The sequence below is a fragment of the Anaerobacillus sp. CMMVII genome (assembly GCF_025377685.1).
GTDB lineage: Bacteria > Bacillota > Bacilli > Bacillales > Anaerobacillaceae > Anaerobacillus.
Map to the genome: position 1 here is coordinate 631,875 of NZ_JACEHK010000001.1, position 57,671 is coordinate 689,545.

At 37.6% G+C, this 57,671-nt stretch carries 61 protein-coding genes and 3 pseudogenes (2 of these 64 cut by a window edge); 42 read left to right on the forward strand and 22 right to left on the reverse strand.

Annotation, left to right across the window (positions count from 1 at the left end; genetic code table 11):
- The 9 genes from H1D32_RS03440 to sdaAA form a co-directional block, all read left to right on the forward strand.
- Nucleotides 1-1,866: the 3' portion of a S8 family serine peptidase gene (locus H1D32_RS03440; RefSeq protein ID WP_261176754.1), read on the forward strand. The gene continues 561 nt to the left of window position 1, outside the view; 1,866 of the gene's 2,427 nt are visible here — the last part of the coding sequence; its start codon lies beyond the left edge, outside the window; the stop codon is at nt 1,864-1,866.
- 687 nt (nt 1,867-2,553) lie between these two features.
- Nucleotides 2,554-5,043, forward strand: coding sequence for a S8 family serine peptidase (locus H1D32_RS03445; protein ID WP_261176755.1), 2,490 nt, complete (start codon nt 2,554-2,556; stop codon nt 5,041-5,043).
- Nucleotides 5,044-5,136: 93 nt separating this feature from the next.
- Complete coding sequence (locus H1D32_RS03450; RefSeq protein WP_261176756.1) at nt 5,137-5,412, forward strand: DUF6407 family protein; 276 nt, start codon at nt 5,137-5,139, stop codon at nt 5,410-5,412.
- A gap of 26 nt (nt 5,413-5,438) precedes the next feature.
- A complete protein-coding gene (locus tag H1D32_RS03455) occupies nt 5,439-6,047 on the forward strand; it encodes an SAM-dependent methyltransferase (protein ID WP_261176757.1) in 609 nt (202 codons plus the stop codon).
- 587 nt (nt 6,048-6,634) lie between these two features.
- Nucleotides 6,635-7,144, forward strand: a complete 510-nt coding sequence (locus H1D32_RS03460; protein WP_261176758.1) for a helix-turn-helix transcriptional regulator — start codon at nt 6,635-6,637, stop codon at nt 7,142-7,144.
- An 11-nt stretch (nt 7,145-7,155) separates the two neighbouring features.
- Nucleotides 7,156-7,296, forward strand: a complete 141-nt coding sequence (locus H1D32_RS03465; RefSeq protein WP_261176759.1) for a helix-turn-helix domain-containing protein — start codon at nt 7,156-7,158, stop codon at nt 7,294-7,296.
- A gap of 47 nt (nt 7,297-7,343) precedes the next feature.
- A complete protein-coding gene (locus H1D32_RS03470; RefSeq protein ID WP_261176760.1) occupies nt 7,344-8,405 on the forward strand; it encodes a PTS sugar transporter subunit IIC in 1,062 nt (353 codons plus the stop codon).
- 39 nt (nt 8,406-8,444) lie between these two features.
- Nucleotides 8,445-9,107 carry an L-serine ammonia-lyase, iron-sulfur-dependent subunit beta gene (sdaAB, locus tag H1D32_RS03475; protein WP_261176761.1) on the forward strand — a complete coding sequence of 221 codons (663 nt, stop codon included), beginning with the start codon at nt 8,445-8,447 and terminating at the stop codon, nt 9,105-9,107.
- A 30-nt stretch (nt 9,108-9,137) separates the two neighbouring features.
- Nucleotides 9,138-10,040: an L-serine ammonia-lyase, iron-sulfur-dependent, subunit alpha gene (gene sdaAA / locus H1D32_RS03480; protein WP_261176762.1), complete on the forward strand. Its 903-nt coding sequence runs from the start codon at nt 9,138-9,140 to the stop codon at nt 10,038-10,040.
- 179 nt (nt 10,041-10,219) lie between these two features.
- Here the strand turns inward: sdaAA and H1D32_RS03485 are convergent, their stop codons facing one another.
- Both H1D32_RS03485 and H1D32_RS03490 read right to left on the reverse strand, forming a co-directional pair.
- Nucleotides 10,220-10,672 (reverse strand): GNAT family N-acetyltransferase, encoded by a 453-nt coding sequence (locus tag H1D32_RS03485; RefSeq protein WP_261176763.1) that lies wholly within the window; start codon nt 10,670-10,672, stop codon nt 10,220-10,222.
- A gap of 196 nt (nt 10,673-10,868) precedes the next feature.
- Complete coding sequence (locus H1D32_RS03490; protein ID WP_261176765.1) at nt 10,869-11,174, reverse strand: MGMT family protein; 306 nt, start codon at nt 11,172-11,174, stop codon at nt 10,869-10,871.
- A gap of 508 nt (nt 11,175-11,682) precedes the next feature.
- On the opposite strand from H1D32_RS03490, the gene desA reads away from it, so the two are divergent.
- Genes desA through H1D32_RS03505 form a run of 3 tightly spaced genes read left to right on the forward strand, consistent with a single transcriptional unit; the run spans nt 11,683 to nt 14,513 of the window.
- Nucleotides 11,683-12,726: a Delta(5) desaturase DesA gene (gene desA, locus H1D32_RS03495; RefSeq protein ID WP_261176766.1), complete on the forward strand. Its 1,044-nt coding sequence runs from the start codon at nt 11,683-11,685 to the stop codon at nt 12,724-12,726.
- Between the two features lie 51 nt (nt 12,727-12,777).
- Entirely contained in the window at nt 12,778-13,911 is a 1,134-nt protein-coding gene (locus H1D32_RS03500; protein WP_261176767.1) for a sensor histidine kinase, read from the forward strand.
- Nucleotides 13,912-13,913: 2 nt separating this feature from the next.
- Nucleotides 13,914-14,513: a response regulator transcription factor gene (locus tag H1D32_RS03505; RefSeq protein WP_261176768.1), complete on the forward strand. Its 600-nt coding sequence runs from the start codon at nt 13,914-13,916 to the stop codon at nt 14,511-14,513.
- 106 nt (nt 14,514-14,619) lie between these two features.
- On the opposite strand, the gene H1D32_RS03510 is transcribed toward H1D32_RS03505, so the two are convergent.
- Together H1D32_RS03510 and H1D32_RS03515 are read right to left on the reverse strand one after the other, a co-directional pair.
- Entirely contained in the window at nt 14,620-15,084 is a 465-nt protein-coding gene (locus tag H1D32_RS03510) for a DUF3052 domain-containing protein (RefSeq protein ID WP_261176769.1), read from the reverse strand.
- 246 nt (nt 15,085-15,330) lie between these two features.
- A complete protein-coding gene (locus H1D32_RS03515) occupies nt 15,331-15,756 on the reverse strand; it encodes a pyridoxamine 5'-phosphate oxidase family protein (protein ID WP_261176770.1) in 426 nt (141 codons plus the stop codon).
- Nucleotides 15,757-16,016: 260 nt separating this feature from the next.
- On the opposite strand from H1D32_RS03515, the gene H1D32_RS03520 reads away from it, so the two are divergent.
- The 15 genes from H1D32_RS03520 to H1D32_RS03590 all read left to right on the forward strand — a co-directional run bounded on the left by H1D32_RS03520 (nt 16,017) and on the right by H1D32_RS03590 (nt 30,615).
- Complete coding sequence (locus H1D32_RS03520; protein ID WP_261176771.1) at nt 16,017-16,976, forward strand: TAXI family TRAP transporter solute-binding subunit; 960 nt, start codon at nt 16,017-16,019, stop codon at nt 16,974-16,976.
- Nucleotides 16,977-17,010: 34 nt separating this feature from the next.
- The gene (locus tag H1D32_RS03525; protein WP_261176772.1) at nt 17,011-17,529 is read left to right on the forward strand and encodes a DUF1850 domain-containing protein; all 519 of its coding nucleotides are present in this window, start codon (nt 17,011-17,013) and stop codon (nt 17,527-17,529) included.
- Nucleotides 17,530-17,545: 16 nt separating this feature from the next.
- On the forward strand, nt 17,546-18,109 hold the full coding sequence (locus H1D32_RS03530; RefSeq protein ID WP_261176773.1) for a hypothetical protein: 564 nt from the start codon (nt 17,546-17,548) through the stop codon (nt 18,107-18,109).
- A 32-nt stretch (nt 18,110-18,141) separates the two neighbouring features.
- Entirely contained in the window at nt 18,142-19,752 is a 1,611-nt protein-coding gene (locus tag H1D32_RS03535) for a TRAP transporter permease (protein ID WP_261176774.1), read from the forward strand.
- A gap of 135 nt (nt 19,753-19,887) precedes the next feature.
- A complete protein-coding gene (locus tag H1D32_RS03540; protein ID WP_261176775.1) occupies nt 19,888-21,282 on the forward strand; it encodes a tryptophanase in 1,395 nt (464 codons plus the stop codon).
- A 644-nt stretch (nt 21,283-21,926) separates the two neighbouring features.
- The gene (locus H1D32_RS03545) at nt 21,927-23,198 is read left to right on the forward strand and encodes a cytochrome c3 family protein (protein WP_396126131.1); all 1,272 of its coding nucleotides are present in this window, start codon (nt 21,927-21,929) and stop codon (nt 23,196-23,198) included.
- A 397-nt stretch (nt 23,199-23,595) separates the two neighbouring features.
- Nucleotides 23,596-24,138 carry a GNAT family N-acetyltransferase gene (locus tag H1D32_RS03550; protein WP_261176776.1) on the forward strand — a complete coding sequence of 181 codons (543 nt, stop codon included), beginning with the start codon at nt 23,596-23,598 and terminating at the stop codon, nt 24,136-24,138.
- A 157-nt stretch (nt 24,139-24,295) separates the two neighbouring features.
- The gene (locus H1D32_RS03555) at nt 24,296-24,496 is read left to right on the forward strand and encodes a hypothetical protein (RefSeq protein ID WP_261176777.1); all 201 of its coding nucleotides are present in this window, start codon (nt 24,296-24,298) and stop codon (nt 24,494-24,496) included.
- Between the two features lie 242 nt (nt 24,497-24,738).
- Nucleotides 24,739-25,221, forward strand: a complete 483-nt coding sequence (locus H1D32_RS03560; RefSeq protein ID WP_261176778.1) for a GNAT family N-acetyltransferase — start codon at nt 24,739-24,741, stop codon at nt 25,219-25,221.
- Nucleotides 25,222-25,387: 166 nt separating this feature from the next.
- Nucleotides 25,388-26,839 carry an alanine/glycine:cation symporter family protein gene (locus tag H1D32_RS03565; protein WP_261176779.1) on the forward strand — a complete coding sequence of 484 codons (1,452 nt, stop codon included), beginning with the start codon at nt 25,388-25,390 and terminating at the stop codon, nt 26,837-26,839.
- Between the two features lie 219 nt (nt 26,840-27,058).
- Nucleotides 27,059-27,421 (forward strand): lmo0954 family membrane protein, encoded by a 363-nt coding sequence (locus tag H1D32_RS03570; protein WP_261176780.1) that lies wholly within the window; start codon nt 27,059-27,061, stop codon nt 27,419-27,421.
- A gap of 72 nt (nt 27,422-27,493) precedes the next feature.
- A complete protein-coding gene (locus H1D32_RS03575) occupies nt 27,494-28,141 on the forward strand; it encodes a PspA/IM30 family protein (RefSeq protein WP_261176781.1) in 648 nt (215 codons plus the stop codon).
- 81 nt (nt 28,142-28,222) lie between these two features.
- Nucleotides 28,223-28,951 carry a cell wall-active antibiotics response protein LiaF gene (gene liaF / locus H1D32_RS03580; protein WP_261176782.1) on the forward strand — a complete coding sequence of 243 codons (729 nt, stop codon included), beginning with the start codon at nt 28,223-28,225 and terminating at the stop codon, nt 28,949-28,951.
- Entirely contained in the window at nt 28,948-29,979 is a 1,032-nt protein-coding gene (locus H1D32_RS03585; protein WP_261176783.1) for a sensor histidine kinase, read from the forward strand. Before liaF ends, H1D32_RS03585 begins: the two co-directional genes overlap by 4 nt.
- A 3-nt stretch (nt 29,980-29,982) precedes the next feature.
- Nucleotides 29,983-30,615, forward strand: a complete 633-nt coding sequence (locus H1D32_RS03590; RefSeq protein ID WP_261176784.1) for a response regulator — start codon at nt 29,983-29,985, stop codon at nt 30,613-30,615.
- 136 nt (nt 30,616-30,751) lie between these two features.
- Here H1D32_RS03590 and H1D32_RS03595 read toward each other — a convergent pair whose 3' ends face one another.
- Both H1D32_RS03595 and H1D32_RS03600 read right to left on the reverse strand, forming a co-directional pair.
- Nucleotides 30,752-31,393 carry a hypothetical protein gene (locus H1D32_RS03595; RefSeq protein WP_261176785.1) on the reverse strand — a complete coding sequence of 214 codons (642 nt, stop codon included), beginning with the start codon at nt 31,391-31,393 and terminating at the stop codon, nt 30,752-30,754.
- Between the two features lie 1,553 nt (nt 31,394-32,946).
- Complete coding sequence (locus tag H1D32_RS03600; protein ID WP_261176786.1) at nt 32,947-33,723, reverse strand: DUF4397 domain-containing protein; 777 nt, start codon at nt 33,721-33,723, stop codon at nt 32,947-32,949.
- A 368-nt stretch (nt 33,724-34,091) separates the two neighbouring features.
- Between H1D32_RS03600 and H1D32_RS03605 the strand changes: the two genes are divergently transcribed.
- From H1D32_RS03605 to H1D32_RS03620, 5 genes and pseudogenes are all read left to right on the forward strand, one after another.
- A complete protein-coding gene (locus tag H1D32_RS03605) occupies nt 34,092-34,223 on the forward strand; it encodes a WG repeat-containing protein (protein ID WP_261176787.1) in 132 nt (43 codons plus the stop codon).
- Between the two features lie 32 nt (nt 34,224-34,255).
- Nucleotides 34,256-34,333: pseudogene (locus tag H1D32_RS25255) on the forward strand (WG repeat-containing protein); the annotation flags it as partial.
- Between the two features lie 42 nt (nt 34,334-34,375).
- A complete protein-coding gene (locus tag H1D32_RS03610) occupies nt 34,376-35,800 on the forward strand; it encodes a WG repeat-containing protein (RefSeq protein ID WP_261176788.1) in 1,425 nt (474 codons plus the stop codon).
- Between the two features lie 147 nt (nt 35,801-35,947).
- The gene (locus H1D32_RS03615; protein WP_261176789.1) at nt 35,948-36,484 is read left to right on the forward strand and encodes a dihydrofolate reductase family protein; all 537 of its coding nucleotides are present in this window, start codon (nt 35,948-35,950) and stop codon (nt 36,482-36,484) included.
- A 106-nt stretch (nt 36,485-36,590) separates the two neighbouring features.
- Nucleotides 36,591-37,112, forward strand: a complete 522-nt coding sequence (locus H1D32_RS03620; RefSeq protein ID WP_261176790.1) for an NADPH-dependent FMN reductase — start codon at nt 36,591-36,593, stop codon at nt 37,110-37,112.
- 38 nt (nt 37,113-37,150) lie between these two features.
- Here H1D32_RS03620 and H1D32_RS03625 read toward each other — a convergent pair whose 3' ends face one another.
- Together H1D32_RS03625 and H1D32_RS03630 are read right to left on the reverse strand one after the other, a co-directional pair.
- On the reverse strand, nt 37,151-37,300 hold the full coding sequence (locus tag H1D32_RS03625) for a hypothetical protein (protein ID WP_261176791.1): 150 nt from the start codon (nt 37,298-37,300) through the stop codon (nt 37,151-37,153).
- Nucleotides 37,301-37,374: 74 nt separating this feature from the next.
- The gene (locus H1D32_RS03630; protein WP_261176792.1) at nt 37,375-38,049 is read right to left on the reverse strand and encodes an endonuclease/exonuclease/phosphatase family protein; all 675 of its coding nucleotides are present in this window, start codon (nt 38,047-38,049) and stop codon (nt 37,375-37,377) included.
- Nucleotides 38,050-38,222: 173 nt separating this feature from the next.
- Between H1D32_RS03630 and H1D32_RS03635 the strand changes: the two genes are divergently transcribed.
- Entirely contained in the window at nt 38,223-38,534 is a 312-nt protein-coding gene (locus H1D32_RS03635) for a thioredoxin family protein (RefSeq protein ID WP_261176794.1), read from the forward strand.
- 168 nt (nt 38,535-38,702) lie between these two features.
- Here H1D32_RS03635 and H1D32_RS03640 read toward each other — a convergent pair whose 3' ends face one another.
- Nucleotides 38,703-39,335: a tryptophan-rich sensory protein gene (locus H1D32_RS03640; RefSeq protein WP_314733330.1), complete on the reverse strand. Its 633-nt coding sequence runs from the start codon at nt 39,333-39,335 to the stop codon at nt 38,703-38,705.
- A gap of 158 nt (nt 39,336-39,493) precedes the next feature.
- On the opposite strand from H1D32_RS03640, the pseudogene H1D32_RS03645 reads away from it, so the two are divergent.
- From H1D32_RS03645 to H1D32_RS24870, 6 genes and pseudogenes are all read left to right on the forward strand, one after another.
- Nucleotides 39,494-40,581 (forward strand): annotated as a pseudogene (locus H1D32_RS03645) (nitric oxide synthase oxygenase).
- A 45-nt stretch (nt 40,582-40,626) separates the two neighbouring features.
- Nucleotides 40,627-41,664, forward strand: coding sequence for a hypothetical protein (locus H1D32_RS03650; protein WP_261176795.1), 1,038 nt, complete (start codon nt 40,627-40,629; stop codon nt 41,662-41,664).
- A 38-nt stretch (nt 41,665-41,702) separates the two neighbouring features.
- Complete coding sequence (locus H1D32_RS03655) at nt 41,703-41,954, forward strand: hypothetical protein (protein ID WP_261176796.1); 252 nt, start codon at nt 41,703-41,705, stop codon at nt 41,952-41,954.
- 646 nt (nt 41,955-42,600) lie between these two features.
- Entirely contained in the window at nt 42,601-42,927 is a 327-nt protein-coding gene (locus H1D32_RS03660; protein ID WP_314733331.1) for a BC1872 family protein, read from the forward strand.
- Nucleotides 42,928-43,189: 262 nt separating this feature from the next.
- Entirely contained in the window at nt 43,190-43,435 is a 246-nt protein-coding gene (locus tag H1D32_RS03665; protein WP_261176798.1) for a hypothetical protein, read from the forward strand.
- Nucleotides 43,436-43,448: 13 nt separating this feature from the next.
- A complete protein-coding gene (locus tag H1D32_RS24870) occupies nt 43,449-44,396 on the forward strand; it encodes a DUF418 domain-containing protein (protein WP_314733332.1) in 948 nt (315 codons plus the stop codon).
- A 278-nt stretch (nt 44,397-44,674) separates the two neighbouring features.
- Here H1D32_RS24870 and H1D32_RS03675 read toward each other — a convergent pair whose 3' ends face one another.
- From H1D32_RS03675 to H1D32_RS03710, 8 genes are all read right to left on the reverse strand, one after another.
- Entirely contained in the window at nt 44,675-45,064 is a 390-nt protein-coding gene (locus H1D32_RS03675; RefSeq protein ID WP_261176799.1) for an ectoine synthase, read from the reverse strand.
- A 350-nt stretch (nt 45,065-45,414) separates the two neighbouring features.
- A complete protein-coding gene (gene ectB / locus H1D32_RS03680) occupies nt 45,415-46,695 on the reverse strand; it encodes a diaminobutyrate--2-oxoglutarate transaminase (RefSeq protein WP_261176801.1) in 1,281 nt (426 codons plus the stop codon).
- 56 nt (nt 46,696-46,751) lie between these two features.
- On the reverse strand, nt 46,752-47,258 hold the full coding sequence (gene ectA, locus H1D32_RS03685) for a diaminobutyrate acetyltransferase (protein WP_314733333.1): 507 nt from the start codon (nt 47,256-47,258) through the stop codon (nt 46,752-46,754).
- Between the two features lie 275 nt (nt 47,259-47,533).
- Nucleotides 47,534-47,755, reverse strand: a complete 222-nt coding sequence (locus tag H1D32_RS03690) for a DUF5654 family protein (RefSeq protein ID WP_261176802.1) — start codon at nt 47,753-47,755, stop codon at nt 47,534-47,536.
- Between the two features lie 319 nt (nt 47,756-48,074).
- Nucleotides 48,075-48,221: a YfhD family protein gene (locus tag H1D32_RS03695; RefSeq protein WP_261176803.1), complete on the reverse strand. Its 147-nt coding sequence runs from the start codon at nt 48,219-48,221 to the stop codon at nt 48,075-48,077.
- A gap of 39 nt (nt 48,222-48,260) precedes the next feature.
- Entirely contained in the window at nt 48,261-48,389 is a 129-nt protein-coding gene (locus H1D32_RS25630) for a hypothetical protein (RefSeq protein ID WP_261176804.1), read from the reverse strand.
- A gap of 243 nt (nt 48,390-48,632) precedes the next feature.
- Nucleotides 48,633-49,187 (reverse strand): GNAT family N-acetyltransferase, encoded by a 555-nt coding sequence (locus H1D32_RS03705; protein WP_261176805.1) that lies wholly within the window; start codon nt 49,185-49,187, stop codon nt 48,633-48,635.
- 437 nt (nt 49,188-49,624) lie between these two features.
- The gene (locus H1D32_RS03710) at nt 49,625-50,749 is read right to left on the reverse strand and encodes an amidohydrolase (RefSeq protein WP_261176806.1); all 1,125 of its coding nucleotides are present in this window, start codon (nt 50,747-50,749) and stop codon (nt 49,625-49,627) included.
- A 431-nt stretch (nt 50,750-51,180) separates the two neighbouring features.
- Here H1D32_RS03710 and H1D32_RS03715 point away from each other — a divergent pair, with 431 nt between their 5' ends.
- Nucleotides 51,181-52,056: a cupredoxin domain-containing protein gene (locus H1D32_RS03715; protein WP_261176807.1), complete on the forward strand. Its 876-nt coding sequence runs from the start codon at nt 51,181-51,183 to the stop codon at nt 52,054-52,056.
- 298 nt (nt 52,057-52,354) lie between these two features.
- On the opposite strand, the gene H1D32_RS03720 is transcribed toward H1D32_RS03715, so the two are convergent.
- A complete protein-coding gene (locus H1D32_RS03720) occupies nt 52,355-53,179 on the reverse strand; it encodes a DegV family protein (RefSeq protein WP_261176808.1) in 825 nt (274 codons plus the stop codon).
- 271 nt (nt 53,180-53,450) lie between these two features.
- On the opposite strand from H1D32_RS03720, the pseudogene plsY reads away from it, so the two are divergent.
- Nucleotides 53,451-54,030: pseudogene (gene plsY / locus H1D32_RS03725) on the forward strand (glycerol-3-phosphate 1-O-acyltransferase PlsY).
- Between the two features lie 139 nt (nt 54,031-54,169).
- Here plsY and H1D32_RS03730 read toward each other — a convergent pair.
- Genes H1D32_RS03730 through H1D32_RS03740 form a run of 3 tightly spaced genes read right to left on the reverse strand, consistent with a single transcriptional unit; the run spans nt 54,170 to nt 55,855 of the window.
- Nucleotides 54,170-55,150 (reverse strand): cation:proton antiporter, encoded by a 981-nt coding sequence (locus tag H1D32_RS03730; RefSeq protein ID WP_314733344.1) that lies wholly within the window; start codon nt 55,148-55,150, stop codon nt 54,170-54,172.
- Nucleotides 55,135-55,338 (reverse strand): hypothetical protein, encoded by a 204-nt coding sequence (locus H1D32_RS03735; RefSeq protein ID WP_261176809.1) that lies wholly within the window; start codon nt 55,336-55,338, stop codon nt 55,135-55,137. Before H1D32_RS03735 ends, H1D32_RS03730 begins: the two co-directional genes overlap by 16 nt.
- A 4-nt stretch (nt 55,339-55,342) precedes the next feature.
- Complete coding sequence (locus tag H1D32_RS03740) at nt 55,343-55,855, reverse strand: cation:proton antiporter regulatory subunit (protein ID WP_261176810.1); 513 nt, start codon at nt 55,853-55,855, stop codon at nt 55,343-55,345.
- Nucleotides 55,856-56,316: 461 nt separating this feature from the next.
- Between H1D32_RS03740 and H1D32_RS03745 the strand changes: the two genes are divergently transcribed.
- Nucleotides 56,317-56,775, forward strand: a complete 459-nt coding sequence (locus H1D32_RS03745) for a hypothetical protein (protein WP_261176811.1) — start codon at nt 56,317-56,319, stop codon at nt 56,773-56,775.
- Between the two features lie 77 nt (nt 56,776-56,852).
- Here the strand turns inward: H1D32_RS03745 and H1D32_RS03750 are convergent, their stop codons facing one another.
- Nucleotides 56,853-57,671, reverse strand: partial view of a TIGR01777 family oxidoreductase gene (locus H1D32_RS03750; protein WP_261176812.1) — the 3' portion only. Its footprint extends 84 nt past the window's final position; only the last 819 of its 903 coding nucleotides appear in the window; the start codon falls outside the window, past its right edge; the stop codon is at nt 56,853-56,855.

Genomic DNA, 57,671 nt, shown 5'->3' on the forward strand with positions numbered 1-57,671 from the left:
TTGCCGATTACCTATGTAGAAGGGGTACCGAATACGGATACTAGTTCTGGGCATGGGACTCATGTTGCGGGAATTGTTGGTGCTACCGGAGCTAAATCAGGTGGAAAATATGAAGGAGTGGCACCTGGTGCTGGCTTGATTGGATATGGCTCTGGTGCTGGAGTTGCTATTTTAGATACGATTGGTGGTTTTGATTACGCCCTGACCAATCAGTTTAAGTATGACATTCGGGTTATCACGAATTCATGGGGAGCAACCAATGATGCAGGAACTGACTTTGATCCATATCATCCTGTAAATGTCGCTACAAAAAAACTGTATGATCGTGGAATTGTAACGGTTTTTTCAGCTGGTAACTCAGGGCCGGGAGAAGCGACCATTACTGGAAATTACAAAAAAGCTCCGTGGGTGATCACGGTAGCAGCTGGTACGAAACAAGGGAAGTTAACGAACTTTTCATCGCGAGGACAAATCGGTAAGGGTGGGACAGTTACTGTTGATGGTGAACTATGGACATGGGAAGACCGTCCAACAATTACTGCTCCAGGAGAAGATATAGTCTCCACTCGTGTTATTTCTCCGACAACTGTTTTAGGTGCGACAAAGGATTTGGAGCTTATTGAGCCTGCACATCTACCTTACTACACGACGATGAGTGGTACCTCAATGGCAGCTCCGCATGTTGCTGGAGTTGTAGCCTTACTACTTGAAGCCAATCCTACCTTATCGCCATTAGAAGTGAAGCAAATCATTGAAGATACGGCGACAAATATGCCAGGGTATGCCGCCTGGGAAGTTGGGGCGGGTTATTTAAACGCCTATGCAGCAGTAGATCAAGCACTTACAGGAAAAAAGTATGGGCAAACTGTGAATGTAAATCAAACATTCAATTCGAATGTGAGTATGAACACGACACGAGAAGCGTTTTCGTTGGAGTATACACCAATATTAGGTGGTAGCTATTCTTTTAATGTCGGAAGCGGTCTTACCGAGTTGGTGGCACGCATTAATGCCAAAGGTCTATTTGGTGAAACAGGAAACACTGTAAGTCTGACCTTGGTCGATCCAGATGGAAATGAATATCGATCGGGCATACCAGTTTTATTCACACTTACAACTAGTAGAACCGTGCAAATCCCTGCTCCTCAGCCTGGCAAGTGGACAGTAAGAGTAGATGGTCTAAACGGGATTAGTCTTCCAGAAACAATCCATGGTGAATTATCCTTTAGTAAGGCAGGACATTTTACTGGGTTGGACGATATTGAGAATCATCCAGCAGAAGCATCCATCAAAGTTGGGGTTACTCACCGACTATTGGATGGGTATCATAATGGAAAGTTTCGTCCTGACCGTAAATTAACGAGAGCTGAGTTAGCTCAATACTTGGTTATGGGCGCAGGTGTGCGTCAAAGTTTGGGTAAAAATACGGATGACCCATATATTGGTGCAGTTATTGCTAAAGGAGCAGCCTTACAGGATGTATTTCAATTGAATGACGGTGTCATGCGTTTAGCAGCTAGCGGAAGCTTCAATCCAAGTGGTTCCGTGACACGAGCAGAACTAGCTTATTCTTTGGTGCAGAGTTTAGGATTACAACAACAAGCTCAAAGTCATAGTGGCGATGTTACGGTTCTGTATGGTGATAAGCGTATAAAGATTGAAGATAGTGGACAAATACCAGAAGAGCTGAGAGGTTATGTTCAACTTGCGCTTGACCAAAACATTCTTAATGCTACATTTACGATAAGCCAAGGAAGGTTTGATCTTCTTCCAACAGTTCAAGCAGTCTTTAAGCCAGAAGAGACAATCACTCGTGGCGATTTTGCTGTAGCAATCACAAGATATTATGCGACATACTTGAAATAAATAAAATAGGATAATCGAGTGTGAAAACGAATGTTTTTGCACTCGACTTTTTTATTGTTGAAATTATATGTTTTTTCATCTGTTGATTGCAAAAAACGAATAATAAAAATAGGAGCTATACTATACGTCTTGTTACAAGGATAATTGCATTTAAAAGCCTATTGGCGTTCCAAACGCGTTCTTTGGAACATAAATTCTGCATTTTAATACCTTTTGGAGTTCCAACCGAGCTATTTGGAACATAAATTCTGCATTCTAATGCCTTTTGGTGTTCCAACCGCGTTTTTTGGAACATAAACCCTGCATTTTAATGCCTTTTGGCGTTTCAACCGTGTTCTTTGGAACATGAATTCTGTATTTAAAAGCCTTTTGGCGTTCCAACAGCGTTCTTTGGAACATAAATTCTGCATTTTAATGCCTTTTGGCGTTATTACCACATTACGCCTCCAAGGTGTGTCATAAGTAGTTTAGTATTCTAAACGACCACGTAAAAGAGGGGCACGTCCCTGATCCAAAGCAAGAGGTTAGGGTCAGGTTACCTTAATAGCCTACACCCCCTAATCCTTTTGTACGACGGAAAATAGTACGGTTACAAAATAGATTACTACCTTTGCGTAATAGTCAGAAACCCCTGATTTTTAGATAATTGGGATAAGGAATCTAATTCATGTTAAAGGGGATGAAGGTATGAAGCGCAGATTTTTGCAACTACTGATCGCACTGTTAGTGATTACACCTTTTTTTAGCGTAGCAGCACCGCAGACGAATGCGATTGGTGGTCTACTAAAAGGAACATTAGGAAGTCTGAAAACAACCGTCGATCCAGAGCTAGAAAAACTATTGAGTACAGATTTTGGATTAGCGGAAGTCATTGTAACTTTTCACGGAGATAGTGCACCGAGTAAACAACAGATTAGTCTATTAGATAAACTGGGAATACAAACTGCTTCATTGATGAACAATGTTCCGATTGCTGGAGTACTGGCAACCAAAACACAAATCCAGCAATTAGCAAAAAGTGAAGAAGTACGCTCGCTTTATTTAAATACAGAACTACAATACTACAATGCTGAGTCAACAGACATCACCGGGGTAACGAAAGTAAGAACCGACGACCAAATGCGTAAAGAAAATGGTGGTTTTCCAGTTTCGGGGAAAGGCGTAGGCGTTGTTGTCAATGATAGTGGTGTCGATGGAACGCATGATGACCACAAGTTTGGTGAAAATCTTGTTCAAAATGTTCTAGGAACAACAAACTTGAACGCTCTTAGCGGTCTACTTCCAGTTACGTATTTAGAAAATGTCATAAATACTGATACCAACTCAGGTCATGGGACACACGTAGCTGGAACAGTAGGTGGTACCGGGGCAAAATCTGGAGGGAAATATGAAGGTGTAGCACCAGGAGCAAAACTGATTGGTTATGGTTCTGGGGGAGCACTATTTATTTTAGATGGCATTGGTGGCTTTGACTATGCGATTACCAACCAAACGAAGTATGACATTCGCGTAATAACAAATTCATGGGGTTCCTCAGGAGAATTCACCCCTGATCACCCTATCAATGTAGCTAGTAAGAAAGCTTATGACCGTGGAATAGTTGTCTTATTTGCAGCAGGAAACGAGGGTCCTTCAGAAAATACTCATAATCCATATGCGAAGGCTCCTTGGGTTATTTCGGTAGGTGCTGGAGTGAAGGATGGAACGCTTGCTAACTTCTCTTCTCGTGGAACGAAAGGGAAAGGTGGCACATTTACAATGGATGGGAAAGAATGGACGTGGAAAGACGAACCGACAATTACAGCTCCTGGTGTAGACATCATTTCAACTAGAGTCATTGCTCCATTATCGGCCTTATCTGCGGATAAGGATGTTGAATTAATTGAACCAGCTTACCTACCTTTCTACGCTTCAATGAGTGGCACATCAATGGCAACTCCACATGTTGCTGGGATTGTGGCTTTAATGCTTGAAGCCAATCCACTTTTATCGCCTGATGAAGTAAAAGATATTTTGCAACGAACAGCAACAAATATGCCAGGTCGTGAAGCATGGGAAGTTGGGGCAGGTTATGTAAATGCTTATGCAGCATTAGAGGAGATTTTTTTTTACACAGGTGAGTACGGGAAAACGCTAAATAGTTCCCAGACGTTTCATAGTAATGTGAATGTTTCTGTAGCGAGAACAGACTTTTCCGTTTCATTTAATCCAGCAACACTGACTTCTAATCACACTGAGTTTGAGGTTCAATCTGGTATGTCAGGAATTGTTGCTCAAATAGATGCAAGAGGAATCCTAGAAGAAACAGGAAATCCACTTAACCTTGTTCTAATCGCACCGGATGGGACAGAGTATAGCTCAGGAGTAAGTCTATTATTTCCGTTAGAGTTTACTCGGACAGTTTCTGTCAGTAGTCCACAACCTGGGACATGGAAAGCTGAGATTCGTGGGCTACGTGGCGATGAAGTAAATCCAATTGGAATTGGATTGCCTGAAGAAGTCCAAGGAACACTTGCTTTTTCAACGGTTACTGGTTTTACTGGTCTAAGTGATATTGCCGGCCATCCAGCCGAATCAGCGATAAAACTAGGGATCAATGAACGACTGTTTGATGGATTTGCGAATGGTAGCTTTCAACCAGATGCTAACCTTCAAAGGAAAGATCTAGCCAAATATCTTGTCATGGGAGCTGGGATCCGTCAGTCTCTGAAAGGAACATCTTTTTCTGATGTAAAGGGAGAGGATCTACCATTTGTTAAAGCAGTGCTCGCAAACGGTTCAGCACTTCGAGATAGTAAGCAAATCACAAATGGTGTGATGGTTGCTCCAAATGGTAAATTCAGTCCGAAGGGAAAGGTCTCACGTGAAGAACTCGCGTATTCACTCATTCAAAGTTTAGGCTTACAAGACTTAGCCTTAGCACATGAGGGGGAAATTACGGTTCAACATGGAAATGAGCGCATCCTACTCGAGGACCAAGACCTGATTTCACCTGACTTAAGAGGATACGTACAACTATCTTTGGATCTAAATATTTTAAATGCCTATTTTTCAGTATCACAGGAAAAATATGATTTGAGCCCTACGATACTTGCAACATTTAAGGCAAATGATACAATTACACGTGCAGACTTTGCAGTGGCGATGACAAGATTTTACCATGCGTATTTAAAGTAATCGTAAAAGCAAACCATTCATTTGGTTTGCTTTTCTGAGTCATAATAATTAAATAGTCTCTCGAATTGCATAATAAAATTGAAAGGGGAGTAAATGGTGACATTACACAAATTTGTTCAGGATACAATCGAAAGCATGAAAGATTTTGATCCGAATAACCGTGATTGCCTTAAAAAAGTAATTAGAATCGCAATTGATGATTTTAAATTTTCTTCGCAGGAAAAAGTTGAAGAACTAAACGGTCAAGAGGTTTTATATATAGCATCTGTTGTCGAAGAAAACTTACTTTCTAAAATCGCTACATTAGCTAACGAAGAAGAAGTATCAGTAGAAGCTGTCTACGAAGGACATGTGGTCAGAAAATATTAGAAATAGGGTTAGATATGGTGAAAATTATGAAAGAACATTATTACGATAAATTACTAAACATTAAAACTGCTGCAGAAATAAAAGGAATCCATAAATCCTATCACTACCACCGCTATGAGCCGACCCCATATAGTGCTCTAGAAGTACTTTTTCAAAACTACGAATTAAGTAGCAATGATCGGATTGTAGATTTCGGCTCAGGTAAAGGGAGACTTAATTTCTTTATTCATTATTTATTTCAGGCTGCAGTTATAGGCGTTGAAATGAGCGAAATCTTTCACCAAGAGGCGCTAAAGAATAAAACGGATTATCTAAAGAGGTCAAATAAAAACAGTAATAAAATTCAGTTTTGCAATTGTTTGGCTGAGGAGTACGAGATACAGCCATTGGAGAATCGCTTTTACTTTTTTAATCCCTTTTCAATTCAGGTTTTCATGAAAATCATTCATAATATTCTAGAGTCTGCCGACCATTCAGCACGTGAAATCGAAATAGTTTTGTATTATCCATCCGAAGACTATATTTATTATTTAGAGAGTTATACCTCTTTCAAATTAAAACGTGAGGTCAGACTCCCTGATTTGTATGAGAATAATCAGAATGAGCGTTTTTTAATCTATCATTTGAGCGATTGACAGTACTACAAAAAAAGAAAAATTCGCGTTTCAGATAGACATTGTTGAAAAATTTAAGGACAGAGATTCCTCTATTTGTGAAAAAAACACTATTTTTAAACTTTCGCGGACACCAAGGCCGCTATTTCTTATTAAACGGTAAAAAATAGAGGATGCAGGCCTAAATAGTGGATTCTCTGTCCGCGAAATCAAAAATTTTAGGCTATTTTAAAAATAAGGTCTCCTGTGTCCGCTTAATTTATTGCTTCTGGAATGACATCTGTATTTTAACCAAAAAGAAGTAATTCCCACCACTCCTTTTTAACACTTCATCAGCATGTTTCACAATGCTATTACACAAGAGCCGTATCGAGGCTTTTGTGTTTTTTTTTATTATTTCTAAAACTTAATCCTTAAAAAAACAAATGTTACGTAATTTGGAAAAGTACCCAATATTTTTATTACAATTTTTTTGTAACTATTAAAATTTTATTTGAATTCTATTTTTTTTGTGCTATGATTATTTTTGTCGAAAAAGAAAAGATATTGTAGTTTGTGATTTTTTTTTATTTTTACTTGTAACCGATTACACGGGAGGGGGAGAAAACGTGCAAGGTAACAATGCGCCATTATTTAATCTAGCAATTCGAACAGCAGACATGCTTGTGAAGATGTTTGGAGATCACTGTGAAGTCGCAGTTCATGATTTTTCTGATTTAAAAAGGTCTTTAGTTCATTTAGCTGGGAATGTTACCGGTAGAAGAATAGGGTCTCCAATAACTGATCTTGTTTTGACGGAGCTAAGGAAACATCCATCTGAAATCGAGGATATACCAAACTATAAAACTCAATCAGGTAAAGGTATAACGATGAAGTCATCGACTGTTTTTCTGCGTGATCACAATGATCATGTAATAGGTGCACTTTGTATCAATTATGATATTTCGTTGATGATGCAATTCGGGGCAGAAATACAAGAGTTTATTAATTTTGATGACAGCGAAACAAAATCTGAGAATTTTTATTCGACGGTACAGGATGTCATTCAAAATATGGTTGATCAAGTTTTGGTAGGTTTTAAGAAGGCACCGTCAGTACTGAGCCTTGAAGAAAAATAGAATGTGTTCGTTTGCTAGAGGAAAAAGGAGCATTCTTAATTAAAGGCTCTACAGAGTACTTAGCTACAGTTCTTGGAGTCTCAAAGTTTACAATTTATAATTACCTTCAAAAAATAAGAACCCAAAACGAGTATCAATTGGAAGAGAGATAAAAAATAATATTTTACTAGGTTAGTAAACATCTAAAGGGAGAGTCATCATGGATATTTTAAAAGGAACAGCACTATTATTATTGGTATTAGGACTATTTTCATTATTTAGCTTTAAAGCACCTAAAGGAATGAAAGCCATGGGAGCGCTAGCGGGTGCAGCAGTTGCTGCCTTCTTAGTTGAGGCGTTTCAGCTTTATGTAGGTGGAGATTTATTAGGTTTTGCATTTCTAGGCGAAGTAGGAGAAGCTGCAGGAGGTATGGGTGGAGTTGCCGCCGCAGCGCTTGTTGCTCTTGCTGTAGGTGTATCACCTGTATACGCACTGTTACTTGGGGTTTCTGTTGCAGGACTAGGTTTATTACCAGGTTTTATTGCCGGATATGTAGTAGCATTTCTAGTAAAACAAATTGAGAAAAAAGTACCTGGTGGACTTGATCTTATTGTTATTATTATCGTTTGTGCACCACTTGTTCGTTTTATCGCAGTAAGTATGAAACCGGTTGTGGACGCAACATTATTAAACATTGGTGGAATTATTACAGAAACAGCTACAAGCAATCCTATTTTAATGGGAATTATTCTTGGTGGAGTAATTACGGTAGTAGCTACAGCGCCTTTAAGTTCAATGGCCTTAACGGCGATGCTCGGTTTAACAGGAGTACCTATGGCTATTGGAGCTTTAGCAGTTTTCGGATCATCATTTATGAACTATGTGTTATTCGATCGTATGAAGTTTGGAGATAGAAAGACAACGATTTCTGTGGCTATTGAGCCATTAACACAGGCCCACATCATATCTGCGAATCCAATTCCAGTTTATGTTACGAACTTTATTGGTGGAGCAGGAGCGGGTGTTATTGTTGCTACGTCAGGATTAATTAATAATGCATCTGGAACAGCTACACCAATTGCAGGTCTAGCAGTAATGTACGGTTTTAATGATCCTATGAAAGTTACGATTATTGCATTATCGTGTGCTCTAATTGGTACAGCGAGTGGTTTCTTAGGTTCATATCTTTTTAGGAATTATAAAATTAAAACTGTTGACCAATTAAAAAAAGCTGATGATAAAGATGTTGTAATCGAAGATACCCAAAAGGTTGCTGTATAAACATCACGATAAGTACATCTAAATAAAGGAGCACGAACAATGAAATTTCGATCAGCATTTGATATTATTGGACCGGTCATGATCGGTCCTTCAAGTTCCCATACAGCAGGTGCAGCAAGGATTGGAAGGGTTGCCCGAACGTTATTTGAAAAACAGCCTAAGAAGGCGGTAATCTCTTTGTTCGGTTCGTTTGCAAAAACCTATAAAGGGCATGGTACGGATCTTGCTCTCGTTGCCGGGTTGCTAGACTTTGATACATTTGATGAACGTATCCCAGAGGCATTAAACATCGCTGAACATGCAGGAATGGAAGTTGAATTTATTACTGAAACAGCCATTACTGAACACCCTAATACAGTAAAAATTAACTTGTATGATGGAGAAAAGGAATTAGAGATCATCGGGATTTCGATAGGTGGAGGCACGATTGAAATTACGGAAATCAATTCTTTTAAATTAAAGCTTTCAGGAGCAAATCCAGCAATTTTAGTTATTCATGAAGATCGGTTCGGAATTATTTCGTCTGTAACGAGTATTCTGTCAAGATACGAAATCAATATCGGCCATATGGAAGTCTCTAGGAAAGAACGCGGCGATATGGCGATCATGGTTATCGAAATGGACCAAAAAATAGATGACGGGGTAATAAATGAATTGAAAACTATCCCTAGTGTTAGCCGGGTAATCCGGATGGCAGAATAACAAATTATAGAGACACCAGGAGGACATGCCATGTTTCGAAATGTAGCCGAGCTTGTGGAATTAGCAGAAAAAAATCAGGTTAAAATTGCTGAAATTATGATTCGGCAAGAAATAGAATTTACAGGCGTTTCAAGAGAAGAAATCATAAAAAAGATGGATAACAATCTTACCGTAATGGAGCGAGCGATTGAGCGCGGCTTAAATGGAGTAAGATCTCATTCGGGTCTTACCGGTGGAGATGCCGTTCTAATGCAAAACTATATTAAAAGCGGGAAGAGCTTAGCCGGAACTTTACTGTTGGATGCAGTCAGTAAAGCGGTTGCTACTAATGAAGTAAATGCGGCTATGGGAATTATTTGTGCCACACCAACAGCAGGCTCTGCTGGCGTAGTTCCCGGAACGTTGTTTGCTGTAAAAAACCAATTAAATCCTACAAGACAAGAAATGATTGAATTTTTGTTTACAGCGGCAGCTTTCGGGTTCGTTGTAGCTAATAACGCATCAATCTCTGGCGCGGCTGGAGGATGTCAAGCGGAAGTAGGTTCAGCAAGTGGAATGGCAGCGGCAGCCATTGTTGAGCTAGCTGGTGGTACACCGCAACAGTCAGCGGAGGCAATGGCAATTACTTTGAAAAATATGCTGGGATTAGTTTGTGATCCTGTTGCAGGGTTAGTTGAAGTCCCGTGTGTAAAACGTAATGCAATGGGAGCCTCTAACGCAATAACTGCAGCAGACATGGCGCTTGCGGGGATTGTCAGTAAAATACCTTGTGATGAAGTAATCGGAGCTATGTACGCCATTGGTCAATCAATGCCTTCGTCACTAAGAGAGACGGCAGAAGGTGGACTTGCTGCAACACCAACAGGTAGAAGACTTGAAGAGGAAATTTTCGGTAAACCTAAAGAAAAGCTTAAGGATTATGTATTAGCATAACGTTTTCAATTTAGGGATGGTTAACACCGAAATGAAAAGTTCTATAAATCAAAATACACTAAACAAAGGATGGCATTTTGTCATCCTTTTTCCATTTCTAAAGAACTTTCTTCAACTAACCCAATTACCCGTTGGATTATCTTTCTTCATTATTGTACTGCTTTTTTATATATTTTGTATTACTTGTTAATGGATAACACATATAATTCTTCTTCATCAACAAATTCTCCAGTATTTACAAAACCTAATTTCTCGTATAAATGTTTTCCTCTTATATTTTCTGGATCGGTTGATAAATAGATATTTTTACATTTCTCAATTTTTTTCATTTCCGTAATTACCAGGTTCATTGCTTCCGTTCCATATCCATTTCCTTGATATTTATAGTCAATCATAATTCGACAAAGTTCATAATAACCTTGGTTTTTAGCATAACCGTACATCGTAAAACCAATAATTTTACCGTCTTTTTCAATTGCTTTTGTTGTCCATGTTTTTTCAAACTGTGCTTGAACCAAGGACAGGGCATTAGATGCAACAAATTCCTCACAAATTGCAGGCATTCCTTGACTCGTTGATAAAAAAATTACCTCCAACCAATTTTCTTCATTAATATCTATTAATCTCAACATTACCGCACCATCCTATATTCTTATGGATCCTAACATCAAGAACGTAGATTTAATATTTGTCTCTATCTATTTTAACTTATATTTACAATTATTGTTAAAGAATATTATTAACATTTCTATTTATAAAGGCTCTTTTACTGTTGGCAATAATTTGACTGTTATTTTTTTTGCATTTCTTCAAGCTGTGTAAACTATTTTACGGTTTCCATTGATATTTTACTAAATCGATAACTCCATTAAAGCCAATTTCCACCCCTTCCATTTCCAAGTTCATCAATTGCTCATGGTAGGACTCCTCATCTTGAAGGGCGATCTGTCCCTTAGCGTTAATGACCCGATGCCATGGAAGGTTATGCTTTTTGCTCATCGAATGAAGGATTCGAACCACTTGGCGGGCAGCCCGGGGACTTCCTGCGAGCCCAGCAATCTGTCCATAGGTCATGACCCTTCCTTCAGGAATCATTCGAATAATCTCAATCACTTTTTCAGTAAAAGGTGTCACTATGGTAGTTCCTTTCCCATTAGAAATCTAATTGTGCCTAGATGTTAATCTATGTAGTAAATTACAAGGGGCTTACGTTACTTTAACATAGGCTGTTTTAGTATAGGTAGTTGTTTTTTGCTGAAGACGCTTGATCCGCAATTTCGAGTGCAGTTCAACATTACTAACTGTGATTTTACTATCGTTAGAAATCAAAATCGAAAGCACAACTTTTATCATGAAACGAGTAACCACAGGCGAGTATCAACGGAAATAGCTTATTCAAAAGAGGAAATGTATGCCTGTTGTCATATGCTCAGTTGTTTTTTTTATTAATTTTTTCCATTTCGAACGTAAGCTTTTGCCTTATTTTACGGGCTTTTTAATATAAAGTGTAGTGTCCTATATGACAAATGTCATACGCATGACTTGACGTTTATGTCTTATAGAAATTGATGATTTTTTCTATAATAAATACAGTGGTAATGTTAATAACAACTTTGAGTATCAAATTAGGAGGAACTTTAACATGAGTCAAGCAAAAATATCTCAACTGAAAAAAGAAATGGCCCCTTATGAAAAGATTGATACAAAGGCCAGTATCATTCAAATAGTAAATACACTATTACCATTGGTGATCCTTTGGTACGGAACCTACCTGAGTTTGTCTGTGTCTTATTGGCTTACAATTCCTTTAATCGTGTTAACTTCTGGCTTTTTAGTACGCACGTTTATTTTGTTTCACGATTGCTGTCATCAATCGTTCTTTAAGAGCAAATTAGCCAATGATATTTTAGGTACTATAACTGGAGTACTTACACTTGTTCCTTACCGTCAATGGAAGCATACTCATACGGTTCACCATGCGACAAGTGGAAATTTAGATAAGCGTGGAACAGGAGACATGTGGTTACTTACTGTCGAAGAATATAATGCTTCATCGATGTGGCGCCGCCTATGTTATCGTGTATATCGCCATCCATTCTTTATGCTTGTGATTGGACCGATTGCTGTGTTCTTACTTGAATATCGTTTTAATCGTAAGGGAGCAAAAAAGAAAGAACGAATGAACTTGTACCTCACCAACGTTTTGATCGTGGCATTATATACGGGCTTAAGCTTAGCAATTGGTTGGCAAGCGTTTCTGATGATCCAGGGACCAGTCTTCTTGTTATCAGGTCTTCTAGGGATTTGGTTATTCTATGTTCAGCATCAGTTTGAAGACTCTTATTTTGAAAATGAAGAAGAGTGGAGCTACATCCAAGCAGCGGTTGAAGGTAGTTCTTATTATAAGCTTCCAAAGGTGCTGCAATGGATCACTGGAAATATTGGGTTTCACCATGTACATCATTTAAGCCCAAGAGTGCCAAATTATAATTTAGAAAAAGCTCATAATGCTTCACAGGATCTAAAAAAAGCAACAACAATTACAATTAGTAAAAGTTTCGAATCGTTAAACTTCAGACTATGGGATGAAAAAAATAAACGCTTTCTTAGCTTTAAAGAATTAAAGCAATATGTAGATAAACCAGCAGAAAAACACAAAGTAGAACTTGCCCGAAAAACGAATTAGGGATATTATGGTAATATAGTAGTGAATTGAGTAGAAAGTGGGAGGACTAGCATGAAAACTTTGCATCAAAAGGTTCGAGAAAACACAGGGCTGAATCCCTATGTTTGGATCGTCTTTTATATCCTCCCCTTTTACTTTATTTTTCAATCATCCTCAACGCCTCAAGTGGTACTTGGGGTCATTATGATTATCGGGTTTCTTATCTGTTATGTGCTGTCCTTTACATCTAGAGGATGGCTTATCTATGTAGGGACCGGTATTCAAATAGCGATTTCGACGACGATGAGCTTACTATTTGGTTATATATACTTTTTTCTGTTTTTAGCTTTCTTTATTGGGAATTTAAAAAATAAAATTGCTTTCGTTGTTTTTTATATCATTTTGCTTATTAGTACCTTTGGGACGATTTATTTTGGTTTTGTAACAGAACATTCGCGAGTGTTAATTACTCAATTGCCGTTTGTAATCCTTAGCATTATTGCAGTGATCCTCTTACCAGTTAGTACTTACGATAAAAATAAAGAGGATGCATTACAAGGAGAGTTAGATGATGCCTATAAACGAATTTCCGAACTAGTGAAGCTAGAAGAACGACAACGGATTTCGCGTGATCTTCATGACACACTTGGCCAAAAACTATCGTTGATTGGATTAAAGAGCGACCTCGCTGGGAAATTAATCAGTAAAAATCCAGATAAAGCTCGGATTGAGATTAAGGATGTTCAGAAAACAGCTCGGATCGCTTTAAAAGAAGTCCGTGAAATGGTTACCCAAATGCGAGGAACGAAACTAGAAGATGAAGTTTATCGAGTCGCACAAATATTAAAAGCAGCAGAAATTGAGTTTGGTGTTGAGGGAAATCCGAAGCTCTTAAATACATCACTGATAGCCGAAAATGTAGTCAGTATGTGCATTAAAGAAGCAGTGAACAATGTTGTAAAACATAGTAATGCTTCAAAATGTACACTCATTATTGAGCAAATGAATACGGAGTTAGTGGTGAAGGTGAAGGACAATGGTGTGGGGATCGGGAATTCGCTTCAGAATATGACTGGTAACGGGTTACAAGGTATGAAAGAACGCCTTGAGTTTGTGAATGGTAGTTTAGACATTACTTCTGACCATGGTACAACAATCATATTTAAAGTTCCAAATGTCTTTAAACAAAAGGAAGAGGAGGTGTAGCTATGATACGAATTGTCATTGCCGAAGATCAAAAAATGTTGTTAGGAGCCCTTGCCGCGTTACTAGATCTTGAAGATGATATGACTGTGGTTGGTCGAGCTGGCAACGGCGAAGAAGCGGTCAAATTAGTTCACCTTCACAATCCGGACATTTGTATTATGGATATAGAAATGCCTGGGAAAAGCGGTCTTGAAGCAGCTGAGGAACTAAAAGGTTTTGGCTGTAAGGTCATTATTTTAACTACTTTTGCTCGTCCAGGATTTTTTGAAAGAGCCTTAAAAGCAGGGGTAAATGGATACATGTTAAAGGATAGCCCAAGTGATGATTTAGCGAGTGCCATTCGCAGTGTTATGGAAGGAAAGCGTATTTATGCATCAGAATTGGTTGATGAGGTTTATAGTGAGGAAAACCCCCTTACCGAACGAGAAAGTGAAGTTCTATTGTTAATGTCAGAGGGCAAGAGCACGAAGGAAATTGCTGGTACGCTTTTTATTACCACTGGAACGGTAAGGAATTATATTTCCTCAATCTTGGATAAGTTAGACGTGAGTAACCGAATTGAAGCAATTACTAGATTCAAAGAAAAAGGTTGGTTTAAATAATTTACTTAAGCTGAGTAATTACAATAAAGAGGGATGGAGAATTTTTTCCATGCCTCTTTTTATTTCGCTCTTTTCTAAAGGCTACTTAGATCGCGGCTTTTTAGGATTATTGCTTTTTTTCAGTTCGTTCTTTCCCTTTGGACGTAACAGCAAAATCTCTAGTCATAGTTTTTATTTGTTCTGTTTTTCGAAACCGTAATGCGGACCAATCTTCATCAACAGCAATTTGCCGAACAGGCTCGTAGCCTTCAGCAGCAAGGAGTGGGGTAACCGTATCACGACTGCAATTTGATCCTTTATAGGTTTTTGAGGTTTTCTTTGGATAGCAAAGCCAGAGCAGACCATCTTGTTTAACAACACTTGCGCCACGTTGTGCGAGAGCTTGAAGCTCCTCATTTGAAGTACCGAATACTTGAACGAAATCATAGCTTTCATTTTGAACTTCCTTGTGCACCTCTCCTTGAAAAGTCGTCATGACCTCTTCGTAAGCTTTTGGCGGATTGAGGATTAATACAGCTTGTCCATGATCTTTAAATTGCAATTTTTTCACAACAGGATGTAACTCTTCCATCTGAACAGTCCTTTCTATATCAACTATGTCTACTATACAAAAAGGAGTATGCCTTATTCAAGTTATCAGAACTTGTGAAGACTGCAGTAGAATAATTCATTTAGTGTGTACATTTACGTAAATTAACTCCTGTGATGTCTTCTAAGTAACTTATTAAGACCAACATAAAAAAAGCTTGGGGGTGCCCCAAAGCTTTCATATTGATAGTAACTTTAAATTTATTAAACTGGCTTGCATAACAGTCTGTTAAAAGGTGATTGTACGAGGTCCGTTTAGTTCAGGATGATTAATTAAGCGAATGGTTTTTGGTTGACAACGGATTACAATATAATTCGGGTCATCAGGACCTTCTAAATATTTCCGGAAGTTATCGTGCCAAAAGCGGTCTTTTAATTCCTGATCATCATGAATGGTAGCCTGTGCCGTCATATCAATGTAGGGCTTACCAAAGCCTCCGCCTTCAAATCCTAATAGGATATGAACTTTACAGTTATTATAAATGTCTTGAACCTTTTCGGTAGCTTTACTAGAAATTGTATAGAGTGTAAATTCTTCATTTCGAAAGATCATATAGCGAGCAAATGGTTGATCGCCCTTCATTGTGGAAAGTGTTCCAACCTTATGTTCACTTAAAATTCGTAATACTTCCTCTTTGATGCGTTGTTCATTCATATCGCCACATCCTTTTTGATAATCTAAGCTCATTTACCCGAATTAGTCTAGGAAGAAAGTAGATATCAAAAATCTATAGAAATTTGTCACATCTACTGCCTCTAGACTCAGTAGAGCAGTGAAGGTCAATTTTTAGAGTTGAAAATTAATTGTGTCATGTACCTCTCCTAGATATGCTAGTAATATTTGTCATTTTGGGACATATAATTTAACAACTTGGTTTATCCAGGCTTGAAAAATAAGATATAGGGGGTATTTCTTTGAAAAAGTATAGTTTGTTGTTGGCTTTAGTACTAGCAGTCTCTATGGTACTAGCTGCCTGTGGTGGTTCGGACTCGAAAGACGGTGAGTGGGTCAAGGATGTAACGGTTTTAACTGGTGGGGAGCAAGGAGTTTATTTTCCACTTGGTGGGGCAATGGCCCGAATTATTTCTGAAAAAGTTGATGGGGTAACTGCAACCGGGGTAACTAGTGGGGCTTCTGTTGTTAATAGTAATGATATTAACGATGGTAAAGCTGAACTAGGTTTAGTACAAAATGATATTGCGTTTTACGCTCATGAAGGTTCTCATATGTTTGAGGCTGTGACAAACAACTTCTATGGAATTGCAACTCTTTATCCAGAGGTTGTTCAGATTGTCACATCAGCTGATAGTGGCATCGTAACAGTAGATGATTTAAGAGGAAAGCGTGTCGCGGTTGGTGACCAAGGCTCTGGGTCAGAGGCCAATGCGAAGCAAATTCTTGAAGCGCACGGAATTACTTATGATGATTTAAATATTGAGTTTATGAGTTTCGGAGACGCTGCTGGTGGTATTCAAGATGGAAACGTTGATGCAGCATTTATCACAGCTGGTACACCAACAGGGGCAATTGAAGCTTTAAAAGCTAGCCGAGAAATTAGAATCGTAAGTATTACTCCAGAAAAAATTAAGGTGTTAACTGATACTTATCCATACTATACACATTTTGATCTTCCAAGCGATGTTTATGGTACGAGTAGCGATGCGACAACAGTAGCGGTTCAAGCGATGGTTATTGTTAGCAAAACGTTACCAGAAGATCAAGTATATGAAATTACAAAAGCTATTTTTGAGAACTTAGATATCATTGAAGCAACACATGCCCGTGGGAAAGACATTACACTAGACACCGCTTTAGATGGAATGTCAATTGAGCTTCACCCAGGAGCAAAACGTTATTTTGATGAAGCGAAGTAAGAAAAAAATGCTGATAGAAAAGAGGGCATTGCGTATGAGCAATGTCCTCTTCAAACAAAGAACCATCTTAATCATCGCATGCTGCTTACTCCTCTCATTCATTCTATTAAACGTATCAAGCCCTCACAGATTGCTAGTTATTGAAGAAGCAAAGACAGGGAAGGTATTGTGGCAAGAGGAAATTTTTGCTTCGGAATGGTTTCATCACGAGTATATCCATTCGGTGGAAAAATCAATTGTAATCGAAAAATTTAAAATCGATGACACCGGACAAATTTTTGCTATGGAAAGCTGGACAAGGTCATTTGGAGCTGGGTTACCTTATGAATTGAAGGGTAATTTACAAATCACTGATGGGTACTATATTTTAAAGGACATCTATGAACCTATTGAAATTCTTCATATGCAGCCATCACATTTACATTTGCATACCTTTCATTTTCGGGACGAGGTCCTTGTTCTATCTGAACCACCTTATACAAGAACCCACCTAAAAATCTATAGTAAACCTTTGCGATGGTATGAGTATATTTACTGGTCGATCAAGAGTTGATGAAAGGAGTGAAGAAATGAGCAATGAAAAACTAGAAGTTTCTAAGGCGTTAGAATTAGAAGGAAGTGACCGTTTTCTAGTTGGGAAATGGGCACTTATCATTTTAATTGTTAGTTTAATTATGTCTGGATATCATTTCTATACCGCAGGCTTTGGGCTCCAAGTCTCGACAAGAACGCATTTAATTTTTCATCTCACAATGGGGTTAATTTTAGTGTTCTTGTTGTACCCAATAAAAAAAGGATTAAGTCAACGAACAATTCCCTGGTATGACGTGTTAATTGCCTTAATCGTTGCTTTTGTTGGTTTTTATATTATTCAAAATCAACAATCACCATCGATTTTAAGTGCCCGGCCAACAACGCTCGATGTATCTATGGGTGTAGCTTTGGTATTGTTGGTTCTAGAAGCAACTAGGCGTGTTGTTGGAAAACCACTTGTCATCATTGCTAGTGTGTTTATTGCTTATTACTTCTTAGGGAGCTACATGCCAGGAGCGTTTCGGCATGTGCGGGCTGACTTTGAGCGTTTCTTTTATGAAATGACCTATACAACTGCAGGGATTTTGGAACCCCGATAAGCGTATCAGCTACGTATGTATTTATCTTTATTTTGTTTGGAGCAATTTTAGAGTCCACCGGTGCAGGAAAGATGTTTATTGATTTGGCATTGCGGGCTTTTGGTCGTTATAAAGGGGGTCCTGCAAAGGCGGCTGTATTAGCGAGTGGGATGCTCGGAAGTATTTCTGGAAGTTCAACTGCAAACGCTGTAACTACAGGGACATTTACAATTCCGTTAATGAAAAAAGTTGGTTTTAAACCACATGTAGCTGGCGGAATTGAAGTAGCTGCTTCATCAAGTGGTCAATTTTTGCCACCGGTCATGGGGGCTGCCGCCTTCTTAATGATTGAATATACTAATATCCCTTATATAGAAATTATTAAAAGTGCGCTTATCCCAGCGATCCTCTGTTATGTAGCGATCTTATTAATGGTCCATTTCGAAGCTGCTAAAAATAATATCAGGGGCCTGCATAAAAGTGAACTTGTTTCTGCAAGGAAAACATTGTTACAACAAGGGTATTTAATCTTACCAATCTTTGTTCTACTATATTTCTTAATCAAGGGTTTCACCGTACCAAATTCAGCTTTCTTCTCAATTCTTGTTATTTTAGTACTCGCATTTTTTGCTCACCGCTTTAAAGATAGAATTGGAAGAAGTATGATTTATGCGGGTGTTCTCATTGTTTTTGCGTATAGCCTACAGTACATTATCACGTTTATAAATCAGTTCTTAAGTAGGGATATTTTATGGAGAAGTGAGATACCGTTTTTAATTGTTGTTAGTTTAGTAATTGCATTGCTCTTTGCTGTTGGTCAAAAAAAGCTGAAGGTTGAATCAGCACCTGTCCGCTACGGAATAAAAGAGCTAGTTAATGGGTTTGAATTAGCAGCTAGAAATTCACTAGCTGTGATTGTGGCATGTGGAACAGCCGGAATTCTAATTGGTGTAGTAAATTTAACTGGCTTATCACTGAAACTATCAAATATGATTATTTCCTTTTCAGGGAAAATAACAGAGGTATTGCCGGCATTTATGGTTTTTGATAACACACAATTGTATTTTGCCTTAATCTTGACGGTTTTTGCTTGTTTAATTCTCGGATTAGGACTACCGACAACGGCTACCTATGTCATACTCGCAGCGATGATTGCTCCAGCTTTAGTTGGTCTAGGAGTTCCACTTTTAGCAGCTCATCTATTTGTACTTTATTATGGGGTTTTAGCTGATGACACTCCACCAATTAATTTACCAGCCTATGCGACAGCAGGGATTGCCAAAGCTGAACCGATTCGAACGGGAATTCAAGGCTTTAAATTTGATTCAGGGGCCTTGTTATTACCATTTGCATTCGCGACTAACCCAACAATTCTTATGCTAAACCCTGATGCAACCTGGATTGATATTAGTATTAACATCTTTACAGCGCTCATTGGGATCATTGCTTTTGCTTCGTTTATTCAGAGATGGCTACTCGTAAAGTATTATTGGTTTGAAAGATTAGCAGCATTAGTAGCAGCACTTGTGTTAATCCATGGGCATTGGGTTACTGATCTAACGGGGATTACAATCCTGACAGTGTTATTTATCTCCCAATATTACCGATCGAAGAAAGAGAAAGAACTTAGTTCCAAAACAACTCAGAAAGCTGTATTTGATTAAGGTATACTTCGAAGGAAGCAGGAACTTTGTGTTCCTGCTTTTTTTTGCCTAATATAATAGGAAAAAAATTGCTTTTCGATAATAGGATAGAAAGGGGAGTTAATAAATAATTAAAACGAGAAGGGGAGGAAGGCTATGGAATCCTATTTACCAGAACCGTACAAAATTAAGATGGTCGAGCCTATTCAATTGAAGACGAAAGCAGAAAGAGAAATGGCAATTGAAAAAGCAGGCTACAATCCATTTTTGCTCAGAAGTGAGGATGTGTACATCGACTTATTAACGGATAGTGGTACTGGCGCCATGAGTGATCGCCAATGGGCTGGAATTATGCTCGGTGACGAGTCATATGCAGGTAGTCGAAATTTCTACCATTTGGAAGAAACCGTTCAGCAGTTAACGGGCTATCATTATGTCTTACCAGCACACCAAGGGCGTGGTGCTGAACAAGTTTTATTTCCTTTGTTAATCGAAAAAGAAGGACAATATGTGCTTGGCAATATGCATTTCGATACGACCAAAGCACATATTGAAATGAATAAGGCACGACCAGTAAATTTAGTTATTTCCGAAGCCTATGAGACAGCAGTAGATCACCCATTTAAAGGGAATTTCGATATTGCTAGATTAAAAGAGTTTATTAGTACAAAAGGAAAGGAAGAAATAGCTTTTATTATCAATACGATAACTTGTAATAGTGCTGGAGGACAGCCTGTTTCGATGGAAAATATTCGTGAAGTATATGAGGTTGGAAAACAGTATGGGATTCCTGTATTTTTTGATGCAGCAAGGTTTGCAGAAAATGCGTATTTCATTAAGCAGCGTGAAAAAGGTTACGAAGACAAGGAGATTAGTGAAATCATCCAGGAAATGTTTTCTTATGGTGATGGCCTAACGATGAGTGCTAAAAAGGATGGCCTTGTTAATATCGGTGGACTTCTTGCAATCAAAGATGATTTTGAGCTATTTGAAAAATGCCGTTCCATGGTTGTGCCAATGGAGGGCTTTCCAACCTATGGGGGGTTAGCTGGAAGAGATTTAGAAGCGCTTGCGATTGGATTAAAAGAAGTTGTTCAATATGACTACCTCCATCATCGGATAAATCAAGTACGGCTTTTAGGAGAGCTACTAAAGGAAGGCGGAGTTCCTGTTCAAGAGCCAATTGGCGGCCATGCTGTTTTTGTTGATTGTGCCAAATTTTTACCAGACTTGCCAAAAAATCATTTTCCAGCTCATGCTTTAGCGGTAGCGTTATACTTGGAAAGTGGAATACGAAGTGTAGAAATTGGCTCGTTGTTATATGGCAGAGATGTAGACACAGGTGAGGATGGGCTTTCCGAGCTCGAGCTGTTACGCCTAACGATTCCGCGCCGTACCTATACAGATAATCACATCCGTTATATTGCCGACTCATTAATTCAACTCTACCAAAAACGAAGTGAAATTAAAGGTGTGGAGTTCAGCTATGAACCCAAAATTCTCCGCCACTTCACTGCAAAATTTCAGTTTGCTAGAGTACCTTCACAATAACTTGATGCAACAGTGGTTAAATGAAGGGTCTACTGGTAATTAGTGTGGGGTTATGAACAATCATTCAATAATTCATACCACTAAATGTAAACCGGAAGGGAACGAGAACGGGATATATCTTATGAAGCTTTTCTAAGGTAACAAACAAATTATAAGAAAACCGCCAAACATGTTTTTTGTTATTGACCTGAAGTATTCCGAACATGGCGTATGTTCGGAATGCTTTTCTATAAATCAGCTGTCCACTGTCCGAATTTCATCCCTATTCGTTTATACAACGCCACAGTCGTTAGTTTCGTGTTTTCTCATATAGAATTTTAAACACTTGAAAAAGGCTGTTGAGTAATTTTGCACTCTAAACCGATCCAAAAGTACATCGCTAGCTTGATATTTACACTTTGGTTCACCAAAGATGTCCAGCGTGCATCTGTGGATTCCATAGATTAATGGATATGACTCTAGGACAAATAACCAGCAAAAGATAAAGTCCAACTTCAGCTAATCGAAAATTTCACAAAAATGGCACGATTTACCACAAAAATACATAATTCACATATTCTTCACGGTTATAAACTGGTAGCAGATACTATTATGGAAGTAGGAATAATAATTCCTAAATATGTAATAAAATGGAGGTGGGAATTTTGAGTAAGGAAGATGAGTTAAAGGAAGGGGAACAGAAAAAAGCTTCTATTATAAAAAGACTTTGGAGGCGATTTAGAAGTACAGATTGGAAAGATCCTTTGAATCGGTGGAAATTATTACTTTTCTTAATTTTAGCGTTTTTTGGAATTACAGGTGGTGCTTATGGTGTAATTGCAGGAACTTCTACAAATACTTTTTGTGCAAGCTGCCATGAAATGTCAGCGGAAACCGTCACTCATTATGCTACGTCACACAGTCAGATAAATTGCGTAGATTGTCATATTAAACCAGGATTTGATAACAAGCTTTTAGCAAAAATTTCAGCAATGAAAGAACTATATCACCACGTCACAAGGACTGTACCTAACCCAATTCATCCTCTTATGGTTGTCGAAGACGTAAACTGTATTCAATGTCACTCAGAAAATCGTATGGTGACAGCCACAGGAGACCTAATCGTTAATCACGGAGAGCATATTGAAGCTGGTATACCATGTATTACATGTCATGCTGGTGTAGCACATGCAAAAGTGGTTGAAAGAGGACTTAATACACATGATGATTACGATTATTGGACTGACGACGTTGCAGAATTATTAATCTCAACAAGCTACACGAGACCGAACATGGGAACTTGTATTGATTGTCATGACAAAGTAAATCAAGGGAAGAAGCCTTGGGAAGAAAAGGAATATTTGTTATCAACACCACCAACTTCAACTGGAGATGGTCATGAAATTTACGACAAGGTATATACGTCAAATATCATATTAAAAGGTCTCGGTAAGCAACATTCAGAGGATGAGCTTTCTATGGCTTGTGAAACTTGTCACATAGAAGTTGCAACGCCGTCTAATCACCAAAAGGCAACTTGGAACGAAAATCATGGAAGTGCCGCTCTAACAGATTTAGATAGTTGCTTAAACTGTCATGAAGAAGCAAAATGGATTAAACGAGTTGCAGCAACAACAATGGATGAAGCTTTAAATCCAAGCAACAAACCAAATCTAGATTTCTATGTTCCTGATATGAACGTCGTTAAGTCTGAGTCTCGAAACAGTATTTTTTGTTATACTTGTCACACCGAACGCCCACCAGGACACGGAGATAGTGAAGATTGGTTAACAGGACATGCGAATTTCGCTGATTCGAAAGAAGAGAAACGACAATGTTATGTATGTCATGACTATGATAAGGATGAAAGTAAAACTGCACCAACAGAAGTATATTGTACCTTCTGTCATCGTACGGGATTAAAGGATGCAAAATAATAGAATGGTAATTTAAAAGATAAGGTGTTGTTTACAATTATTGGATTATATTGTAAACTCAAGGTTAATAAACAAAGGAGGGGTACAAGTAATGAAGCCAACTAATTGCTAAATATTAATTTTAAAAAATTAATAACGATTTCTTTAGAGTCTGATTTTGACCAAGGTTTATTTGGTGTACTCTTTTAGAGATTAGCAATTCAGAAGGTTCATAACTTATTCCCTAAACTAAATTTATAAGATGGCAAAGCTTTTTGCATTGCACAACTTAAGTATTTAACTGTAGGTCGTAAGAGGAAGCATCCTTTCTTCTTATGGCCTTTTTGTCTATAAAACCTTCTCAATCTAGTTGAGCACATTCAGGCCTTTTACTAATAAAATTTGAGGTGGAAATAATATGAGTCATATACAATATCGAGATTTACGTGTTGAAGAATGTGAACGAGTTTCTGAAATCGATCCAAGTCAGTGGATCGAGAAAGTTTGGCGTAATATAGATGGTGATTATCAACTAATAACTATCAATTATCAAGAAGATGATTGGCCAGACGGGTATGAAAAATATCGAGATGCCCTAATAGACACAATTAATTGTGGAGGTATAGCCATCGGTGCTTTTGCTGAGGATGGTAGGTTAGTAGGCTTTGTAACATTAAATAAAGAATTTTTTGGTGGAACTGCAAACTACCTTTTACTAGATTCAATGTTTGTTTCAAGAGACTATCGTAATTTAGGGATTGGTAAGCAACTTTTCCAACTGTGTGCGGCGAAGGCTCGCGAGTGGGGAGCTGATAAGCTCTATTTATGTGCTGCTTCTTCAGAAGACACAATTGCTTTTTACCGTTCTGTCGGCTGTGTGGCAGCTGCAGAAATTAACCAAGATTTGTTCGATAATGATCACCGTGATATTCAGCTTGAATATGTCTTAAGCGAAGACTAACTTTGTGAACACCCGAAGCTGGAAAAGCATATTCTGTTTAGAATGGACTTTTTCAAAGGCTCTTTTTGTTAGGTAAGAAAGTATAAAAGATCAGCGTAAAAACTGTCTAGCGCAAGCAGCCCAGCCCCTCGAGGTCAAATAACCTTCGAGAATAAAAGTGAAAGAGCACACTTTTTTTCTCGAAGAACATTTGCTTGTCGCTGCTCCTGCGTTTACTCGTCGCAAAAAAACATCTGCTCCTGCGGTTACTCGTCGCAAAGCAGAGAAGTACCCCGAGGAAGTTACTTGGCTAACCAGGGCGCTTGCGCTTTTCTTAAAAGATAAGAAAGCATATGCGTTTTTAGTACTTGGTGTCTAGCTTCAGGCGCCATCGGCTCGAGGTCAAATAACCTGCCAGATATAAAAGTGAAAAGCGCACTTTTAATCTGACAGAACATTTGCTTGTCGCCGATAGGCGGGCGCCTTGCGCTTTTCTTATAAACTTTGTGTCTGCTTTCTTCAAACGTTAGAATGGTAGGTTAGAAATGATGGCCGCCCATTTTGGTGAAAGTAGTCCAGAATACTTGCGAAAACAGCCTATTTAAAAATGAGGGTGGTTGAATGTTATATTTAGAGCTGATTGATGATCCACTAGACGAGGGGAATTTATTAATACAAGAAGAAATCTTAAATTCAGACCCGTACTTTCTGAAGAATGCCGAAGGAAAACAAGCATTAACTAAAGAGGATATTATTGAAGAATTGTTGGAGAATACAGCCTATGAGGCAAGGTTTTATTTTATAAAAAATGACAATGAACATATAGGTTTAATCTATTATATCCCAGATAAACCGCAGCCACATTATGGCTGGCTAAGCTTATTTATTATTCATAAAAACTATCAACAACATGGTTTAGGAAAAAAGAGCTACCAATTATTCGAGGATCTAGTAAAAAAAGAATTATTAGAAGTTATTAGATTATGTGCCCAGGTAGAAAATAAGCGTGGTGGGCTGTTTTGGCGAAGAAATGGTTACCACAAAATAGGAACTACATGGGATAAAAAGCAACATCGTATTAATGTATATGAAAAAGTGTTGTAAGACTAGCGATTCTCGCCCGAGAGATTGCTAGTCTTTTTTCTATATGTCGACTTTTTCTTTGTCGAAAAATTACTTATCATCTTGCTAAATTAAAGTGTTGTAAATATTCAGAACATAAAATATAATTCAGAATATAGCAACTATTTTAAAAATAGGGAGGGATTTTATGAATTTGGTAGTAGATTGGTTGAACAGCATACTGTGGAGCACACCGGTTATTTATTTTATTTTGGCAGTTGGACTATTATTTTCTGTTTTAACACGTTTTCTTCAAGTCAGACATATTAAAGACATGTTCACATTAATGTTTAAAGGAAAAGCGTCAAAGGAAGGAATATCTTCTTTTCAGGCACTAGTAGTCGCCCTTTCAGGTCGTGTTGGTACTGGTAACATTGCAGGAACTGCAACAGCAATCGCAATGGGAGGACCTGGAGCAGTATTTTGGATGTGGACAATTGCCTTTATTGGAGCGGGTAGTGCTTTCGTTGAGTCAACACTTGGTCAGATTTACAAAGTTAAACAAGATGGTCAATATCGCGGGGGTCCTGCTTATTACATTGAAAAAGGTATTGGATGGAAGTGGTTTGCGATTGCCTTTGCCTTTGCAGCAGTACTTTCGTTAAGTTTATTATTACCAGGTATTCAATCAAATTCAATTGCAGCAGGTATGCATAATGCGTTTGGTATTGAAAAATCTTATACTGGTATTTTTCTAATCGTACTTATTGGAATCATTATTTTTGGTGGAGTAAGAAGAATTGCAACAGTAGCACAATATGTAGTACCTTTCATGGCGATTGCATATATGTTCGTGGCTTTTATCATCATCACTATGAATATTGGTCAACTTCCAGGCGTAATTTCATTGATTGTAAAGAGTGCCTTCGCCGTTGATTCAGCATTTGGTGGAATCGTTGGGATGGCAGTTGCTTGGGGAGTAAAACGTGGAGTTTTCTCTAACGAAGCTGGTCAAGGAACAGGCCCTCATGCTGCGGCAGCCGCAGAAGTATCTCACCCTGCAAAACAAGGATTAGTCCAAGCGGCTTCTGTTTATATTGATACATTATTAGTATGTTCTGCAACTGCATTCATGGTATTAATTACTGGTGCCTACAATGTTTATGACAGTGCAGGAGGGTATCTTCGTGAAGGTCTACCTGGTGTTGAAAAAGGTGCAGGTTATACACAGGCGGCAATTGAATCAGTAATGCCAGGTTTTGGAGCATCATTTGTTGCAGTTGCGTTATTCTTCTTTGCCTTTACAACAATTATGGCCTACTATTATATGGCTGAAACGAACGTTGCTTACATGTTCCGTGGTAAAAATAACGTAATTCCAATGAATATTTTAAAAGTTGTCTTATTAGCAGCAACTTTCTATGGCTCAATCAGAGCAACTGGCTTGGCTTGGGATCTAGGGGATGCTGGTTTAGGTTTGATGGTATGGTTAAACTTAGTTGCTATTCTAATGCTTGCAAAACCTGCCTTGGCAGCTTTAAAAGATTACGAAGAACAGAAGAAGCAAGGTCTCGATCCTGTTTTTGATCCAGTAAAACTTGGCATTAAAAATGCTGATTTCTGGGAAAAAGAGTACAAAAAAGAAGACAATGCAAGCTAAAAAAACTTTCAAAAGAGTAGTCACCGATATCTATCGGGGCTACTCTTTTTTGGCGTTAAGGAACTCCCTATACTAGACTTCGAAGCGCAGCATTCAGTTAACAACTCAAAACTACCTAGCCCCTACTAAGCCTCAAGTCTTAGTCAAAATATGTCGGAGGGTCGTTATGAGAAATTTCAAATCTAGATAAGATAGAGTCATAAGAAGGGAGGAGTTAACATGAAAAAATTTGGATTGTTTATTTTAGGTGGTATTGCTGCCATCATCTTAATCGCTAACTTAGGACCGATCGCCCTGTTTGCTCTCAGCATTGCGATCCTATACTACGCATTTAAAGGGTTTATGAAGGCAGACACTTCGTTGAGTAAAGTCGCTTGGGCCATTCTAGGGTTAATCTTATTATCAATCACAGCATCGAATGTTCCTGCACTAGCCGGAATTATGGCGGCTATCGTGCTTTACTTCGTTTATAAAAAATGGAACGAAGAACAGGGTGTCGTTGTTGAAAACAAAGCTACTGAAACCAAAGATCCATTCGTAAATTTTGAAAAAGAATGGGCGGAGTTAAAAAGGAATTTTTAGAAGAGCTTTTGACAGAAACAATTTTAAAAATAAATCATTTAAACCTAAACTAACTAAAAGGAGCGATTGAAAATGAGTAACCTATTTACCCGCATTAAAAATACGATTGCAGCTGATGTACACGAAATGTTAGATGAAAAGGAACAAAAAAATCCGCTTTCAGTCTTAAACCAATATTTACGAGACTGTGAAAAGGAAGTTGAAAAGGTTAGAAAGCTTGTAGAGAGACAATATTTATTGAAGGAAGAATTCACACGTGAGTACAATGAGGCACAGCAACTAACAGACAAACGTAAGTATCAAGTAGATATTGCTGCCAAAGCTGGCGAAACTGAATTAATGAACTTTGCTATTCAAGAACAAACTCATTATGAAGCAAGAGCTAGCCGCTTAAGACTTTCGTTAGAGCAAGCTACTTCCCATTTATATGAGCTTGAGCAAAAATATGAAGAAATGAAACATAAGCTCAAAGATATGCATATTAAGAGAATGGAACTAATGGGGCGGGAAAACATGACTCGTGCCAATCATCGAATGAACCAAATGCTAGACAGTAATAGTTATACTGGTAAAGTCGGAGCAAGGTTTGATGAAATGGACCGTTACCTTGACCGTCTTGAGCACCAAGCAAATTCACAGTACCACAGAAACACGATAGATAGCCGCATTGCACAGCTTGAGAAGGAGCTTGAAAAACAAGAAAGTCATTCTATTTCTTAGCAGAAACGTGATATAGTAAAGGAGAAATACCGGGTTGACAAATTGTGTCAACCCTTAAACATTAATCGAGGAGAGACCCTTATGGATAATCATACGAAAACAGATTATATTAGCTGGACCATTTTAATAGGATTACTTCTTCTCGTTGTGGAAATTACCTTTTTTAATAAGGGGTTAGTTTTCTCAATTATTTTTGCTGGTTTCTTACTTTACTTTGGCGGTAAACGACTTTATAGCTCAATTGGAAAATTGATATTTGGGCTAGGTTGTTTGGTTTTATTTTTTACGGCGACTGACATGATTGTTTTTAAATTTTTCATTTTTGCAGTAATTGCTTATGTACTTATCTATTTTTATAAATCGAAAAATCGTCCGCTATTGATTCAGCCTGTTGTTAAGGAAACAGATGATCGCGGTACAAAGTTAATTAAATCCGAGCAGATGTTTAAAAATGTCTTTTACGGACGTCAAAAAACACCTGAGGAAATCTATGAATGGCATGATGTGAACATCCAAACAGGAATTGGGGATACGAGAATCGATTTAAGTAATACAGTGTTACCTAAGGGTGAAAGTGTTATTTCTATTCGTAACTTTATTGGCAATATTCAAATTCTCGTTCCATATGATATAGAAGTAAGTGTATCGCATTCAGTTTTAACGGGGACAACCGTTATCTTTGACGAGGCAAATGATCGACTGTTTAACCAGTCGTTAGTTTATAGAACTGATCATTATGATTTGGCTATCCGTAAAATAAAAATTATGACTTCAATGGGAATTGGTAGATTAGAGGTGAAAAGAATATGAGGCTCATTCAGAAGCAGATGATCTGGAGTATCTTATTTTCTTTACTTCTATTTACGACGTTTACCATTATCTATATAACCATCTTTCCAGTAGAAAATTGGAGTTTTCTTCTTGAAGCAAAAATCTTTGATTTACCAATTTTCTTTTTCGTACCTGGTGTTGCTATTGCTCTAGGAATTATTTTTGGACTTTCTAGTAGTATGACCTATAAAAAACAGTTGGAAATGGTGGAAGAAGCTCTAGGGCAACTAGACCAAGGACGTTTGTTTGAAGAAGAACAAGCAGTGTATCCAGATGAACTTAAGCCGGTTTTTCAAAAGGTGAAAAGCATTCAAAAGCAAATGGTTGAACAAGTCAAAACAGCACAAAAACTGGCTAGCGAGAAAGCGGTTGATCAAGAAAAGGAAGTGCAGAAAATAGTTTCTCAGGAACGAAACCGTCTCGCTCGTGAACTGCATGATTCTGTAAGCCAGCAACTTTTTGCTGCGTCAATGTTGATGTCTGCGATAACAGAAACGATGCAAGATCAGACGAGTGGAGAAATAAAGCAATTAAAGCTCGTTGAAGAGATGATCCACCAATCACAGCTTGAAATGAGAGCCTTGCTACTTCATTTACGACCAATTCCACTAAAAGGTAAGTCGCTTCAGGAAGGAATGCAGGAACTGTTAAACGAGTTATCACAAAAGGTTCCGATGGACATTTCATGGAAAATCGAAGCGGTGCCATTAGAAAAAGGTGTTGAAGATCATCTTTTTCGAATTCTTCAAGAATCGGTTTCGAATACGTTACGGCACTCAAAAGCCACAAGTCTCGAAGTGCTTTTAATTAACCGTGACGATTTAATTATTTTACGAATTGCTGATGATGGTGTTGGCTTTGATGTAAGTCAAGAAAAAGCTGGATCCTATGGGTTGCAAAACATGCATGAACGCGCGAAAGAAATTGGTGGCGCCCTGAAGGTCGTAAGCCTAAAAAATAAAGGAACTAGGCTAGAAGTAAAAGTTCCATTAATGGTAGGTGACTAGAAGTTGATAAAAGTTGTATTTGTGGATGATCATGAAATGGTTAGGATTGGTGTCACTTCTTACTTATCGGCGCAGCCGGATATCGAGGTTGTTGGTGAAGCGGATAACGGCGCCCGAGGGGTAGAACTTGCATTAGAACTGCGGCCAGACATTATTTTAATGGATTTAGTGATGAAGGAAATGGATGGAATTGAAGCAACTCGGAAAATCATCGAAGCATGGCCAGAAGCAAAGGTTATTATCGTGACGAGCTTCTTAGATGATGAAAAAGTCTATCCTGCTCTCGAAGCAGGAGCAACAAGCTATATGCTTAAAACATCGAAAGCTAGTGAAATTGCCAACGCGGTTCGAGCCACATACCAAGGTCAGACCGTACTCGAACCTGAAGTTACCGGAAAAATGATGACGAAGATGCGTCAAAAGAAAGTAACCTTACCACACGAACAATTAACCGAGCGTGAAATGGAAATTTTATTACTAATCGCTGAAGGGAAAACAAATCAAGAAATAGCTGATGAAGCCTTTATTGCTCTTAAAACGGTAAAAGTTCATGTAAGCAATATTCTAGGTAAGCTTGAAGTTCATGATCGGACTCAAGCGGTCATCTATGCTTTTAAACATGGTCTAGTAAAATAGTCAAAGCACAGAGTCTAGTGACTTTGTGCTTTGTTTTTTTATATCTAAAACTAGGCACACAATCAAGTGAAGCGCAAACGTGTTATACGCTTCATAACTGAAGCAGAACAATACATAATTCATAAAGCGAACTACTTCAATGGCTATGCCCATGTTCGTGACCTTCATATTCTTTTGCATTTTCAACAACCATTACGTCACCAGCTTCGTTTGAAATTTCCATATCAAACTCTTCAGCATGATGTTCAGTAAAAATTCGGTATGTACCAGCTTCAATAACTGTAAAAGTAAAGCTAGTCGCACCTTCTACATTTATGAACAAGTTATATGCAAATTCACTTTCAGCCGAAAATTGCTCACCTTCACTGATTTCATCGAAACCGCTGGCTTCCATAATATGTGCTGCGTGATGTTCTAAATCTTTGATATTACTATCCTCAAGGATAAATGCGACTAAAATACTTTCGTCACCAAATTCATTTTGTTTAAAAACAAGCGAGTAAGTTCCTTCAATTAAGTTGTAGCTCCCAGCCCACTCAAACGGTAAGTCATCATGGTGATGGTCATCTTCATGAGCTGAAACTGTCTGGCTTTCTTCTTCGGCCTCTGCCGGAGTGGTTTCCTCAAGCTCCACTTCATCCTCTTCAACGTCGTCCGTCAAATCCTGCACCTCTACATTCTCATTCTCATCTTGTGTAACATTTTGTTCTTCGGCATCACAAGCTACCAAGCTTCCTACCATTGTTATGGCTAGCAGCAAAGAACCTAATTTTTTCATGAAATTGAATTCCCCCTAGCTAATAGAATTTTCACTACTTTCTACTTGCACGTTCTCGATTGTTTCTTTACAACCACTACAAACTGCTTGATGATCAGGGCAGTTTGCGGCTGTGTCGTGTACCGTGCCACAGATGACACAGGTGGTCGTTTTATAACCTTTCATCAATATCACCTCAATTACTAGTATGAACAATTTTGTGGCTTTATTCGGAGGATTTTGTTTTGGGAGGAAGAGGATAAGTTTGAACTATCTTTTTTAGGTCACTGGTAGCACAACATCCCGATTTCTCAAAAAGGACTAAGTCTCCAACGAAGTAGTTCAGATAACGTGCAGTAACCCCTTACTCGCAGCAAAAACGATAAGTAACAATTAAATCGGCATATAAAAAAGCGCAGATTTTAAGTAAAGGGTTCCGTTTCCTGTCGTAAAACCCGAAAATGTAGGGGCATTTGTATTTTTTTTTGCAAAAGGCTCAGTACACTATTTTGAGCCATTTTTTGAAAGATAAGAATGTATAAAATTTCAACGTAATAACTGTCTAGCTCCAAGACACATCAATGAAGTTACTTCATTGCAGGTTTTGCGACGAGTAAACGTAGTGACGCAGGAGCACCACCCAGCCCCAAAGAAAGTTCACTTTCATCGATAAATAATGTTTATAGGTTGTTTCATTAGATAAATAAAGGAAAGTGAACTTTCAAAGCGAAATCAATTTTAGGGTAGCCCCTCGAGGTCAAATAACCTTCGAGAATAAAAGTGAAAGAGCACACTTTTTTTCTCGAAGAACATTTGCTAGTCGGGGCTTAACAGGGAAAAAGCACTACACTTTTTCCTCGGGCGCTTGCGCTTTTCTTATTGCCTGTTAAACGAACGCCCCTCAATCCTTTGCTTTACCCAACCATAAAAGAGCGGAAACCAGAGGCATGGTTTCATAAATAAGCGGAGAAATTTCCCTTATTTAAAAAATAGCAATAAAAATAGCTTAAATAGACGGAATAATTCCGACTATTTACTCAAAAAACGTAAAAATGGGTGATTTTGCTTTGCTTAACCGGAAAATCTCCGCTTATTTCCCCTGAACCGACTCTATTCTGCAAATTAACCGGAAAATCTACGCTTATTATTAAATTTTTTGTAAGATAAATTGTATATCAACTTGAGGCTAAAATTGTGGGGGTACAACAGCCTGTCCGCTTTGCTTTTATAAAACTACTATTTCCCTTATTCAGCTCGTTCAATAGTCTATATCTTTAATATCATTTTATATTTCCAATGTTTTCTAATCATCATCATTTCAACAAAATTAACAAATGAAATGTGAGCAATATTAACAATCCTAGTATAAGGGTGACAATAACCATTTTCACATGTTTATTTAGCTAACTATTCCAAATGTTATTCAAACTGTTAATTCAACTCAAATGTTGATATATATCAAAAAATATCAGACCAAATTACGATGATATTGGTCTGATATTTTGTATTGCTAAATCTAATGTTTTTCCACGTGAAGAGAACTAATTAGTCTCCAACTTAGTCCTAACATCAATTTAAGGCTGTAAAATAAGTGCTTCTAGGCGAGGCGTTCCGTCGACAAGACCGATTGCTGTAATTGTATAGGCTTCTCCTGCTTTTAGGTTTGTGTCACGAATGGTTAAAACAACATCTTTGGTTCCAGCAAGTCGCACCTCTAAAGTGACTCTTCCTGGTGGTAATTCAAGATACTCTGCATCCTCACCAAACGATACATTACTAAAGAGGACATCTCCGTCTTTAACAGCAATGTCTACTGCAGGTGCGTTTGGTGATAAGTGCCAAAAACGTACCTTAGATTTATTCCTAGGAATTTCAGTTGTGTCGATCACAGGCACCAGTTCTAGGTCGGCTAAATTTCCCGCTGCTGCAATAGTATAATTACGACCGGATTGCACTTCGATTGTTTGAGTTAAAACAGGATTGGTTGTTTGTCCAGCAGGATAGATATCAATCTTGTATGAACCAGCCGGTACATCCAAATAAGGACTAATTTGATAATACGTGATATTTTCTAACGATTTTTCATTATTAACAAAAACATCTACTTTTGGCGCATCAGGTGAAACATGGAGAACACGAACCTTTGCCGGTTCACGCCATGCCGATCGACTTTCATAAGAGTTCCGTACATTGACCTGTTGCATTTGGCAAAGTTGTTGCATGCACATAAAGTGCAACTGATAATAGTACATATGCTTCTGCGGATCTAAATACTTATAGTAGTTAGCGAGTAAATCGTACATTGCCGCATCCTGAGCTACTTTGTTTACAGGTAAATAATGTTGATACATAATTCCCTCTCCCTTCGTTCATACACATACAACCATAATTTATGCTGCAACGTGAGGATTGGGACTTTGTCTAAGTCATTATTTAATTTGAAATAGTTCCTCTAATTCGTCTAAATGTATATTTACTTCACTTGTTTCTTCCTTTGCCTCTTCTAACATTTCATTAATTGCGTTGATATATTCATATAAACTCATGGGTAACAACTCCTAAAATGATCTTTTACTATTATTGTTACCAAAATAGGAGGCTATTAAACTAGTAATATTAGAAATTAATAATTTATTAGGCACCGTCATTATCAAAGCCCCATATACTGAAAAAAGAAGCTTCGAATAGTTGGCTTAAGCTTATTTAAGGAGATTTTGAAATGGTTAATTACTTGTATTCAGCATCTTTAAAGACAAAAGACGGTACAAAATGGGGATATATAAATGAGACAGGCGAATTTGTCATTCAGCCTGACTTTGATTTTGCTCTCGACTTTCAAAGAATGGTTTAGCTACTGTAAAAAAAGGAGAGCGTTTTGGAAGTATTAATTCTCAAGGTGAGTTTGTCATTCCTCCTTTGTTCGATACGGTCATCGATTTTTCCGAAGGGCTAGCCCCCGTCGTTTTTGAGGGCGGTTTTCATGTTATTGATGAGCAGGGGCGAATGTTAACGAAAAAACCGGTCAATTTTATTAGCATGTATCAAGAAGGGCGAGCCATGTTTTCTGATTTAAATCCAGCAGGGGACTTTCGCTATGGATATTTATCGAGTGAAGGAGATGTGGTTATTCCGTTACAATTTGAATCGGCGAGTGATTTTCATTATGGCTTAGCTGTTGTGAAAATTCGTGATAATCAGTTTGCTTTAATTGACCGTCTAGGAAACCCAGTAAGTGTTTTTAATTATTTTTTTGTTGGGAACTTGGGTGAAAATCGTCTATCGTTTCGAATCGGTTTAAATGAGCGATATGGGTATATCGATTTGCAAGGAAACGTTGTGATTCAACCGAGATATAGTATTGCTCTGGCTTTTGAAAGCGGGAGAGCGATTGTGAATGAATTCGATAATTTTCGGAATAGATATGGACTGATCGATCAAGAAGGTAAATATATTATTAAACCGAAGTACAATGATCTCATTAATTTGGGAGAAAATCGGTTTGCGGTCGGGATTGCTATTGACCCTGAAAAACCGTACCTAGGATCTCGCTATGCTATCGCCAATTGGAAAGGTGAGTTCTTAACGGAATTTATTTATGAACACGTCTCTCAGTATGATCAAGGAATTGCTTCAGTTAGTCAATCGCGAAAATCATATTTTATTGACCGCACTGGAAACAGGGCGAGAGGACTCCCGATTGTAGAAGGGGCCGATAGTGTTGCTTTAGTTGGAAAACTTGTCAGAGCGCTAAAAAATACAAGAGTTGCCTACTTTGACAGAAAAGGAAACTTGGTTTGGAAACAAAATACGATCATTCCCCTTACAAATCGCTACCGTGTTCTTGAAAAGAAGTTTGAACCAAATAAAGACTTTGTTGTTTTTTATCCGCAAGTGGATGGCTTGAAAAATGAAAAAGCTCAAGAGAATGTAAACAAGAAGTTAAAGACGCTCTCAAATTTAAAGGATATTGATCTAAACGAGCAGCTTGATTATACTTACAGCGGCGATTTCAATGTCACTTTTTTTAATAATAATTTGCTCGTCTTGGAGTTAGAAGGATACGAATATTACTTCGGCGCTGCTCACGGAATGCCAACAAAAACGTATGTACATCTTAATATGATTAACGGTCGTTTTTATGATTTAGCAGACCTCTTTCAGAAAGATAGTGACTATGAAGCAAGGCTGAATGAAATCATTCAAAATATGATAAAAACAGATAGACAGTATGATTATCTTTTTCCGGGTGCGTTTAAAGGGATTGGAAGTAATCAGCCGTTTTATGTGGATGCGGATCATCTCTACATTTACTTTGCTCCTTATGAAATCGGCCCTTTCGCAGCAGGGTTTCCAACCTTCAAAATTCCGTTTACAGAGATCAGTGATATTATTGATACAAAGAGTGAATTTTGGCTTTCATTTAACTGATAATAGAACGAGGTGGGCTAAAAGTCTGCCTCTTTGTTCTCGGAGGTATCTTTTCTAATATTCGACGGCAGAGTCCATAAAGCACAATGTTTAAGAAAAAAGCCTTTACATACGGTTTAAAATTATAATTTAGATGAGGGGGCTATTATGAATAAGCAGCGTAAATTAGTAGTGTTCATTGCTACGAGCCTTGATGGTTATATTGCCACAAATGAGGAGTCACTAGATTGGTTATTTAATGTAGAAGGCGAAGGTGACAATGGCTATTCAGAGTTTTTTGAGACGGTTGATACAATCATTATGGGGAGAAGAACTTACGATTGGATTATGAGGTATGAAAAGGGAGACTTTCCGTACAGAAATAAAAACTGTTTTGTTTTTTCAAAAGCACCGAAAAGGGAGACTAATCCAGATGTTGAATTTGTGAATGAGGAGGTCGGTCAATTTACGGATAAACTAAAGCGTGCAGTAGGAAAGGATATTTGGATTGTTGGTGGCGGAGAACTAATGCACTCGTTTTTAAAGGAAAAACTTATCGATGAACTGATTATTACGATTGCACCAAGGCTAATTGGGCAGGGGATTCCTTTGTTTAAAGCCGCTGATTATCAGCTCGATCTATCTTTAATTGGGACGAGACGTTTCAATCAATTCGTTGAACTGCATTATAAGGTTCAAAAATAACATACTTCCAAAGCCTAAATTTTAGATTAGAAGGGCTATCCTTTGAATTGGACAGCCTTTAAACGCTAAAATATAAGTATTCAAAAAATAATGAGGTGTTTTAAAAGTGAAAGTTGTTGCCTTAGTAGGAAGTACGAGGAAGAATTCGACGACACGAAAAGCAACAGAAATCGTTGTTAAGGAATTAGAGGAACAAGGGATTACTGTTGAGATCATTCATTTTGCAGAAGTTAAATTACCAATATATGAAGAGGAGTTAGCCAAGATAAATCCTCCTAAAGTTGTTCAAGACTTTATAGAACAGATTGCCAATGCAGATGGGTTTATCCTCGCATCCCCTGAGTATCATGGCAGTGTTTCCGGGGTATTGAAAAATGCGTTAGACTTTATTGGAGCTAGAGAAATGAGTGGGAAAATCGCCGCGGGAAGTAAACTAGGTGCTGCCAATACGGTGAATACACTGCACCAGATTTGTCGCAACCTACATGCCTGGGCATTACCACAAAGTCCAACAATACCAGCAGCTTATGAGGCGTTTCAAAAGGATGGCTCGTTAAAGGACGATAAGTTACAAGAACGACTTGTGACTCTAGGGAAAAAGTTAGCTGAAGAGCTACAGAGGCGTTAAAGACAAGAGGGTGTCCCTTTGGACACCCTCTTAGTTATTTATTGTTTTGAATTTTGGCGACCTGTTGGTGAGATTGCTTTTTCAAGTTCTTCCTTTGCTAAAACATTTTCTGTACCGACTCCCTCATTATGGGTAATGCCTTTTTGACTGCCATTGTTAGTGTTTGCTCGTTTCTTATTGTTCGTCATAATTTGATCGCTCCATTAGATTAAATTTGGTTCAAATATAGGATGGCAGTTATGTATTCTATTTATGCTTCGGGTTAGTGAAAGGTTAAATAGGCAACTATTGGTAAGTGGTCTGAAGCTCTTGTATTGATGATATCTGTTCCAATGATGTTAAAGTGACTCGTCGTAAAAATATAATCGAGTCTTGCTCTTGGTCTATTCGCTGGGAAGGTAGGTAGCGGTTTTTTAGCACAACAGTCAACATACTTCTTGAGCAGACTCCGGTAACCTTTTGAGTGAGGCCTACGATTTAGGTCTCCCATCAAAATACAAGGTTCAGAATTTGTATGCTCCAGACAAAAGCGAACTTGTTTCTGATGTAGAATTGGGTGAATGCTAAAGTGACTAGTAAGTACGGTAACTAGACTATTATCAATTAAGATGTTTGCTTTTACAATTGATCTCGGCTCAGCAAGAAGGGGGCTAAGTTTGAAAAGAAAATTCTCATGTTTTTCGATTGGTAATCGACTTAAAATTGAATTGCCATACTGTCTAGTTTTTATTGATAGGGCAGGACCGAAAACATGGTCCATTTTTAACTCATTGGCAAGCCATTTTGCTTGGTCGACGAAACCACTCCTTCTGGAAAAATTTCGATCGACTTCGTTTAGGGCGATAATATCGATATTGGCCTCCCTAATGATATCGGCTATTCGTTTTAAGTCTACCTTTCCATCAAGGCCCCGCCCATGTCTGATATTATATGTCATAACTCTTAGCTCGAAGGGTAACACCTCTTTTAAGAAAAAGTTTTTATTCCGATTAGTAAAAAGCCTCAGGGACCGTGAAGTAAAGTTTACGATAGAAGCCTCTCATATATTTTTGACTAAGTGGTACTTCTCATACACAATATATTTGGAGATATTTAAGGAGAGTGGATGAAATGGAGCAATTGACATGCGAAACGCAGCTTAAAGAAAAAATCAATCATGAGGAAATTGTCATAATCCTGATAAAAACACAGAATTGTTCAGTATGTGAAGCGGTGTACGCTCAGTTAGAAGAATTTTTGACAGAGTATCCGGTTGTGAAAGGGTATTATGTTTCAATCGAAGAAATTCCCCAGGTGGCAAGTGAATACCTAGTTTTTACCGGACCGACTGTACTGTTGTTTATAAATGGAAAAGAGATTGAAAGGCAATCCCGTTTTGTGTCCTACCAAAAATTCCGTGACCAAATACAACGATATTTATAACGCAATAAATAAGCCTTAAGATGAACATTTGTCTTAAGGCTTTCGCGGAAATAATATGAGTTTAGTTAGTTGTGAAAATTAGATAATGCTTTCGCTTCCCAAATAATGCACCTACGAAAATAATCGTTGCTAACAGCAAAGCAGTGTAAGCTACTACAGGAAACGTTGTTAAATTTTAACACCAATACCGATAAAAGCCCAAACAAATACTAATGGATAGGCTACATCACTTTTTTGAATTCGAAAGAAAAGCGCTAACACGGTGGCTACCAAAAACATGATAACTGTCCATAGTACATCGGAAAGGCCGAAGCGATCCCATTGCTCATGAACGAGAACATAACTTATGTTGGCGATGGTTGCGACACTAATCCAACCTAAATAAACGGAAAAAGGAAGAATGTCCATTATACCTGTAGCATGTTTTCTGGCAACCTGATAGAGAAAAATCAGCGAGATGAGTAAGGATACCATGATCATTGCTGATAATAAGAAATACTCATAATGCCACAAGAAAAGCCAAAAGCTATTAAAAGTACAAGTTATAACAAAAAGCGGTGTTGCTTTTTTGTATAGTGGCAAGTCTTGACGTTTTTTGGAGAACCCGCGAAGTACCCAAATAAATAGTAAAAAATAGATCAGAGCCCAAATTGAAAATACATATCCAGCTGGTGTGAATAAGACTGGTAAGCGGTTTGCGATTTCGCCAGTTGTTTGGTTGTTGAACGGTAAAGAATTAGCTAAATAATTGATAAAAATGACAAAGGCTAAAGCGGAAAAATTAATCATAAACCGTATCATAAAAATACCTCCTTTAATACAAGTATATTCCAGAAGTTCGGACAGGAGTACCGAGTTACTATATAATTATAAAAGGTAATTGAGTGAATTTCATAATGGCCTTAATCAAGCTTTATCATCTAGAAATTATGAATTTCATTAAATTGAGGTGAAAAAAAGTGACTTACAATAAAGAAGTTTTAGCTAGACAAGCGGAGCAATTCATTACGAATTGCTATCAGGAGTTACAGAAAAATAGTGAAGAAATTACGGTTAGAGTTGCTGAAATCAGAAACGAGATTGAACTACATAGCTTTTATGAACATACCATTGAAGAGCTAGAGTACGGTGCCAAGATGGCATGGCGCAACAGCAATCGTTGCATTGGTAGACTTTTTTGGGAAAACTTACAGGTAATTGATGAAAGAAGCCTAGAAACAGAGGATGAGATCGCTGAGGCGTTATTTCGTCATATAGATATTGGTACGAATGGTGGACAAATTGTTCCTGTAATTACGATTTTTAAACCGAAAAAGTCTGCTACTGATTTTGTGAGAATCTTGAATTATTCACTTCTCCGGTACGCAGGTTATAAAACTGAGTATGGTTTTATAGGTGACCCAGAATCAATCGCGTTTACAGAGCAGTGTATGGAATTGGGATGGAATGGCTCTGGAACGAATTTTGATCTTCTACCGGTTGTGTTTCAGTTAAATGGAAACAAACCTACTTGGTATGAAATCCCCCAGAAGCTAGTACTGGAAGTTCAAATTGTTCACCCTACCCTTGAGGCTTTTGCGGATTTAGAGTTAAAATGGTATAGCACACCCATTGTTTCAGAAATGATGCTTGAAATAGGTGGGATCCACTATACTGCAGCTCCTTTTAATGGCTGGTACATGGGCACTGAAATCGGTGCGAGAAATCTCGCTGATGAAGATCGCTACAATATGTTACCTAAGGTAGCTTCAATTATGGGACTTGATACGAGACGTGCAAGTAGCTTGTGGAAGGATAAAGCGCTTATAGAATTAAATATAGCAGTTTTACATTCGTTTAAAGAAGCTGGAGTAAGTATTGTCGATCATCATACAGCGGCTGCTCAGTTTAAAAAGTTTGAAGAAAGAGAAGCACAAAAAAGCGAGAGTTAACTGGTGATTGGACATGGCTCATCCCACCTATTTCGCCGGCAACTACACATATCTTTCATAAGGAATATCAGAATGAAACTATAAGTCCTAATTTTTTTCCTAATGAATGTCGATAGAACAGCATATCTAGCATTAAATAAAAATAGGTGGTGCCTAGCAAGATGATCGAAATGGACTTAATTGCTTCAAGAAAGTGTCATCAATGTGGAAAAACAGTGGAAGAAAGTATTAAAAAAGTAGAAACACTTTCTAAAGAAACACTGCCATGGCTGATGTTTTATGGCAATTTGTTTGAAATACCTGCACTTTCTTGCTGTAATTCAGCTTTGTTCCCAACCCATGTGGCCGTAAAAAGTGAGACAGACATAGATGATAGTTTTTTTTCTGGAAAAACAAAGTTTAAGATAGGTAGTGAAGAAGTACCGGTAATTATTGATGAGCGGAATGACTTTGCCGTGACAAGAAGCTTCAAAGAACAAGTTGAGCTAGAACAACAGCTAACAAAGCAAATGAAGCTTTGGGAACGCGAAAAAGACGATTTTCTTCACAAAACATATACATATTTTACAGTTCATTTTGAACAAATTATTGATGAAATGAACCATTTAGAAGTCTTAGATATTTTGCGGACGTTTGAGGATGGTTATCTACAAATGTCTCCGCACGCCCCGAGACGGTTTGTCTACAAAGGGAAGAATGAACGAAAATTGATAACAAAGTGGATTAAAAAAGAGATAAAGTCGCTTGCCCAGGCAGAATCCGAAGAGGTAAAAAAATATTTATTCTTCCTAATCGTTGATTATTTTGTTCAACTAAAGTTAATTCCGCAAATTCATTACTTAAAATGGGATTCACAAAAATTTGAGAAAATGATTGGTGAAAGTCTGTTAACCTATCTGTTAGTATCGTTCCCTTTAACGAGCTATTTCTCGTTTTTAAAGGATGAAGCGATCTTACTCCTAACAAATAAAGGTCATTTTCAAAAAGAGCTACGTCAGCTGTTAGAAAAGTCCCAAAAGGAATTAGCTTCAGTGACGAATCAAAATCAAAAGCTCCAAGAAACGATTGAAATCCAGAAACGATCATTGGTAGATTTCGAATTGAAAAATGAGCGGTTACGTAACCAAAATATTCGTCTTGAAGAGCAATTAAACGAAACGGGTGACGAGCTGCTAATTAGTAGACAAGCCAAAAAATAAAAGAATTAAAAGGCCTCATAAATGAGCTCCAAGAAGAATTGAAAGATTTGCGTAGCAGGGTTATTGAAGAAGAACTTATCCTAGAAAGTGAAGCAGTAACTAAGCCAATCCCTGTGGAAGAGGTAACCGACTTTTCTCCATTGGATGGTAAAACAGTTGGAATCTTTGGGGATATCCAAACCTACCGCAGTGACGAAAATGAGTTTCCGTGTCGAATATTATCTTGCGAGTCTCTTAAAATCCTAATGCGGTCGGGATCCTTCATGAGAGTGACATTCTTGTTGTCCTAACACAGCATATTTCTCATAGCTGCATGTGGTCAATTAAAGAATACTCAAATTTAAATGGTATTCCGATTATCTATTCTAGGCATACAAATGTGGAGATTATTCTTGAGCAGGTATTAGCATTATTAGATCGAAATAAATAAAAAGTACTTATAGCAAAGCTGTTTTCCCAAAGTTTGTTGCTTTCGTAAAAATCCCAAAAGCCGGATTTTTACACAAAATACTAAGAATTCACCACTAATTTAGTAAGTTTTGCTCTTTTCTTACTTAATTTATTGGGTGATATCTTCCTCTAAGGTATTTCCCCAATTATTTTTGAGTGAAAAAGCCACAATGTTACGAAAAGAGCCTATAGCAAAAATGCACTAATGGCTCAAAAGAATTCCTAAAGCATACCAAATTCATAGCCTCTTAGAAATCCTATCGACTTACATGGTCGGTGGGATTTATTTTTTTAGTACAGTATGCCCAGCCCTTCGAGGTAGTAGCTTTTGTCGGGGCTACACGGGAAAAAGCCTATTTTTTTAAAAGTGGAGATTTTTTACTGGAAATTTCATTTATACTGTTATACAATTACAAATAATTAATAAAATTGTTATATAACAATTAATGGATCAGAAAAATTACATGAAAAGGTGGTCGAACACGTATGATGAACAAAACAGAAGCAATTGCACGTAAAATTTTTGGTTGGAAATTAAATCGTTGGGACAGATGGTATGATTATGAGAAGACTACTTTTATTCCAACAACTGAATTTCAACCTGAGGAATCACTTGACCATGCAATGTTAATCGTAGAGAGGTTAGAAAAGTTCGGGTTTAGATATTCTACCGATGGCATTTGTGAGGCTTGTTTTAATGACGTAAGGGCAACAGGCGAGACCTTAGCACAGGCAATTACGAATGCAGCCCATTCGATCATTGAAAATAACTCATTCGTTGATACAAGTAAATTATGGAGACGACTATGTTAAGCTAAACAATAGAGCAAACTACTCAGAATTCTTTAGTGTAGCATTTTTTCAAAAAGGCCGATGATGATTCATTTAATCATCGGCCTTTTTTTTTGATTGTTAGAGAATTTTTGGTTTATCACCAAATTTGGCAACTTCGGAAATGGCATTGAAATATATTTACTAAAATTCCCATTAGATCGTGTATAATTTACTCATGAACATATTTTAGGGGCATTTTTGAAGTGCGTTTCCCAAGTACAAAACGATTGGAGTGGAGGGAATGGAAGGGCTAAGGTTACAACCGACCCAACAAGGAGAACGGATCATCACATTGGATGTGATTAGAGGATTTGCACTCTTTGGCATTTTATTGGTAAACATGCAATTTTTTGTGTCACCAAAACTATTTATGATGTTGTCAGGTGTTACGCTTTTTGACGGCTGGGTCTCAAATGTTGCGGACTGGTTTGTTACGATTTTTGCAACTGGGAAGTTTTTTACAACCTTCTCTTTTTATTTGGTATAGGTTTTTTCTTTTTATGGAACGAGTGAAAGCTAAAGGGCTTTCCGTCGGGAAAGTTTATTCTAGAAGGCTTTTTTTCCTATTATTAGTAGGCCTTATTCATCTTTTTCTATTATGGAGTGGAGACATTTTACTTAACTATGCACTTGCAGGATTTTTCCTTTTGTTCTTTAGGAACTCTTCGAAAGAAAAGATTAAAAGATGGGCAATTGGGCTCTTCAGTTCCGTAATTTTTCTAACTGCATTTTTTAGCTGGCTTTCGTCCCTTGTAGAAAATGTCCTAGATGAAGATTTTACCAAGGAATTCGCAATGCTAGTAGATGACGCAGTTGTAGTTTTCCAGAATGGGAATTACTCTGAGATATTGTCGTTTCGTTTGGCAGAAGAAATACCATTGATATTACCTAATTTTATTATTACTATACCGATGGTCCTGTTTATATTTTTGCTAGGTCTTTATGTTGGTAAAAAGGGAGTCTTGCTTAATATCGCTGGGCATTTACCTTGGATACGAAAAGTGTGGGGGAATAGTCTCATCTATGGAGGGATTATGACTCTTGTTTTTGTTATTCTAAAAATGGAAATCATCATTGTTCCGTTTTATCTTCATGATGCGGTAGTAGAGGTTCTATCCCTTTTTTCGGGTCTTGTTGTTTCATTTTTTTACATCAGTTCGATTACATTGTTATGTCAACAGGACCTATGGAAGAAACGACTTTCCTTTTTGGCACCGGTAGGCCAGATGGCGTTAACAAACTATTTACTGCAAACTGTTATTTGTTTATTGCTGTTTTATGGCTATGGTCTAGGTCTTTACGGTAAGGTGACTCCTGAAGTGGGGCTTTTGATCACGTTCGTTATTTTTGCTACACAAATTTTCTTCAGTAAGTTTTGGATGGAAAGGTTTAACTATGGACCGCTTGAACGCGTTTGGCGGATGTTTACCTACAAAGGAATTAAATAATATATTTCGTGCTCAAAAATGGCTTAGAGTAGTCTCTAAGCCATTTTGTTTCACTTATAGATTATAAAGTATAACCGTTTTTAGTACCCGATGTCTAGCTCCAGCGAGGCTACTACTTGATTATGCTACTTTGCTGCCTTGCGACGAGCAAACATAGTGGCGCAGGAGCAGCTTTTTAGCCCCTCGAGGTCAAATAACCTTCCAACCTAAAGTGAAAAGGCCACTTTTGGTCGGAAGAACATTTGCTTGTCGGGGCTAAGCAGGCGCTTGCGCTTTTCTTATGTCTCTTCGACCAGCGGATAAACGCCATTTTCGTCGTGAGTTTCTTTCCCTGTAATTGGTGGGTTGAATACGCAAACCATGCGCATATTTGTTTTGGCGCGAAGTAAATGTTCATCATGTTGATCTAAGGCATATATAGAGTTCGCTGAAATTGGATGAACCTTGTTATCTTTCAAGGTTACTACTTCGCCTTCACCTTCGATGCAATAAACCGCTTCAAGATGGTTTTGGTACCAGATATGTGTTTCCGTACCTGCTTTGATAATCGTATCGTGAACAGAATAGCCCATGCCATCACGAGCAAGTAATAGGCGGCGACTAGTCCAGTTTTCTCCTTTAACCTCTTGGTCTGTTCCAATAACGTCTGCTAGTTTAACAACTTTCATTAGTAGTCCTCCTTGTAGGTTGAGATTTCATAGTTTGATTTTTAAAAAGCTTAAGAAAGCATATGCGTTTTTCGTACTTGAGTCTAGCTTCAGCGAGGCTACTACTTGATTATGCTTCTTAGCTGCCTTGCGACGAGCAAACATAGTGGCGCAGGAGCAACTGTTTAGCCCCTCGAGGTTCAAATACCATTTTCAATTAATAGCTGCCTCTGCGGTCCAGTAGGTCCTCGAGGCAAAGTAGCATGTAGTAGCTCTAGAAGTAACACATGTTGTGAACGAGGTCAGTAGCTTTTGTCGGGGCTTAGCAGGGAAAAAGCACTACACTTTTTCCTAGGCCGCTTGCGCTTTTCTTAGCTTACTGCTTGTTTTGGTTTGACTAAGCTTTTTACGCTATTTTCAATAATCTTAAAGCCTTTTTCCAAGCCTTCATGGCTAATCGTAAGGGGAGGGAAGAGCTTAAATACTTCATCTTCAGGTCCAGCTGTTTCCATAATTAGGCCTTGTTCAAAAGCCTTGGCAGCAATCTCACTTGCTAAGCCCTCAACTGGTGTACTAATTCCTTGCATAAAGCCGCGCCCCTTTACTTCACCTTTTAGCTCAGGGTATTTTTTTACTAGACTATTTAAAAAGTTATTGATTTTAGCAGACTTTTCGGCAATACTCTTTTCAAATTTGTCATCTTCCCAATAAGTTAACGCTTCAGTTGCAGTTATGAAGGCAACGTTGTTTCCGCGGAAGGTGCCATTATGTTCGCCTGGATTCCAGATATCTAGTTCAGGCTTAATTAAAGTTAATGCTAAAGGTAAGCCGTAACCACTAATCGACTTTGATAAGCAAACGATGTCAGGCTTAATACCGGCTTTTTCAAATGAGAAGAAGGTTCCAGTTCGACCGACACCCGCTTGCACGTCATCAACAATTAATAAAATGCCCCAACGTTTACAAACTGCTTCAATACGTCGTAGCCACTCGAATTTAGCGGCGTTTACTCCACCTTCACCTTGGACTGTCTCGAGGATCATTGCGGCGGGAATTTCAACGCCACTACCGTTATCTTCTAGAAAACGTTCGAGATACTCCACGGTGTCGAGTTTTTCACTAACAAAGTTATCATATGGCATCGTTACTACGTGTTGAAGAGGAATACCTGCGCCTTTTCGCTTTGCAGAATTTCCTGTTACAGATAAGGATCCAATTGTCATCCCGTGAAACCCATTCGTAAATGAGATAACGTTTGTCCGTCCAGTCACTTTACGAGCAAGCTTTAAAGCACTTTCAACGGTGTTAGTTCCAGTTGGTCCAGGAAACATCACTTTGTAATTCATGTTACGCGGTTTAAGGATCGTTTCATTAAATTTTTCTAAGAAATTGGCCTTTGCTTCTGTAGCCATATCTAAGGAGTGCGTAATTCCATCAGCCATAATGTATTCTACAAGCTTTTTTTTCATTTTTTCATCGTTATGTCCGTAATTTAATGCACCTGCTCCAGAGAAAAAATCAAGGTACTCTTTGCCATTGATGTCCCACATTTTATATCCTTTTGCCTTTTTAAAAACAGTCGGAAAACTCCTTACATAGCTTCGAACGTTTGATTCTAATTCCTCAAAAATTTTCAGATCATGATTTACCATACGAATAAATCCCTCCTCGGTTTTATAGGAAACGAAAACTTAGTTAACTTATTGAATTACTCAGATAATGGGGCCGATTCGATACATTTGTTCTTCTTCATGGTCATCACCAGGGAATAGTTCAGCAGAAAAGCATGGGGTAACAACACATTCAGTTTGATTTTTCTTGCAAAGCCTCGAAATAATGATTGTGAAGCTTTATTAGAAGGAGTAACAGTTGCTTCTAAGTACTTAATGTCTTTACAAGCGGATCTTCCTAGGAGCTCGGCTAGCATTTTTGAGGCTAACCCTTTTCCTTGTTGAGACGGGGCGACTCCAACTTGCCAGACAAAAATAACATTCTGTTGAGTTGGGGGAATGAATGCGGTAATGAAGCCCACTAACTGTTCATTTTTCTTGACAACAACACAAGTTTCACTGAAATATTCACACATCATAATGTATTTATAAGGTGAATTTAGATCTAATGTTGATTGTTTGACTAATTCCCACATTCGTTTTCCATCAGTTATTTTTGGCTTTTCAATCGTTAATGTATGTTCCATTGTATCTTTGCTTTTCATGGCAGATCACCAAAATGTGTTTGCATGAAAATTGCTGTCACTCTCCTTTAAGATCATTGTTTAACATGTTTAATGATAGTAAGTTCCCCGAAGATAAGCAAACACGTTATTTAGGGATAATGGGCGATTATCTCCCAATAACCTTGATTACTGAAAATCAGCACTAGTAATATCTTTTAATGCTACCTAATTGTTCCATTTTCAGCCCTTTTTAAAATTTTTCCGAAAATTCCCTAAAATTCGACTGAAATACTATAAAAAAGAACGTTAGATAATTAATCTTTCTCATCTTCTAGTAAGCTAGCAAATATCGTAGTAATTAAAACAGCGATGGCAGTAATTAAAATAGCAAAAATAAACCGCTCCTTAATTCCTTCACCTTGAGGGAAGAGGGAATTAAATAAAGCTTGTACAGCATCATTCCAAGCAAGAGCCGCCATTACTCCGATTGCAGCTGTAAATAGGGTTATGACTTGTTCTAATAACTTTCTCCCCATAAATACCACCTCAATTAATCTTTATGAAAGAGATTAAATAATAGACGGATTTTTTCGTACTAGCTGTTTTTAGCTATAGGTAAGCACTAAGAGGTCACTAAAAAAAGAGGCTGTTTCACTAGTTATTGGTCACTACTAGTGGACAGCCTCGTTAATGTAAATAAAAAAAGTTGCCCATAAAGAGTTGGCTCAATACAAACAACTTTTGTAAAAGGTTTTATAAAGGGTATGCGGGTATGTAAAAGGATATTCCAAAACAATGAGAAGGACATAGCGGAGGGGTCTTTTAGGAGCACCGATATGTCCTTCTTTAAAATTGTTACTTATTCTTTTTTGCTCTTTGGTCGGCAGCTTTTGATCGCTCTTGAGCTTCAAGGTCGTCTTGATCTGCTAATTCTTGAGAAAATTCAATATCTCTGCCGTCACTTACAAAGTCTTTTGCTTGCTTATTTTCCTTTTTAGCCAATTTAGTAACCTCCTTTTAAATACAGTTTTTTTGAAGATACTACTTATCGATTGCTTCTTGCACGTTCCATCGCTCGGTCAGCAGCTTTAAATTCAGATAAGTAATGAACCTCTTGCGCTTTTTTAACGTTTTACGTTCATCCCGTGCTCGCTGTTTTTTACTTTCCATATTCTCTACCACCTTTAATTAAGCATCAATTTCAGGTGTAGTTTGCTTACTTGACCGTAAATTTATACAGTAACAATGAATTTTAAAACCGCATTCTGAGTAAATAAAAAAGGAAGGAGCTGACGATCTTGTCAGTGCCTTCCTCTATAGAATGATAAAAAACTTTATCCGTTTTTAGTAACTGATGTCTAGCTCCAGGAGGGAAAAAGGACTGCTTTCTCCTAGGCACCTTGAGCATTCTTATTAAGCTTCTTTAAGTTCAAATGCTGTTTGTAATTGTTGACGGTATTGGTATAGCGTAAATTGATCTTTTTCAATTTGAAATAGATCGTAAATATATGCGTCTTTGTTAATCTCATTAAATAGTTCTTTTTTTGTTTCGTTAGCTATAGAGACATATTGAAGCTTTTCCGCGGCTTTTCGAGAACGGATATTTTCCGTGCGAATGCGCATATAAACAGCTTCAACTGAAAGCTCATAAAATAATTCATTGAAAAAAGCATCTTTGGCAAGATTGTTATAACCTTTTCCATGGTAAGGCTTTCCGAGCCATGTTCCTAAAAAGCCTGCTTGTTCATTAATGTCGAATAGATTAATAGTACCAATTGGGTTACCCCACTCGTCAAGGATTGTACGTGAAATGAGTTCTCCACGTTCTTCAGCCTCTATGGTTTGTTTCGTTAAGAATAAAAACTCATCGTAAGAATTTGCCTTTTGGCGAACAAATGGGAAAACAGCTGGATCAATCATTAACTCATATAACTTATGGCAATCTGCTAATTCGCGCTTTTTAATCATTTTTTACCCCTCCACACACAGGGGCAGAAAAATAGCGTAAGCTCGCTCCACCCCTCGAATTTAATGAAATTGCGTATCAAATTCGGGGTGGGAATCGAACCCACTAGGACCAGTAAACTGGTGGCGCAACCAATTGCCTTCCCATTTCTTTCGTGCATATTTGTTTGTATCTTACTTAGCTTCAGCAGGAAAAGCACACACTTTTCCTAGGGTGCTGCGCTATTCTTAGTACGATATTTGTTATATACCCACAATATATTTGTTGTAAACTTAAATATTCCCATTTATCTTAATATTTTATGATATCGGGTCATTTTCGTTATTTAGGAGCATTTAACAGTAGAAATACTTCCTATACCTCATGGTTCTGTTCGTTTACTTGAAAATCCTTTATCATCATAATCGATTTAAGCTAAAAATGGAACCTTTTTTTATATTTATTTTTTGTAAATTATTTCCCCATTAATGATCGTCATCTCAGGGCTTGCCATATAATGAAACGGATGTTGATTCCATAGCACAACATCAGCGTCTTTCCCAACCTCTAAGCTCCCAACACGATGGTCGACCCCTAGGTTTCTTGCAGGGTTAATCGTAATTCCCTCAAGGGCATTTTGCTCTGATAATCCTTCCCTTACAGCAATTGCAGCGCAAATATTTAAATATTGAATAGGTGTATAAGGATGATCGGTTGTAATCGATACGCTAATCCCATGATCAGTCAAAATGCTATACGTTTTCCAGGTTTTATTTTTTAATTCGATTTTTGAACGTCTAGTTAATGTGGGGCCAACGCTAACTTGAAGAGGGTATTCGGTTAACTCTTCAGCAATTAAATGACCTTCCGTACAGTGTTCAATTCGTAAATCTAATTGAAATTCCTTAGCGAACCGAACAGCTGCTAAAATATCATCAGCACGATGGGCATGAATTCTAACAGGGATTTTCCGTTCTAATGCTAAGATGATAGGAGCGATTCGGAGATCATCTGCATTAGGATTTTGCTTTGCTTGATAAAATGCCTCGCGAAGCATCCCCATAATGCCCATTCGGGTGATGTCATTATTTTTGGTAGAAGTACTATGAACCCGTTTTGGATTTTCACCAAGTGCAATTTTTAAGCCAGCAATCTCTTTAATGATCATTTTTTGCACATTTTTTCCAACGGTTTTTATAACGGAAGTTGTTCCCCCAATTACATTGGCACTCCCTGGCATTACGTGAACGGTGGTTATGCCGTACTTCACAGCGTCGTTAAATCCAATATCTAGAGGGTAAACGCCGTCAATCGCTCGAATATGCGGAGTAAGCGCATCGATTGTTTCGTTAGCATCATTACCGGCCCACCCCGTTCCTTCATCATATAAACCTAAATGGGTATGTGCATCAATAAATCCAGGGAGAAGGTGGTGGTCTTTGCCATCAATAACCTGCATTTCAGAGGTAGGTTCAATATAGTCTTCGATTGCAGCAATTTTACCATCCTTAATTAATAGTGAAGCATTCTCTAGTTTTTTAGAAGTGATCGGATATATCGTTGTATTTTGAATGAGGATTTGCATTGATGATTGCTCCTTTTTAATAGTCTTAGTCTAAAGCTGTTTTCGCAAAGTTTGTTGCTTTCGTAAAAATCCCAAAAGCCGGATTTTTACACATGAATTTTAAGATTTCACTCCTTATCTAGTAAAGTAGTGCTCTTTTCTTACTAAATTTATTGAGTGCTATCTTCTTTCAAGGGATTTTCCTAATAATTTTAGGTGAAATAGCAACAATGTTTTAGAAAAGAGCCTAGTCTAAAAAATGAAAAGTTTACGAAACTGTTCCGAAAATAAACAATGTTTCACAAGTTATACATTGTTAGTCCTACGTTAGCATTTATAATTAAAGTATGGTAGTTGAGTGAATTTCAATCTATATATTTGCAATAGTTTTACGCAACTACATACAGAGCTAAATAGTGAATCATGAAGTTAAAAAAATTATAGAAGAAACCATGATGAAAGTCGAGGTAATGGTGATGTTACTTATTTTAAGCATGATGATTATTATCGCCCTAACTGTATACGTCACATATTATACGTTTAAAATGAGAAGCCGTCTTACGTGTATGGCAGGTATGATGATAGCAATGACAAATGCGATGATGTCTAGTGTGGCGCTGGGTACAATTTTTGGAGTCTATTATAATTCCGATCTTAGTACGCCAACAATTATAGCTGTGGCTTATGGTATGTTGATTGGGTATTTAACTGGAAAGCCAATCTCTATGATGGCAGCACTAGATGGTTTAGGTGCTGGAGTAATGGGCGGAATGATGGGAGCAATGCTAGGAGTCATGCTCTTACCTAATAAAATCGATTTAACGATACTTTTCATTTTATTCGTCTTTATCGTCGTAATGGTAGTCTTGCTAAAAGTAATTGATGAAGAAGTGTCGGCTAGCAGCAAAAACAAAGAACCAGAGCGAAGACCTTTTTTTGCTAATCCAATTCTTTTGGTTATGATCGTATTATTTATGGCTATTTCAACCTACGGGAAAAATTACGTATTGTCATCAGGAGAAAAGAATGAATTCATGGTACCGATGACTACCTATGGAGGCAACGACCAGCAAGCTGTGATAAATGTTAAGGTTGCTGCATATGAACCTAATAACATTTTCTTAAAGGCGGGGGAGCCTTCAGTATTAAACTTTCAAGCCGATAAATTACTCGGTTGTTCAAGCTATATATATTCAAACGACTTAAATTTCATGGCTTCAATTACTCCAGGTAGTGATAACTTTATCGAAGTAGGTTCACTTGATGCAGGAATTTACAATTATGCTTGTACAATGAATATGTTTTCAGGAACGGTTACTGTTCAGTAAACAATATACAAAATAGCCCTGCAAAGCTTGCAGGGCTATTTATATTTATAAAAATCTAGCACTTTTTTAAAGATCAGAAAGTTATAAACGTCTTCTAGTTAATGTCTAGCTCCACCGCCCAGCCCCTCGAGGTCAAAAACGCTTGTTCCCTTAAAAGCTGCCTCTGTGGTCCAGTAGGTCCTCGAGGCAAAGCTGCATGTAGTAACTCTAGAAGTAACACATGTTGTGAACAAGGTCAGTAGCTTTTGTCGGGGTTAAAATGGGCGCTTGTGCTTTTCTTATTAATCATTAAACCAAGCTAAGCTATGGTTCCTTCTCCGGCATGAAGAGTAATAGCGGACGATACTGGTCCGACAAAAACTTTGAGATCCGGATAGCTTTCATGAATTCTAGCTTCCCACTCAAGTGCTAATTTTTCGTCATTTGCATGTAAAATGAAGATTTCCTTTTTCCTTGATATCTCCATTGACTGTTTAAATTTTTCAAAAATCCGATCAGTTGCTTTAGAATTGGATCTCTTCTTCTCAAAAATTTCAAGCTTTCCATCATCAAACGTAATAATAGGTCTTATATTTAAGAGACTTGCAAGTAAATACTTAAGACCATTTAATCTGCCGCTTCGTTGCAGTTGCTCAAGGCTACCAATTAAAACATATGCTTCGACATTGTTAGCAATCGATTGTAATTGTTCAACAATTTCATCAACAGATTTTCCTTCTTTATTCAGTGCGATGCCTCTTTCAATTAAACCTGTAAGTGGATAAGACAAGATTTTAGAGTCAATGATTTTCAAATCAAGACCAACAATTTCAGCTGCCTGCTCACTAGCAGAGATTGTTCCACTTAAAGCACGTGAAATATGAACAGCAATAACAGCGTCGTATTTATCTTTTAATTCATTGAATAAATTAACAAAATCGCCAATCGCTGGCTGGGATGTTTTTGGTGGAGTAGTAAACGTTTTTAACTTTGGATATAACTCTTCTTCAGTAAGATCAACACCATCGCGATATTCTTGCCCGTCCAAAATTAAAACAATAGGAACAATAAATATATCTTCCCTATCAATCATATTATTAGGTATGAAAGCTGAGCTATCCGTTACCCAAGCAATTCGTTTCATAAAAAACCTCCTAATCTCTTTTTTTTAAGGCTCTTTTCTAAAACATTGTTGCTTTTTCACCTAAAATAATTGGGGAAATCACCCAATAAATTGAGTAAGACTTACTAAAATTATTAGGTACGAAAGCAACAAACTTTGCGAAAACAGCTTTTTTTAATAATCTATTACAATATTATAGCTTAAATGAGTAAAATCCTATATATTTAATAAAAAAAGATTTTAATATTTAGAAAATTATAAATATTTACCAATAATTGTAAGGAGTGACAGTATGGAGTTAGTTATTCTTTTAATTTTAAGCTATCTCATAGGTTCAATTCCATTTGCTTTGATTGTCGGGAAAGGGATGTATAAAACAGATATTAGGGGTCATGGAAGTGGAAATCTAGGAGGGACCAATACCTTTCGCGTTTTAGGTAAGAAAGCAGGGGTTTAGTAGCTCTAGGTGATGTTCTAAAAGGGACACTTGCTGCTAGTCTTCCTTTCTTATTGGTAGTGACTTAAGTCCATTAGTGATAGGGATTCCCGCAGTATTTGGTCACTGCTATCCGATTTTTGCACGCTTTAAAGGTGGAAAAGCAGTCGCAACTTCGGGAGGGATTTTGCTAGTAGCAGACCCGATCTTGTTTTTAATAATGTTTATAGGTTTTGCTGTGGTTTTAAAAATTACGAAAATAGTTTCTCTATCTTCGATTATTTCGGCAATCATTTTGCATGGCCTTATCATTTGGAAAGGAGATATCACAGCAGCTTTTGCAACCTTGCTTCTTCTAGTTTTAATTCTATACAGGCACCGTGAAAATATTGCTAGAATTGTTGGGAAAACTGAACCGAAAATTAGTTGGTTATAGGTGGATTAATTGAAGAAGGATAATATACGAGAAAAAGCACCTGGCTATATTCAGGTGCTTTTACTAATGTTAAATGGATTGCTATATATTTCATTTTTCTTGTTTTTTTAATTGTCTCCCAAAAATCGAACCTGCTACACTAACTAGGTATGGCTATTTTCGTCTTAGTTTTCTCTTTACCATATAGTTTATTTGCAATCTTAGGCGCTAATTGGAACAATATAATACCTATTGAAGCTGTGATTAAGATATATATTCCCCCAAACAAGGCATACTCACCAACCGCTAAACTCGCTATGATTACCGAAAACTCACCTCTCGCTGTTAAGGACAATCCAGCCTTTAATGCAGTTTTCTTATTTAAACCATACCATCTACCGCCAACTACTCCGACTATTACTTTTGCAACAATTGTGTAGACGATTAAGATGATCAATAAGGACAGCATAGGGATTGCACCAAACTCTATCGTTGTACCAAAATATAAGAAAAACAAGGGTAATAGCAAGTCTTTCAATGGTAACAATAAATGCTCCATAGGTTCAGGCCTTTTCACTTCTGCTAACGTAATTCCTATTAAGAATGCCCCTAACACTTCTGACAACCCTAACTGCAATGCCCAACCACCAAAAGCTAAAGCTAGACCTACAATAAGCAAGATAATTACATCACTGTCCATATAAGCATCAAAGAAAGCAGCCAGCTTACTAAATACGAATACTCCTAACAAAATAGCAAGGATAGTCATACCGATAATTTTTACGAATATCATACTAAAATCAAATGCAGTTAATCCTATACCTGCAGTCAGGGCAACTAAAATTGCCACCACTATCGGTGCTACTAAGTCTTCAAAAATTAATAATCCTAACATAAACTCACTTTCAGTGTTCGCCATACGCTTATTAGACTCTAACAATTTTGCTGTTATTGAACTACTCGTCGCATAGGTAATACCACCAATAATGAAACTTGTTAGTAAATTCAAACCAAACAACATACAAAGAGCCATAGGTAAGCCTAAGCATAATAGAACATCTAAGACACCTGCAGGAGCTACCTTCTTTGCTATTCCTACTAATCTTTTTATCGGGAACTCTAAACCTAATAAAAGAATAATAAGATGATCCCTATTTCACCCATTACATGCAGTAGTTTTAAATCGGTAAACAATCCACCTACAACTATCCCCAATAATATGTAAATAATTACATTCGGTACTTTCACTTTAACGCCTATAAAACCAGCGATAAATAGGAGTAGAAATAAAAGCCCACTATTTAATATCATGTTGTAATCCGAGAACATTAAATCACACTCCTCGGTTGCTTGAATCGACGTATTGCGTTTTTATCCAATCTTCAAACGACGAAATATTTTCCCTACTTCCAGCCACCATTAGCACATCTTCTGTTTTTAGAACTTCGTCAGCAGAAGGACTTACAATGACATTTTCCCCTCTTGTTATCGCAACTACCATAGCACCAGTTTTCGCTCTGATATCGGATTCCACCAAAGTCTTACCAACTAAAGCACTACTTGCAGTTAAAGTGTACCACTCTAACACCATTGCACCTTTGACCATTTTCATTTGGTCAGTATCCCCAGGCTGATAACTTGCACCTAATAATTGTGCACCTAACTCCCGCGTGTCTTGTGCAGACAACTCAATTGCATAATCTGCTTCGTCATCATCTACGTCATGTGAAAAATATAAATCTCGCTTACCCGTGTGATGTGTAATTAAAGTAATTTTCTCATTTTTCGATGTCACCATTGTAATCTTCTTTCCTATGGTAGGTAAATCGGTTACTATCGTTTTCATCTGACCTTCTCCTTATTCCGTAATTTAGTTTTCAATTAGTACTTATACTTACAATAGTTTAACTCAACCACTAATTCCTGTATATAAACGAGGCACTCTACTATTTATGATACCAGGCACTTCATAGTTAATCGTTCTAAATGCGCAGCAACATCGCTTATTGATACCTTTTGATCATCTTGTTCCCCTATTAAAACCTTCTGTTGAAATACTTTATGGTTTCATGACATAATCCTCTTTATTTCTAGACTTAATCGGTAATAGCAATCCCAGTAGCGGAGTTTGTTGAGCTAATGGATGCTTTACTTCAAGAAGGAGTAAAGCTTTCTTTCGTTGAATTAAAGAGGAGCATTGTTCAACAAGAAGTTACAATAGGTAGTCATTTGCTTTAAAATTTCATCAGACGATCGTTTACATTTTTAGAATAATGTGAGGTAGTTTTTTGCATGGGAGGGAAGTTGTTGAAGAAGAATTTAAGAGTTATCCTATTAATATTGGTTATATCTATTATAGGTATTTGGCTTCTGTACAAAATACCATTTGAAAGTGATATTAACCAAACAATAACTGCAAAAGTATATAAAGATGGAGTTGTAGTTCAAGAAACTTCGGTTATTATCAAAGGGGCAAGAAGTAATTTTCTACTTGCTGATGAGCAGTATTACAATGGACAATTTATTATAGAATATTACGAAAGAACGGGTCGTGAAGGAATGAAGGCAAATATTACTTGGAACAAAGAATTTGAAAAACAAAGAGTATTGTACTATCAAAATGCTACCTTCCCTACATTGGAGATTAATCATAAACTTCTTATCGATAAAGAAATGAAGGAGTTTGCTATAGGCATGCAAGATGGGACAATCATTGCGACTTCAGATGAAATACTTCATGATTATCTGGAAAAATTAATCCATTAAACAATGGCTTATTTATTCTCAAAATAGATTTAAAGAGGCTTAGAGAAATATTCACTCCAAGCCTTTTTTACGTTCTATTATATTTCTAGATGATCTAATGTCTCTTTTAAAGTAGGGTAAGTGAAGCGGAAGCCATGTTGAATCGCCTTTTTAGGATAGACATTTTGTCCTTCAAGTACGAGCAAGCTCATTTCCCCTAATAGTAGCTTAAGAGCAAAGCTTGGCGTAGGTAACCAATGTGGTTTACCTATCCTTTGTCCTAATGATTTTCCGAAATCCTTCATTTTCATTGGATGGGGCGCAGTAATATTCAGTGGGCCAGATATATCTTTATTGTTGATTGCAAAGCGAATTAAATTAACAGCATCATCAATATGAATCCATGAGAGCCATTGTTGTCCACTTCCAATAGTCCCGCCGGCCAATAATTTGTATGGGAGAACCATCTTTTGTAAAGCACCACCATCACTTGCTAAGATAACGCCAAAGCGCAGCATTACAGTCCTAACCCCTATAGAAGAAGCTTTTTCAGCTTCTTGCTCCCACTTTTCAACGACTGATGCTAAGAAATCAGTCCCTGCCTCCTGATGATCTTCTGTAAAACTCTCAGTTAAAGATGTACCATAGAAGCCTACAGCCGACGCATTAAGAAAAACAGAAGGTTTCTTTGTTAATCTTTTCATTAAAGCAAGGCAGTTTTCCGTAGCTTCAATTCGACTGTTTAAAATTCGCTCTTTTTGTTCGTTTGTCCAGCGACTATTAATGGTTTCACCAGCTAGATTTATGACGACATCAATATTTTCAAGGTGATGCTCTGGCTGATCACCAGCATTTAGCCAGCTGATATAGGTGACATTAGCTGTTTTATTCTTATTTTTCGTGTTTCTTGTTAAAAT

Bases quoted from the DNA above. Each gene is read 5' to 3' on its own strand.
- H1D32_RS03550 (WP_261176776.1), top strand. From the start codon at position 23,596: ATGAGTCATATACAATATCGAGATTTACGTGTTGAAGAATGTGAACGA.
- H1D32_RS03720 (WP_261176808.1), bottom strand. From the start codon at position 53,179: ATGAAACGAATTGCTTGGGTAACGGATAGCTCAGCTTTCATACCTAAT.
- H1D32_RS03455 (WP_261176757.1), top strand. From the start codon at position 5,439: ATGAAAGAACATTATTACGATAAATTACTAAACATTAAAACTGCTGCA.
- sdaAB (WP_261176761.1), top strand. From the start codon at position 8,445: ATGAAATTTCGATCAGCATTTGATATTATTGGACCGGTCATGATCGGT.
- H1D32_RS03735 (WP_261176809.1), bottom strand. From the start codon at position 55,338: ATGTTCTCGGATTACAACATGATATTAAATAGTGGGCTTTTATTTCTA.
- H1D32_RS03450 (WP_261176756.1), top strand. From the start codon at position 5,137: ATGGTGACATTACACAAATTTGTTCAGGATACAATCGAAAGCATGAAA.
- H1D32_RS03510 (WP_261176769.1), bottom strand. From the start codon at position 15,084: ATGGAAGAGTTACATCCTGTTGTGAAAAAATTGCAATTTAAAGATCAT.
- H1D32_RS03505 (WP_261176768.1), top strand. From the start codon at position 13,914: ATGATACGAATTGTCATTGCCGAAGATCAAAAAATGTTGTTAGGAGCC.
- H1D32_RS03585 (WP_261176783.1), top strand. From the start codon at position 28,948: ATGAGGCTCATTCAGAAGCAGATGATCTGGAGTATCTTATTTTCTTTA.
- liaF (WP_261176782.1), top strand. From the start codon at position 28,223: ATGGATAATCATACGAAAACAGATTATATTAGCTGGACCATTTTAATA.
- H1D32_RS03500 (WP_261176767.1), top strand. From the start codon at position 12,778: ATGAAAACTTTGCATCAAAAGGTTCGAGAAAACACAGGGCTGAATCCC.
- H1D32_RS03515 (WP_261176770.1), bottom strand. From the start codon at position 15,756: ATGAATGAACAACGCATCAAAGAGGAAGTATTACGAATTTTAAGTGAA.
- H1D32_RS25630 (WP_261176804.1), bottom strand. From the start codon at position 48,389: ATGGAAAGTAAAAAACAGCGAGCACGGGATGAACGTAAAACGTTAAAA.
- H1D32_RS03675 (WP_261176799.1), bottom strand. From the start codon at position 45,064: ATGAAAGTTGTTAAACTAGCAGACGTTATTGGAACAGACCAAGAGGTT.
- H1D32_RS03650 (WP_261176795.1), top strand. From the start codon at position 40,627: ATGATCGAAATGGACTTAATTGCTTCAAGAAAGTGTCATCAATGTGGA.
- H1D32_RS03740 (WP_261176810.1), bottom strand. From the start codon at position 55,855: ATGAAAACGATAGTAACCGATTTACCTACCATAGGAAAGAAGATTACA.
- H1D32_RS03660 (WP_314733331.1), top strand. From the start codon at position 42,601: ATGATGAACAAAACAGAAGCAATTGCACGTAAAATTTTTGGTTGGAAA.
- H1D32_RS03690 (WP_261176802.1), bottom strand. From the start codon at position 47,755: ATGGGGAGAAAGTTATTAGAACAAGTCATAACCCTATTTACAGCTGCA.
- H1D32_RS03530 (WP_261176773.1), top strand. From the start codon at position 17,546: ATGAGCAATGAAAAACTAGAAGTTTCTAAGGCGTTAGAATTAGAAGGA.
- H1D32_RS03605 (WP_261176787.1), top strand. From the start codon at position 34,092: ATGGTTAATTACTTGTATTCAGCATCTTTAAAGACAAAAGACGGTACA.
- H1D32_RS03665 (WP_261176798.1), top strand. From the start codon at position 43,190: ATGGAAGGGCTAAGGTTACAACCGACCCAACAAGGAGAACGGATCATC.
- H1D32_RS03445 (WP_261176755.1), top strand. From the start codon at position 2,554: ATGAAGCGCAGATTTTTGCAACTACTGATCGCACTGTTAGTGATTACA.
- H1D32_RS03635 (WP_261176794.1), top strand. From the start codon at position 38,223: ATGGAGCAATTGACATGCGAAACGCAGCTTAAAGAAAAAATCAATCAT.
- H1D32_RS03640 (WP_314733330.1), bottom strand. From the start codon at position 39,335: ATGATACGGTTTATGATTAATTTTTCCGCTTTAGCCTTTGTCATTTTT.
- H1D32_RS03470 (WP_261176760.1), top strand. From the start codon at position 7,344: ATGGATATTTTAAAAGGAACAGCACTATTATTATTGGTATTAGGACTA.
- H1D32_RS03575 (WP_261176781.1), top strand. From the start codon at position 27,494: ATGAGTAACCTATTTACCCGCATTAAAAATACGATTGCAGCTGATGTA.
- H1D32_RS03570 (WP_261176780.1), top strand. From the start codon at position 27,059: ATGAAAAAATTTGGATTGTTTATTTTAGGTGGTATTGCTGCCATCATC.
- H1D32_RS03595 (WP_261176785.1), bottom strand. From the start codon at position 31,393: ATGAAAAAATTAGGTTCTTTGCTGCTAGCCATAACAATGGTAGGAAGC.
- desA (WP_261176766.1), top strand. From the start codon at position 11,683: ATGAGTCAAGCAAAAATATCTCAACTGAAAAAAGAAATGGCCCCTTAT.
- H1D32_RS03525 (WP_261176772.1), top strand. From the start codon at position 17,011: ATGAGCAATGTCCTCTTCAAACAAAGAACCATCTTAATCATCGCATGC.
- H1D32_RS03705 (WP_261176805.1), bottom strand. From the start codon at position 49,187: ATGATTAAAAAGCGCGAATTAGCAGATTGCCATAAGTTATATGAGTTA.
- H1D32_RS03710 (WP_261176806.1), bottom strand. From the start codon at position 50,749: ATGCAAATCCTCATTCAAAATACAACGATATATCCGATCACTTCTAAA.
- H1D32_RS03615 (WP_261176789.1), top strand. From the start codon at position 35,948: ATGAATAAGCAGCGTAAATTAGTAGTGTTCATTGCTACGAGCCTTGAT.
- H1D32_RS03560 (WP_261176778.1), top strand. From the start codon at position 24,739: ATGTTATATTTAGAGCTGATTGATGATCCACTAGACGAGGGGAATTTA.
- sdaAA (WP_261176762.1), top strand. From the start codon at position 9,138: ATGTTTCGAAATGTAGCCGAGCTTGTGGAATTAGCAGAAAAAAATCAG.
- H1D32_RS03540 (WP_261176775.1), top strand. From the start codon at position 19,888: ATGGAATCCTATTTACCAGAACCGTACAAAATTAAGATGGTCGAGCCT.
- H1D32_RS03630 (WP_261176792.1), bottom strand. From the start codon at position 38,049: ATGACATATAATATCAGACATGGGCGGGGCCTTGATGGAAAGGTAGAC.
- H1D32_RS03600 (WP_261176786.1), bottom strand. From the start codon at position 33,723: ATGTATCAACATTATTTACCTGTAAACAAAGTAGCTCAGGATGCGGCA.
- H1D32_RS03485 (WP_261176763.1), bottom strand. From the start codon at position 10,672: ATGTTGAGATTAATAGATATTAATGAAGAAAATTGGTTGGAGGTAATT.
- H1D32_RS03625 (WP_261176791.1), bottom strand. From the start codon at position 37,300: ATGACGAACAATAAGAAACGAGCAAACACTAACAATGGCAGTCAAAAA.
- H1D32_RS24870 (WP_314733332.1), top strand. From the start codon at position 43,449: ATGGAACGAGTGAAAGCTAAAGGGCTTTCCGTCGGGAAAGTTTATTCT.
- ectA (WP_314733333.1), bottom strand. From the start codon at position 47,258: ATGAAAAGCAAAGATACAATGGAACATACATTAACGATTGAAAAGCCA.
- H1D32_RS03715 (WP_261176807.1), top strand. From the start codon at position 51,181: ATGATGAAAGTCGAGGTAATGGTGATGTTACTTATTTTAAGCATGATG.
- H1D32_RS03565 (WP_261176779.1), top strand. From the start codon at position 25,388: ATGAATTTGGTAGTAGATTGGTTGAACAGCATACTGTGGAGCACACCG.
- ectB (WP_261176801.1), bottom strand. From the start codon at position 46,695: ATGGTAAATCATGATCTGAAAATTTTTGAGGAATTAGAATCAAACGTT.
- H1D32_RS03610 (WP_261176788.1), top strand. From the start codon at position 34,376: ATGTTAACGAAAAAACCGGTCAATTTTATTAGCATGTATCAAGAAGGG.